At 50.7% G+C, this 57671-nt stretch carries 57 protein-coding genes (2 of these 57 running past the window's edge); 3 read left to right on the forward strand and 54 right to left on the reverse strand.

What is annotated here, in order from left to right; all coding sequences use genetic code 11:
• The 48 genes from FGI41_RS06865 to FGI41_RS07100 all read right to left on the reverse strand — a co-directional run.
• On the reverse strand, nucleotides 1-222 hold the 5' end (the start) of the coding sequence (locus tag FGI41_RS06865) for an HAD family hydrolase (protein ID WP_139489224.1). It extends 915 nt beyond the left edge of the window; 222 of the gene's 1137 nt are visible here — the first part of the coding sequence; its start codon is at nucleotides 220-222; the stop codon falls past the left edge of the window.
• 68 nt (nucleotides 223-290) lie between these two features.
• Nucleotides 291-2063: an ATP-binding protein gene (locus FGI41_RS06870; protein WP_139489225.1), complete on the reverse strand. Its 1773-nt coding sequence runs from the start codon at nucleotides 2061-2063 to the stop codon at nucleotides 291-293.
• Entirely contained in the window at nucleotides 2064-2783 is a 720-nt protein-coding gene (locus FGI41_RS06875) for a response regulator transcription factor (protein ID WP_139489226.1), read from the reverse strand.
• Nucleotides 2784-2873: 90 nt separating this feature from the next.
• A complete protein-coding gene (ccsB, locus tag FGI41_RS06880; RefSeq protein ID WP_139489227.1) occupies nucleotides 2874-4100 on the reverse strand; it encodes a c-type cytochrome biogenesis protein CcsB in 1227 nt (408 codons plus the stop codon).
• On the reverse strand, nucleotides 4097-5776 hold the full coding sequence (gene resB / locus FGI41_RS06885) for a cytochrome c biogenesis protein ResB (RefSeq protein WP_139489228.1): 1680 nt from the start codon (nucleotides 5774-5776) through the stop codon (nucleotides 4097-4099). The genes ccsB and resB overlap by 4 nt, the downstream gene beginning before the upstream one ends.
• Nucleotides 5777-5792: 16 nt before the next feature.
• A complete protein-coding gene (resA, locus tag FGI41_RS06890) occupies nucleotides 5793-6314 on the reverse strand; it encodes a thiol-disulfide oxidoreductase ResA (RefSeq protein ID WP_139489229.1) in 522 nt (173 codons plus the stop codon).
• 101 nt (nucleotides 6315-6415) lie between these two features.
• A complete protein-coding gene (locus tag FGI41_RS06895; RefSeq protein WP_139489666.1) occupies nucleotides 6416-7147 on the reverse strand; it encodes a pseudouridine synthase in 732 nt (243 codons plus the stop codon).
• 101 nt (nucleotides 7148-7248) lie between these two features.
• On the reverse strand, nucleotides 7249-7782 hold the full coding sequence (locus tag FGI41_RS06900; RefSeq protein ID WP_139489230.1) for a spore maturation protein: 534 nt from the start codon (nucleotides 7780-7782) through the stop codon (nucleotides 7249-7251).
• A gap of 15 nt (nucleotides 7783-7797) precedes the next feature.
• Nucleotides 7798-8388: a nucleoside recognition domain-containing protein gene (locus tag FGI41_RS06905; protein WP_139489231.1), complete on the reverse strand. Its 591-nt coding sequence runs from the start codon at nucleotides 8386-8388 to the stop codon at nucleotides 7798-7800.
• Nucleotides 8381-9568: a D-alanyl-D-alanine carboxypeptidase family protein gene (locus FGI41_RS06910; RefSeq protein WP_139489232.1), complete on the reverse strand. Its 1188-nt coding sequence runs from the start codon at nucleotides 9566-9568 to the stop codon at nucleotides 8381-8383. Before FGI41_RS06910 ends, FGI41_RS06905 begins: the two co-directional genes overlap by 8 nt.
• A 100-nt stretch (nucleotides 9569-9668) precedes the next feature.
• Entirely contained in the window at nucleotides 9669-10262 is a 594-nt protein-coding gene (scpB, locus tag FGI41_RS06915; protein ID WP_139489668.1) for an SMC-Scp complex subunit ScpB, read from the reverse strand.
• The gene (locus tag FGI41_RS06920; protein WP_139489233.1) at nucleotides 10262-11029 is read right to left on the reverse strand and encodes a segregation/condensation protein A; all 768 of its coding nucleotides are present in this window, start codon (nucleotides 11027-11029) and stop codon (nucleotides 10262-10264) included. The genes scpB and FGI41_RS06920 overlap by 1 nt, the downstream gene beginning before the upstream one ends.
• Before the next feature lie 69 nt (nucleotides 11030-11098).
• Entirely contained in the window at nucleotides 11099-11761 is a 663-nt protein-coding gene (locus tag FGI41_RS06925) for a site-2 protease family protein (protein ID WP_139489234.1), read from the reverse strand.
• Between the two features lie 109 nt (nucleotides 11762-11870).
• Nucleotides 11871-13154 (reverse strand): hemolysin family protein, encoded by a 1284-nt coding sequence (locus tag FGI41_RS06930; RefSeq protein ID WP_255298358.1) that lies wholly within the window; start codon nucleotides 13152-13154, stop codon nucleotides 11871-11873.
• Between the two features lie 195 nt (nucleotides 13155-13349).
• Nucleotides 13350-13778: a peptidylprolyl isomerase gene (locus FGI41_RS06935; RefSeq protein ID WP_139489236.1), complete on the reverse strand. Its 429-nt coding sequence runs from the start codon at nucleotides 13776-13778 to the stop codon at nucleotides 13350-13352.
• Between the two features lie 90 nt (nucleotides 13779-13868).
• Nucleotides 13869-16151: an EAL domain-containing protein gene (locus tag FGI41_RS06940; protein ID WP_255298359.1), complete on the reverse strand. Its 2283-nt coding sequence runs from the start codon at nucleotides 16149-16151 to the stop codon at nucleotides 13869-13871.
• Nucleotides 16152-17089: 938 nt separating this feature from the next.
• The gene (lysA, locus tag FGI41_RS06945; RefSeq protein WP_139489237.1) at nucleotides 17090-18412 is read right to left on the reverse strand and encodes a diaminopimelate decarboxylase; all 1323 of its coding nucleotides are present in this window, start codon (nucleotides 18410-18412) and stop codon (nucleotides 17090-17092) included.
• A 198-nt stretch (nucleotides 18413-18610) separates the two neighbouring features.
• On the reverse strand, nucleotides 18611-20083 hold the full coding sequence (locus tag FGI41_RS06950) for a spore germination protein (RefSeq protein ID WP_139489238.1): 1473 nt from the start codon (nucleotides 20081-20083) through the stop codon (nucleotides 18611-18613).
• Nucleotides 20043-20648, reverse strand: coding sequence for a stage V sporulation protein SpoVABEA (spoVAEA, locus tag FGI41_RS06955; RefSeq protein ID WP_139489239.1), 606 nt, complete (start codon nucleotides 20646-20648; stop codon nucleotides 20043-20045). Before spoVAEA ends, FGI41_RS06950 begins: the two co-directional genes overlap by 41 nt.
• 36 nt (nucleotides 20649-20684) lie before the next feature.
• Nucleotides 20685-21035, reverse strand: a complete 351-nt coding sequence (gene spoVAE / locus FGI41_RS06960; RefSeq protein WP_139489240.1) for a stage V sporulation protein AE — start codon at nucleotides 21033-21035, stop codon at nucleotides 20685-20687.
• Between the two features lie 3 nt (nucleotides 21036-21038).
• Nucleotides 21039-22067: a stage V sporulation protein AD gene (spoVAD, locus tag FGI41_RS06965; RefSeq protein WP_139489241.1), complete on the reverse strand. Its 1029-nt coding sequence runs from the start codon at nucleotides 22065-22067 to the stop codon at nucleotides 21039-21041.
• Between the two features lie 8 nt (nucleotides 22068-22075).
• Entirely contained in the window at nucleotides 22076-22561 is a 486-nt protein-coding gene (gene spoVAC, locus FGI41_RS06970; protein ID WP_139489242.1) for a stage V sporulation protein AC, read from the reverse strand.
• A 121-nt stretch (nucleotides 22562-22682) separates the two neighbouring features.
• Nucleotides 22683-23105: a stage V sporulation protein AB gene (locus FGI41_RS06975; protein WP_139489243.1), complete on the reverse strand. Its 423-nt coding sequence runs from the start codon at nucleotides 23103-23105 to the stop codon at nucleotides 22683-22685.
• Nucleotides 23102-23728: a stage V sporulation protein AA gene (locus FGI41_RS06980; protein ID WP_139489244.1), complete on the reverse strand. Its 627-nt coding sequence runs from the start codon at nucleotides 23726-23728 to the stop codon at nucleotides 23102-23104. The genes FGI41_RS06975 and FGI41_RS06980 overlap by 4 nt, the downstream gene beginning before the upstream one ends.
• A gap of 60 nt (nucleotides 23729-23788) precedes the next feature.
• Nucleotides 23789-24544 (reverse strand): RNA polymerase sporulation sigma factor SigF, encoded by a 756-nt coding sequence (gene sigF, locus FGI41_RS06985; protein WP_139489245.1) that lies wholly within the window; start codon nucleotides 24542-24544, stop codon nucleotides 23789-23791.
• Between the two features lie 10 nt (nucleotides 24545-24554).
• Nucleotides 24555-25001 (reverse strand): anti-sigma F factor, encoded by a 447-nt coding sequence (spoIIAB, locus tag FGI41_RS06990; RefSeq protein WP_139489246.1) that lies wholly within the window; start codon nucleotides 24999-25001, stop codon nucleotides 24555-24557.
• 1 nt (nucleotide 25002) lies between these two features.
• Nucleotides 25003-25353 (reverse strand): anti-sigma F factor antagonist, encoded by a 351-nt coding sequence (gene spoIIAA, locus FGI41_RS06995; RefSeq protein WP_139489247.1) that lies wholly within the window; start codon nucleotides 25351-25353, stop codon nucleotides 25003-25005.
• 166 nt (nucleotides 25354-25519) lie between these two features.
• Complete coding sequence (locus FGI41_RS07000; protein ID WP_139489248.1) at nucleotides 25520-26695, reverse strand: D-alanyl-D-alanine carboxypeptidase family protein; 1176 nt, start codon at nucleotides 26693-26695, stop codon at nucleotides 25520-25522.
• Nucleotides 26696-26817: 122 nt separating this feature from the next.
• A complete protein-coding gene (locus FGI41_RS07005; RefSeq protein ID WP_139489249.1) occupies nucleotides 26818-27438 on the reverse strand; it encodes a flavin reductase family protein in 621 nt (206 codons plus the stop codon).
• 270 nt (nucleotides 27439-27708) lie between these two features.
• On the reverse strand, nucleotides 27709-29778 hold the full coding sequence (locus FGI41_RS07010) for a methyl-accepting chemotaxis protein (RefSeq protein WP_139489250.1): 2070 nt from the start codon (nucleotides 29776-29778) through the stop codon (nucleotides 27709-27711).
• Between the two features lie 163 nt (nucleotides 29779-29941).
• Nucleotides 29942-30916: an ABC transporter ATP-binding protein gene (locus FGI41_RS07015; protein WP_176560167.1), complete on the reverse strand. Its 975-nt coding sequence runs from the start codon at nucleotides 30914-30916 to the stop codon at nucleotides 29942-29944.
• Nucleotides 30917-30934: 18 nt separating this feature from the next.
• A complete protein-coding gene (locus tag FGI41_RS07020; protein WP_139489251.1) occupies nucleotides 30935-31927 on the reverse strand; it encodes an ABC transporter ATP-binding protein in 993 nt (330 codons plus the stop codon).
• Nucleotides 31928-31940: 13 nt separating this feature from the next.
• Nucleotides 31941-32858: an ABC transporter permease gene (locus FGI41_RS07025; protein ID WP_139489252.1), complete on the reverse strand. Its 918-nt coding sequence runs from the start codon at nucleotides 32856-32858 to the stop codon at nucleotides 31941-31943.
• A gap of 6 nt (nucleotides 32859-32864) precedes the next feature.
• On the reverse strand, nucleotides 32865-33797 hold the full coding sequence (locus FGI41_RS07030) for an ABC transporter permease (protein ID WP_139489253.1): 933 nt from the start codon (nucleotides 33795-33797) through the stop codon (nucleotides 32865-32867).
• Nucleotides 33798-34062: 265 nt separating this feature from the next.
• Nucleotides 34063-35679, reverse strand: a complete 1617-nt coding sequence (locus tag FGI41_RS07035) for a peptide ABC transporter substrate-binding protein (RefSeq protein ID WP_139489254.1) — start codon at nucleotides 35677-35679, stop codon at nucleotides 34063-34065.
• A 73-nt stretch (nucleotides 35680-35752) separates the two neighbouring features.
• The gene (locus FGI41_RS07040) at nucleotides 35753-36232 is read right to left on the reverse strand and encodes an Lrp/AsnC family transcriptional regulator (RefSeq protein ID WP_139489255.1); all 480 of its coding nucleotides are present in this window, start codon (nucleotides 36230-36232) and stop codon (nucleotides 35753-35755) included.
• Between the two features lie 398 nt (nucleotides 36233-36630).
• Complete coding sequence (locus FGI41_RS07045) at nucleotides 36631-37932, reverse strand: pyrimidine-nucleoside phosphorylase (RefSeq protein ID WP_139489674.1); 1302 nt, start codon at nucleotides 37930-37932, stop codon at nucleotides 36631-36633.
• A 6-nt stretch (nucleotides 37933-37938) separates the two neighbouring features.
• Nucleotides 37939-38760, reverse strand: a complete 822-nt coding sequence (locus FGI41_RS07050; RefSeq protein ID WP_139489256.1) for a purine-nucleoside phosphorylase — start codon at nucleotides 38758-38760, stop codon at nucleotides 37939-37941.
• A 19-nt stretch (nucleotides 38761-38779) separates the two neighbouring features.
• Nucleotides 38780-39589, reverse strand: coding sequence for a purine-nucleoside phosphorylase (locus tag FGI41_RS07055; protein WP_139489257.1), 810 nt, complete (start codon nucleotides 39587-39589; stop codon nucleotides 38780-38782).
• A gap of 12 nt (nucleotides 39590-39601) precedes the next feature.
• A complete protein-coding gene (gene deoB / locus FGI41_RS07060) occupies nucleotides 39602-40777 on the reverse strand; it encodes a phosphopentomutase (RefSeq protein ID WP_139489258.1) in 1176 nt (391 codons plus the stop codon).
• 57 nt (nucleotides 40778-40834) lie between these two features.
• Nucleotides 40835-41722 (reverse strand): site-specific tyrosine recombinase XerD, encoded by an 888-nt coding sequence (gene xerD / locus FGI41_RS07065; RefSeq protein WP_139489259.1) that lies wholly within the window; start codon nucleotides 41720-41722, stop codon nucleotides 40835-40837.
• Nucleotides 41723-41806: 84 nt separating this feature from the next.
• Nucleotides 41807-42046 (reverse strand): DUF4227 family protein, encoded by a 240-nt coding sequence (locus FGI41_RS07070; RefSeq protein WP_139489260.1) that lies wholly within the window; start codon nucleotides 42044-42046, stop codon nucleotides 41807-41809.
• A 75-nt stretch (nucleotides 42047-42121) separates the two neighbouring features.
• Nucleotides 42122-43252, reverse strand: a complete 1131-nt coding sequence (gene ald / locus FGI41_RS07075; RefSeq protein WP_139489261.1) for an alanine dehydrogenase — start codon at nucleotides 43250-43252, stop codon at nucleotides 42122-42124.
• A gap of 100 nt (nucleotides 43253-43352) precedes the next feature.
• Nucleotides 43353-43814 carry a ferric iron uptake transcriptional regulator gene (gene fur, locus FGI41_RS07080; protein ID WP_139489262.1) on the reverse strand — a complete coding sequence of 154 codons (462 nt, stop codon included), beginning with the start codon at nucleotides 43812-43814 and terminating at the stop codon, nucleotides 43353-43355.
• A 94-nt stretch (nucleotides 43815-43908) separates the two neighbouring features.
• Nucleotides 43909-44535: a stage II sporulation protein M gene (gene spoIIM / locus FGI41_RS07085; RefSeq protein WP_139489263.1), complete on the reverse strand. Its 627-nt coding sequence runs from the start codon at nucleotides 44533-44535 to the stop codon at nucleotides 43909-43911.
• A 152-nt stretch (nucleotides 44536-44687) separates the two neighbouring features.
• Nucleotides 44688-45257, reverse strand: coding sequence for a very short patch repair endonuclease (locus FGI41_RS07090; protein WP_139489264.1), 570 nt, complete (start codon nucleotides 45255-45257; stop codon nucleotides 44688-44690).
• A 78-nt stretch (nucleotides 45258-45335) separates the two neighbouring features.
• Nucleotides 45336-46520: an endonuclease Q family protein gene (locus FGI41_RS07095; RefSeq protein ID WP_139489265.1), complete on the reverse strand. Its 1185-nt coding sequence runs from the start codon at nucleotides 46518-46520 to the stop codon at nucleotides 45336-45338.
• Nucleotides 46513-47070 (reverse strand): NUDIX domain-containing protein, encoded by a 558-nt coding sequence (locus FGI41_RS07100; protein WP_139489266.1) that lies wholly within the window; start codon nucleotides 47068-47070, stop codon nucleotides 46513-46515. Before FGI41_RS07100 ends, FGI41_RS07095 begins: the two co-directional genes overlap by 8 nt.
• A 99-nt stretch (nucleotides 47071-47169) precedes the next feature.
• Here FGI41_RS07100 and mciZ point away from each other — a divergent pair, with 99 nt between their 5' ends.
• Nucleotides 47170-47316 carry a Z-ring formation inhibitor MciZ gene (gene mciZ / locus FGI41_RS07105; RefSeq protein WP_139489267.1) on the forward strand — a complete coding sequence of 49 codons (147 nt, stop codon included), beginning with the start codon at nucleotides 47170-47172 and terminating at the stop codon, nucleotides 47314-47316.
• Here the strand turns inward: mciZ and FGI41_RS07110 are convergent.
• The 6 genes from FGI41_RS07110 to FGI41_RS07135 form a co-directional block, all read right to left on the reverse strand.
• Nucleotides 47313-48635, reverse strand: coding sequence for a DUF3866 family protein (locus tag FGI41_RS07110; protein WP_139489268.1), 1323 nt, complete (start codon nucleotides 48633-48635; stop codon nucleotides 47313-47315). The genes mciZ and FGI41_RS07110 overlap by 4 nt on opposite strands.
• A gap of 173 nt (nucleotides 48636-48808) precedes the next feature.
• Nucleotides 48809-49924 (reverse strand): M20/M25/M40 family metallo-hydrolase, encoded by a 1116-nt coding sequence (locus FGI41_RS07115; RefSeq protein WP_139489269.1) that lies wholly within the window; start codon nucleotides 49922-49924, stop codon nucleotides 48809-48811.
• Between the two features lie 127 nt (nucleotides 49925-50051).
• On the reverse strand, nucleotides 50052-51608 hold the full coding sequence (locus FGI41_RS07120) for an acyl-CoA carboxylase subunit beta (RefSeq protein WP_139489270.1): 1557 nt from the start codon (nucleotides 51606-51608) through the stop codon (nucleotides 50052-50054).
• Nucleotides 51601-52443, reverse strand: a complete 843-nt coding sequence (gene mce, locus FGI41_RS07125) for a methylmalonyl-CoA epimerase (protein ID WP_139489271.1) — start codon at nucleotides 52441-52443, stop codon at nucleotides 51601-51603. Before mce ends, FGI41_RS07120 begins: the two co-directional genes overlap by 8 nt.
• Before the next feature lie 47 nt (nucleotides 52444-52490).
• Nucleotides 52491-54143, reverse strand: coding sequence for an acyl-CoA mutase large subunit family protein (locus tag FGI41_RS07130; RefSeq protein WP_139489272.1), 1653 nt, complete (start codon nucleotides 54141-54143; stop codon nucleotides 52491-52493).
• A gap of 333 nt (nucleotides 54144-54476) precedes the next feature.
• Nucleotides 54477-56573 (reverse strand): copper amine oxidase N-terminal domain-containing protein, encoded by a 2097-nt coding sequence (locus FGI41_RS07135; RefSeq protein ID WP_139489273.1) that lies wholly within the window; start codon nucleotides 56571-56573, stop codon nucleotides 54477-54479.
• 250 nt (nucleotides 56574-56823) lie between these two features.
• Here FGI41_RS07135 and FGI41_RS07140 point away from each other — a divergent pair, with 250 nt between their 5' ends.
• Together FGI41_RS07140 and FGI41_RS07145 are read left to right on the forward strand one after the other, a co-directional pair.
• On the forward strand, nucleotides 56824-57087 hold the full coding sequence (locus FGI41_RS07140) for a hypothetical protein (protein WP_139489274.1): 264 nt from the start codon (nucleotides 56824-56826) through the stop codon (nucleotides 57085-57087).
• A 97-nt stretch (nucleotides 57088-57184) separates the two neighbouring features.
• Nucleotides 57185-57671, forward strand: the 5' portion of a protein-coding gene (locus tag FGI41_RS07145; RefSeq protein ID WP_139489275.1) for a GNAT family N-acetyltransferase. It continues 89 nt past the right edge of the window; the window shows 487 of its 576 coding nt (coding positions 1-487); its start codon is at nucleotides 57185-57187; the stop codon falls past the right edge of the window.

Below are 57671 nucleotides of genomic sequence, written 5' to 3' on the forward strand. Positions count from 1 at the left end.
CCCACGGGATTTGATGAAGTTGAGCACATCATCCTTGGCAAAAACCGTTTCGCGGACCGCACGGATTTTGGCTTCTTCCGGTGCCGGAGCAAACGTATCTCCTGCCAGACCGAGATAAGACGGATTATGCAAAAGCTCCCATACACAAAGCGCAGAAGCGTCAAAATAACGCTCTTCACTCAAAAATACGCCATCAACGTCAAACAAGATCGTTTTAATCAAACTCTCCACTCCCCATTCCTTTTCCAGTAGGTTTTTTGGTTTCTTCCTGTTTTTCTGGTGATTTCTCTCTAGCTGATCGGCAGTTCGATGGTAAACGTGGTTCCTTCTTTCAGCTTGCTTTGCACGCTGATGCGTCCGCCATGCGCTTCCACGATGTTGCGGGCGATGGCAAGACCCAGACCCGTACCGGCGCGGCCGCGTGTGCGTGCTTTGTCTGCTTTGTAAAAGCGCTCAAACACGAACGGAAGGTCTTCCTGTGGGATTCCGCTGCCCGTGTCGCTCACCTCGATAATGACCTGCTCCTCTTTGCTAAGGGCACTGATACTGACCATTCCAGACTTCGGTGTATGGCGCATCGCGTTGTCGATCAGATTGGTCAACACCTGTTCGATGCGGTCTGGATCGATTGAAATCAGTTGAATTTTGCTATAGTACTCCAGCTGCAGCGCGATATCATGCTCGCGTGCAAGACTGGTGAACTTACGTTGGATTCGTTCGAGATACGTTTTAAACTCGATCTGCTCTTTGTGCAGCTCGACATGGCCGGCTTCCATACGGGCAAGGGTCAAAAGTTCATTGACCAGCTTGCTCATGCGTACAGACTCATCATAGATGATTTTGGCCAGCTCTTTATGCTCTTCTGGTGTCGCGGCAATGTCATCGACAATCGCTTCGCTGTAGCCCTGCAGCATCGAGAGCGGCGTACGCAGCTCATGTGAGACATTGGCGACGAAGTCCTCGCGCAGCTTGTCCATCTTGCGCTCCTTGGTCATGTCACGCAGTACGGCTACCGCACCACGGACCTGATTGCCGTCATAGAGCGGGGTCATCAGAATCTCCCAGTTGCGGCCTTGGATATCTCCGCTTTCCTTGATCTCCTGCTCCCCTGCCAGTACCCGCTTATAAAGAGTCTGGAGTCCGGCACTTTTTCGCTCGTACTCCAAATCGCGCAGGAAGCTGTCAGCCGGTGGGTTGCTCAGGACGATTTTGCCTTCTGCATCCAGCATGATCACACCGTCTGCCATGCTGCGAAGCACGCTTGCCTGTTGTTCCTTTTCATGTGAGAGTGCAGGAACGACTTCGTTCAGACGGTTCGCCATGGATTGCAGAGAAGACGCCAGCTCACCGATCTCATCATTGGAGCGGATCGAGATCTCGGCATGGAAATCCCCTTCCGCGATACGGTGGGCTGTCTGGCGCATCTGACGCAGCGGGAAGGTAATCCGCGACGACAGGAAAAAGGCAAAGACAGTCGTCAGGATAAAGGCGATCACACCTACGACAAAAATCAGCTGGCGGATCTCCAGAATCGTACCATTGAAATCCTCCACCGCTTTGTACATGATGAGTGCACCCGGTTTCCCACCCGCGGCCTCCAGCGGAACCGCGACAGCGAGAATCTGCTGATTAATGTCCGGCGAATCAGCCCTATAACCCTGAAATACGATGCGGGCTGGGTCTGGATGCATGCCCATCAAGGCTTCGTCGAGGTTGAGCTCTTCGCTTTGAATCAATTTTTCGATGTTGACCTGTGGCAATTGGGATTCACTGGTGCTGTCGAAGGCGACATGTCCCTGCTGATCATCCACCATGACTAAGCCGGTACGGTAGATCGAGCCTACCATTGAGGCAGAGTGCAAGAGGATCCGCTGGTCATTGGTCTGTTGGACACTCGCAGCCAGCTTTTCTCCCAACCGCTTCAGTTCATCGGATTGTTTATGAAAATAGTAGCTGTCAAATGATTGCACGATCAACAAGCTGAACACCGTAAGCACGACAGCAAACAAGGCAATGATGGTAAGCCACAGCTTGCCGACTACACTGCGAAAGATGATCTCCACTTATTTTGGCACCTCAAGCTTGTAGCCTACACCCCATACGGTCGCAATCATGTTGGCCGCTTGCGGGGAGACCTTGTTCAGCTTTTCACGCAGACGCTTGATATGGGTGTCAACGGTACGCAGATCGCCGAAGAAGTCATAATGCCAGACATCCTTGAGCAGCTCCTCGCGGGTGAATACCTTATCAGGTGAAAGTGCAAGATAGTGCAAAAGCTCGTACTCTTTTGGTGTCAGGTTGACTTCTTGCCCGTTGGCTGTCACCTTGTGTGCATCATGATCGATGGTCAAATCAGGGAAGACGATCACAGAATGGCTGGTCACCACCGGATCGGTCTTGAGGAAGGCGGTCGCAGATGCGCGGCGCAGGATCGCTTTGACACGGAAGACCACTTCACGCGGGCTGAACGGCTTGACCACATAGTCGTCCGCTCCGGCCTCGAAGCCATGCACACGGTTGGTCTCCTCCCCCTTGGCGGTCAGCATGATGATCGGTGTCGCTTTGTGCTCACGGATGCGCTGGCAGACTTCAATTCCGTCGATTCCAGGCAGCATCAGGTCGAGCAGGATCGTGTCATAATCAGAGGCGAGCGCCATCTCCAGCGCCTGTTCGCCATGCTCGGCTTCATCGATGACGAAATTTTCTCTTTCTAAGTACATTTTCAAAAGACGTCTGATGCGCTCTTCGTCATCCACAATTAAGATTTTTGCTTCTTTCTCCACAACTATCACCCCAGAGTCAATTCATACTGTACATGTTTACAAGAATAAGCCAAAAAGCTGGTCAAAAACCAGCTTTTTTTTCCATTGATCTTACACACCTGCATAGGAGTGAAGCCCTGCAATCACCAGGTTGACCACGACAAGCGTGATCAGGATAATCACGAACCCGGCAACCGCCATCCATGCAGATTTGACACCCAGCCAGCCTTTGGAGAGACGCAGGTGAAGGTATGCACTATAGAACAGCCAGACGATCAGTGCCCATACCTCTTTCGGATCCCAACCCCAGAAGCGGCCCCATGCTTCGTTCGCCCAGATCATCGCAAAAATCAACGCACCCAGCGTAAAAATCGGATAACCGATGGCAATCGCACGGTAGCTGATCTCGTCGATCAATTCAGGGTCGATATCGTCAAGCGTAGGCTGCATCGCCGCAGCAAGCCGCTTGCGGAGCAACAGACGGATCAGTCCGTACAGAACGACACCTGATAAAACAGACCAGATCATTGTATTTAATTTGCGGGCCGCGTCTTTCCCTTCCATGAAGCCCGGTGCTTCAAACAACGGCGTGATCGGACCCGGTTGGACGATTTTGGATTCCTGTGGAGCCACAATCGCAGGCAGCTTGTATTCTACGGTCAGCATACGCTCCACGACGGTCGGCTCATCTGCCTTGTACTGCGGGAACTCAAACACGGTCTTCTGATTGAGGTTGGCAAAAACAGTCGACACAATAATGAAGCCGACCATCATCAGCACGACACTGATGACGAATTCAAGCCATTTGGTTGATTTGGTAGAGACCTGCTGCGGCACGGTGCGGATCAGATACATCAGACCTGACGCAAAGCCTACCGCGAGAATCCCTTCCCCGAGTGCGGCGGTGGTGACGTGAATCTGCAGCCAGTAGCTTTGCAGCGCCGGAATTAACGGCGTAACCTCTTTTGGGAAGACACTCGCATACGCCAGCATGATTGCAGCCAACGGAACGGCAAACGCACCGAGGATGGTCATCCGGTAGATTCGATACAGAATCAAAAAGCCGATGACGATACAGTAGGACAGGAATGCGATGAACTCAAACATGTTACTGGTCGGGCTGTGTCCCCCTGCGATCCAGCGAATCGCGACATAGCCTGTCTGAGACAAAAAGCCGATGAAGGTAATCGCGAAGCCGATGCGTCCAAAACGCTGCTGATGCTCTTTCGGATCGCGGTTGGCCCACTTTTTCCCGGTGATGGCGACCGCATATACGATGGTCGAGACCAGGTATAGCACAAATGCAAGTAAAAGTAAGTTGTTACTCAGTTGAATCAAGTCGGACGAACCTCCTTCTCCTTTTTGGATTTTTTCTTGTCAACGTCTGGTGCAACGGTTATCGGAATCGGAAGTTGGAGCGGTTCGATGATCTGGTTGACTTCCTGACGCAATCCGAACCAGTTTTTGTTGGTATGACCTGCCAGATAGAGGCGGTCACCCTCCCTGTGGAACCAGATCCGGCGGTGCTGCCAGTAGAAGCCCATGACCAAGCCGACCATGGAGATAAAGCAACCGAAATAGATCAATGGAATCATCGTGTCTTTACGTACCATCAGACCAGTGACATCAAGCAGGTCTGGTTTACGGATGGCCAATTCATAGACAGGATTGGTTTCATTGGAGATCAGTGAGCCGGAGACGTAGACGAGCTTCTCTTTCACCTTGCCGTCAGAGACCTCCAAGGCGACCATCGGGTTGTTCGGTGCGCTTGATTTGGTAGATGGCATCCCGTTTTTATCCATGAAGAAATCTGGGTAGTAATCGAGCACGCGGACGGTGATGCCTTCGCCCACCTTTTGCTCGGCAGCCGGTTCGTACAGGTCGACTTTGATCTGGCCTACGCGTTGGTTGTTGGTACGGTTAACCAGGTCAAAATTGAGTGCGCCCAGCTCCATCTCACGTTTACCGGATTGGTAGTAGGAGATGCTTTCATGGGTCAATGGGTGGTTGACGCGTACCGAGCCTTCTGTCACTTGCGTAAGCTTCGGCGGTGCGCCTGCTACCCCTTCGTTTTCGTTGAGATAGATGATGAGCTTACTCTCGAAGTTTTTCGGGATGACTTCCCCTTCTTTGATCGGCAGATCTTGCGCGAACTCGTCTTCGGAGTAGTATTCGGTCTTGTACTCTACGTTTTTCACATAGTAAGGTGTGTTCGGTACAGAGATGGTCTGTCCCTCGCGCACCCAGACGAAATCGTCCATATAGAAGCCCGGCACACTGCGCAGCAGAACGCCCAGCAGGAACAGGATTAGACCGACGTGGTTGATATAAGGACCCCAGCGGCTGAAACGGGCTTTTTCCCCCATGAGAGAGTCGCCGTTCTGGAATACGCGGTATCCTTTTTTCTTCAGTCCTTCTGCGGCCTTCTCCAGAGTTTCACTTGTGTTGAAGGAAACGCCTTCATCAGTGACACCGTGCATCTTTTGCCCGAGGTAAAAGGACAAGTGCTGATTGAGACGCGGTTTTTTCAGTGCTTTGTACAGCGGAATGATCCGGTCCAAGCTACAGATGACAAGCGACATCCCGATCATCACGAGCAGGGTGACGAACCACCAGGACGAGTAGAGATTATGGAAGCCTAAGAGATAGTAGAGATCCCCAAGCGTGCCATAGGTGGTGCTGTAGAACTGGGCGACGCTCTCCTCTGTCGGTACGGGAACCGGGATATAGCGCTGCTGCGGGAAAATCGTACCCACCCCGGACGCAATCAAAGTGATTACGATGAGGATAATAGCGATTTTGACGGAAGAGAAAAAGTTCCATACTTTGTCGATCGGTGATCTGGTGTTGATTTTGGAGCGGCGTGCCATCCCCTCATAGCGCATACTCGGGAATTCGGGAGCTTGTGGGTCCTGAGTCTGGATGTATGCTTCTGTCGGCTTTCCGCAGGCTTCACAAAGGCGCGTACCGACCGGGTTCGTATGTCCGCATTCACATTTACGAGTATCATTCATAGGATTTCCTCACTTACTACGGCTTGATTTTCTCCACCTTTTCCTTGATGATTTCTTCACTCATCGGGCCGACGAATACGTCTTGGATCTCGCCGTCCTTATCGATGAAGTAGGTGGCTGGGATGGAGCTGACTTTATAGACTTTGGTTACCTCACGCTTTGGGTCCATCCAGATTGGGAATGTCACACCCATCTGTTTGGCGAACTGGGTAGCGGTGATCTCGGATTCACCGATGTTCAGACCAATAAATACGACTCCTTGGTCTTTATAGGTATGCCACATCTTCTCAAGAGCAGGCATCTCCTCTTTACAAGGCTCACACCAGGAACCCCAGAAGTTGACCACGACGCCTTTTCCACGCAGATCGGTCAGCTGTACAGACTTGCCGCCTACCTCTGTCGAGTAAAAGTTGGGCGCAGTGTCGCCTTTGCCGACGACATCGTCCTGGGAGAGGCTGGAATAGATCGCAAACACCAGCGCAGCTACCAAAACACCTAGGATCGCCACGCGTATCGGCGTACGGTTTTCTTTATTCATGTTGGTATCCCACCTATCTTGCATACATTACTTACTATTATAGCGTAGTGCAACAATGTGACCGCCGACATATTTTGACCAAGTTTTGAACAGTATGTCGGTTAGCGGTTCACTTTGACTAATTCTTGCTTCAGACGGGTCACTTCTGCTGCTGTCAGATGACGGTATTTGCCCGGCTTAATCCCCTCCAGGTTCAAAAAGCCGACACGAATCCGCTCCAAGTGAATGACCGGATGCCCAATCGCCTGACACATCCGGCGTACTTGGCGGTTGCGCCCCTCATGGATGGTCAGCTCGATCAACGTGCGGTTACGGGACGGATCGCTATCGAGAATCCGCGCCTTCCCGGGTGAGGTCATGCCGTCGTCGAGCATGATGCCTGTTGCAAGCTTTTCTACTTTTTCTTTACTAGGATTGCCTTTTACCCATGCGCGGTAAACTTTGTCAATCTCATAGGATGGGTGGGCAAGCTGATTAGCCAATTCTCCGTCATTGGTCATGATCAAAAGACCGGACGTATCGAAGTCAAGCCGGCCTACAGGATAGACGCGTTCTTTTATGTCTTTGACCAGCTCGACTACCGTGCGGCGGCCTTGTGGATCGCTCGCGCTGGTGATGACTCCGGTCGGTTTGTTCAACAGTATGTATACATGCTTCTCTTCCGCAATCGGCTTGCCGTCCACAGTGATGTTGTCCTGTGTCGGATCAACCTTGGTCCCAAGCTCCTTGACTGTCTGCCCGTTGACCTGGACGCGGCCGCCCAGGATCAGTTCCTCACAGGCACGGCGTGAAGCGACTCCGGCGTGAGCCAATACTTTTTGCAATCGTTCCATCTGTTCCATGTATGTAATGACACCCCCACAACATGATACCCATAACTATCAGTGTGGACAAGAATAAAAACAAAAAAACTTCCCTGTGGTAAGAGAAGTTTTCACAAAAAGATCAGATAGCAGACGATGATCGACGCGATGACCCCCATCAGATCCGACCACAGCCCCACTTTAAGCGCATACATGCCATTACGGATGCCGACTGCGCCGAAGTAGACGGTCAATACATACAGGGTGGTGTCAGTACTGCCCTGCATCGTGGAAGCGAGTCGCCCGAGCATCGAGTCTGGGCCATATTGGGCGATGATGTCTGTCGCGATGGCGAGCGATCCGGTACCAGAGAGCGGACGGAGCAAGCCAAGCGGGACGATCTCAGGCGGGACATGCAAAAAGCTTAGTACCGGAGCCATCGTCGAAAGCAGCATATCCAAGGCCCCCGACTGGCGGAACAGGCTGATCGCCACCATCATCGCAACGAGGTGCGGCAAGATTTTGATCGTGGTGACGAATCCGCCTTTGGCACCATCGACGAATGTTTCGTACACAGGCACTTTTCTGAAATATCCATACACAAGAATGAATGCGATCAGGACCGGAATGGCCCAGAGTGAGATGAGGGAAACCAATTGGTACAAGCCAGCCACTCCCCCCTAGCGAAGTTTTCGTCTATATCGAAAGCGATACCAGCGGTCTAAGCCCAAGGCAAAAATCGTGGCAATAAACGAGGCAAGCAAAGTGGTACCGACGATCTCCACCGGGTTCTGGGAGCCGTACTGGATGCGGATCGCGATCATCGTGGTCGGAATCAGGGTGATGCTGGCCGTATTGATGGCAAGCAGTGTACACATCGCAGGTGAGGCAATCTCTTTGTTGGTATTGAGCTTCTGCAGCTCCTCCATCGCTTTGATCCCCATCGGTGTGGCCGCATTGCCCAAGCCAAGCAGGTTGGCACTCATGTTGGACAGGATGTAGCCGAGTGCGGGATGACCTTTTGGCACATCGGGAAATAAAAAGCGGACGAGCGGGGACAGAAGTCGTGCGAGCAGTTCTAATAGTCCGGCTTTTTCAGCGATGCGCATCATCCCCATCCAGAAGATGAGGACGGAAAGGAGACCGAAGCAGACGGTGACGCCTGTCTTCGCTCCTTCGAATGTCGCTTGACTGATGACATCGATTCGCCCGTTGACGGCAGCGACGACAATGCTGATGACGATGAGGACAAGCCAGATGACGTTAAGCATGGAGGACTCCCCCTGCCATAATGTTCCATACATAGGTCCACATTTGCTTGAAGCGGGACGCTGATTTGTCGGTCTTAAAGGTCGGGGATGCTTCCCCTACGGTCAGCGGAATTCTGCCGATGACGTCCTTGCCCAGATAAACGTTCAAAAAGCCGACATGCTCACCCACCATGCTGGTCGTGAGATTGCGGTCAAACAGACTGATCTTCGAGGTGACTTGATTCACTTCCCCACTACGGAACGGGTAGGTGAACTCGTTCATCGTAGTCAAAACCAGGTTCTCCTGCTGACGGTTGATCGTCATCTCTGGATCGACCGTATCGCCTTTGCCAATCACCTTGACCTGCTGATACTGCTGGAAGCCAAAATCCAACAGCTTGGCGTGGTCATCCCAGTCATCTGGTGCGTTGAGCGTGATCACCGCCAGTTGACGTCCATCACGGGTGGCCGATGATGCCAGACAGCGTCGGGCCAGCTTGGTGTAGCCGGTTTTGACCCCGTCCGCTCCTTTGTAGAGGTGGAGCATCTTGTTTTTGTTTTGCAGGCGGCGGTCCCACTCCTCCCCTTCCCAGGAGATCGTCTTCACCTTAGTGCCGACGATTTCGCGGAAAATCGGGTTTTTGAGTGCGTACGCCGAGAGTTTGACCATGTCTTCTGCGGTTGAATAGTGCATGTTGGAGTCATCGAGGCCGTGCGGATTGGTAAAATTGGTGTGGGTCATGCCGATCATCGATGCTTTTTCATTCATCAGATGGGCGAAGCCTTGCACAGAGCCGCCCACATGCATCGCAATCGTCACAGCGGCGTCATTCCCGGAGCGAAGCATCAGGCCGTACAGCAGGTCTTCAAGTGTCAGCTTCTCCCCTTTTTTCAGGTAGATCGACGAGCCTTCTGTACCTACAGCCTGCTGCGGCACGGTCACGACATCCTTGATATCAGCTGACTCGATGGCGACAATCGCGGTCATGGTCTTCGTCAGACTGGCGATTCGCATGCGTTTGTCCGCGTTTTTGCGGTAGAGAATCCGTCCTGACGCCACGTCAATCACTGCTGCGGCTTGAGCCGAAACGTATGGTGCTCCTGCCGCTTCCGCCCTGCTGGCTACCCCGATTGGTGCAAGGATCATCTGCAACAAAAGAAAGACGACGAGTACGCCAGATGTTCGGTTCAGGTATTTCATAACTGCCTCCCCATACTTGGATTGAAACCAAACAGCTTCAAAAAATGGTTTGTACCAAGTATATGGAGACGAGTCCCCTGTTATACCCAAACTAGTCCGACTACTTGTCGCCTTCAGTTGGAAGCTCGCCTTTATTGGTAAAGAGGGCTACTGCCTCTTCTGGTTCTGTATCTAATGTGATGTTGATCGGTGGCTCTGGCAGATCAGTCAGTTCTCGCAGACCGAAATATTCCAGAAATTCTTTGGTCGTACCATACAAAATCGGGCGTCCAATCCCCTCGGCCCGTCCAACTTCTCTGATCAGCGTCTTGGAGATCAGTGTGTTGAGCGCCTTCTCACATTTGACCCCGCGGATTTCTTCGATATCAGAGCGGGTGATCGGCTGCTTGTACGCCACGATCGCCAACGTCTCCAGAGCCGCTTGGGACAGCGAGGAATGGCTTGGGGAAGTGGCCCACTTTTCAAAATACGGTACATGCTCAGGCAGCGTGGTGAATTGATAAGCACGTGCCACCTCGACGATCTGAAGCCCGCGTCCCGTCCGGCGGAAGTCGGCCTTCATATCTTCGATCAGATCCACGATCGTCTCTTCCTCCACTTCCATGATCTCTGCGATCTGCTTGGCTTCAATGCCCTCATCGCCCGCCATGAAAATAAGTCCTTCGATCACACTTTTCATTTTGTCGTAATCTATCATGGTGTCAGATGTTCCTCTCCTTTGGGTTGGTTCTCGCAGATCAGGATGTCCGCAAACAACTGATTCTGGACGCACGTGATCGCCTTGGTCTTCATCAGTTCCAACAGGGCCAGAAAGGTGGTGACAACCTCAGTGCGTGTAACCTGCGAGGAAAACAGCTGGGAAAAGCGGACCATCCCGCCCCCCACCTTGATCAGCGTGCGGATTTCTTTCATCCTGTCCTTGATCGAGATCTCGTCGCGGGAGACCTTGGTGATCGGGTCCTTGGTATTGATGCGGTTGAACGCTTTTTCCAGAGCGGCCAACAGGTCGTAGAGCGATACGTTGAGCACCGGCTTCTCTTCTTCGCGGACATATGGTGTCAGATCTTCCGCCGGGCGGGTGAAGACCTGTGAGCGCCCCGTCTCCATCTCGCGAAGCTGTTCGGCCATCTGTTTGAACTTTTTGTATTCGAGAAGGCGCATGACGAGCTCGTCGCGCGGGTCGGCCTCTTCCACATCCATATCAAAAAGCGGCTGAAACACATGCTCCTCCTTGCGCGGCAGAAGCATTTTGCTCTTGATCGAAAGCAGTGTGGCCGCCATCACGACGAACTCGCTGGCGATTTCCAGATGTAATTCCTGCATCGTATGGATCGTCGAGAGGTACTGTTCGGTGATCTGGGCGATCGGAATATCGTAGATGTCGACTTCGGCCCGGTCGATGAGGTGCAAAAGCAAGTCCAGTGGACCTTCGAACGAATCCAATTTGATACTGTATGACACGTTGTTCTCGCCTGCTTTCTGATAAGTACTTCGCTCGGTTCCACATCATCGGTATGTTGGTTTCGTATCCTACATACCCAAAACGATGCTGCTTAATATGTCATCCATGATTTTATACGCATAGGCAAATGGTACATCAATGATAGACCGCATCGGCGGAAGGAAGATCAGCATCAACAAAAGCCATGGCCCATAAATGTCTAACTGGTAAAAAAAGCGTTCCCATCGGCGTGGAGCAAGGTAACGGAAGATCTTGGAGCCATCCAGCGGGCTGATGGGGAGCAAGTTAAAAATAAACATCGCAACGTTAATAATGAAGGAGAAACGCAGGGTCTCATAAATGGCAATTTGCACTTTTTCGTGCATGCCGCCAAATGTATCATGGGAAGCGGTGTAATAAAAAATAATCCCAAAAAGAAACGCCAGCACAATATTCGTAAACGGCCCTGCCGCGGACACCCATACAATCCCCAGACGCTTGTTGCCACGGAAATTCAATGGATTAATCGGCACAGGTCTCGCCCAACCGAATGGTCCGAACAGGATCAAAATTAATCCAAACGGATCAATGTGGGGAATCGGATTAAGGGTAAGCCTTCCTTGGTTTTTCGCTGTATCATCACCGAGTCGCCATGCCACATAAGCATGTGCCCACTCATGCACAGAAAATGCAATCACAAACGCTATTAATCGAAACGGCACTGTGGCCCAGTCAAAATGAAATAAATCCACGAGGCAAGCCCCCTCTATGTATCGGTCAAAGTGTGTTCAGCAAGTTTATCCATCAAAAAGAATCTACTTACTAGAATACCAATTGAAAGGCAAAAAGAAAAGCCCCGCATCAAGCAGAGCTTTTCTTGGTGATGTGGATGCGGGTAAGTCTAAGCCCCTCTATCTCTTTAAGCGTAAAGGTCCAGCCGTCATGATCCCGGCTTTTGCCAGGTATTAATTCGACCAGCTCAATCGAAAGCCAGCCCGCCACGGTATCTGCATCTGTCTCAATATGAATATCGAGCAGTTCCTCAAGGTCTCGGATCAGGACCTTCCCGTCTACAGAATAGTGGTCTTCCGAAACCTTCTGGACTGGGGCAAGCTCATCCGTGTCAAACTCGTCGCGGATTTCACCGACGATTTCTTCCAAGATGTCTTCCATCGTCAAAATACCGGCTGTACCGCCATATTCGTCGATCAGTACGGCAAGACCAGCCCGCTCTTTTTGCATGCGGGACAGTACGGTCTTGATCGGGATCGAATCGGTCAAGAACAGTACCGGACGGATGAAGTCTTCTAGCTTCAAATCCTTGTTGTCTGCGTATTTGATAAACATCTCTTTCATGTTGACCATCCCGATGATATGGTCCTTGTCCCCCTGTACGACAGGGAAACGGGTATATCCCTCTTTTTTCATGATCTCGAAGTTTTCCTTGAGAGTCAGATCGGTATACAGACAGACCATCTCGGTGCGCGGAACCATGATCTCACGGGCAATCCGCTCGTCAAACTCAAAGATGTTATTCACATACGTGTACTCGGTTTTATTGATTTCACCGCTCTCCAGACTCTCAGAGAGGATGATGCGCAGCTCCTCCTCAGAGTGGGCTACATCGTGTTCCTTCGCAGGCTTGAGACCCATCATACGGATGATCCAACCCGCAGAACCATTGAGCGCCCAGATGAACGGATACATGATTTTATAGAAAAAGAGCAACGGCTTGGAAAGCAGCAGGGTGATTTGCTCTGCTTTTTGAATCGCCACGGTCTTCGGGGCCAATTCTCCCACTACGACGTGCAAAAATGTGACAGATGCAAAAGCAATGATAAAAGAAAGTGTCGTCGCTACTGCCTCTGAGAGACCAAACTCTTCAAACAGCGGGTGAAGCAAATGCTCGACGGTCGGCTCACCCAGAGCACCCAGACCGAGGGCTGTAATGGTAATACCCAACTGACAGGCTGACAGGTAGCCGTCTAAGTTGGCCAAAACTCGTTGTGCAGCTTGTGCGCTGGTGTTGCCCTCTGATGCAAGCTGGGCAATCTTCGTGCTGCGTACCCGGATCACAGCGAATTCTGCTGCTACGAAAAAAGCAGTCGCGGCAATCAAAATCGCGACCAAGGTTAAATTAATCAAACTCTCCAATTCAGTCCCGTAAAAAACGGGATTCACCTCCACGTGGGTTACAATGTTTTTATAGTCTGTTACAAATAGGTTATACGTATCAGCTGAAAGAAAGTTTCAAAATAGTTTTTCCTGATGTCGGGCTGGATGAACCGCTCCTATAAAAAGAGGGAGCCATGTACGGCCCCCTTCTTTTAGGCGAATGGATTAGAGTACAACTACTTTCTCCATTTTGTCGCCTTGCTTGATGTTGTCTACGTGCTCCATGCCTTCGGTTACTTTACCGAATACAGTGTGTACACCGTCAAGATGCGGGAATGCATCGTAGCAGATGAAGAATTGGCTTCCGCCTGTGTCTTTACCTGCGTGCGCCATGGAGAGAGCGCCTTTTACGTGTTTGTGCGGGTTGCCTTTGGTTTCACATTTGATGGTGTAACCAGGGCCGCCAGTACCTGTACCATGTGGGCAGCCGCCTTGTGCGACGAAGCCTGGGATCACACGGTGGAAGTTAAGACCATTGTAATAGCCTTCGTTAGCAAGCTTCTCAAAGTTAGCTACAGTACCAGGTGCTTCTTCATTGTAAAGCTCAAGCGTTACTTCTTTACCGCCTTCGAGCGTGATTTTCGCTGTTTTCATATGTATAAAACCCTCCTCAAACAAATTCTACTCTATCTTAATCCATTCGTTCGGGTAATAGCAAGTTTTCACACAGGAAAGAGGCACTTGTTAGATGGACACGGTCTGTTGTTGGAGGATGGCATCGGAAATATAATTCGTCGTTGTGGATTTCTTGGCGATTTTTTTGATAGAAGCGGCCCGCTCGGCAATTGCTTCGACCGATTGGAAACTGCCCTTCCGGTAATAGACGCCCGCCATTGACATCGTCAGACTGGGTGGATTCTCCCCTGCCCGGCTGCATTTGCTCATGATGTCTGCAAAATAAGTCGAAAACGTCGAAATGATATAATCGGTGATCAGATGTACCCGGTCTGGGGTGGTAATCATGATAAAATCGTCCCCGCCGATGTGACCGATAAAATCTGTCTTATTGCCATAATCGCGGATGCACTCGCGCAACATCTGGGCGGTGCGGGAAATGATCTGGTCTCCCACCTCAAACCCGTGTTGATCATTAAAGTATTTGAATTTGTCCAAATCACAGTAGATTACGGTAAAATCAACCCCGTGCTTCATCCGGTCGATCACCTCCCGCTCGATCCGGACGTTCCCCGGAAGACCTGTCAACGGATTGGCAAAGGTAGCCAGCTCCAGCTTGATCGTGGTCATTTTGTCGAGCAGGTTCTGGACGGTGACGATGCCTAAGTACTTGCCTGTCTCGTCACAGATGATCACCACGTCATAGAGGTGGTAGGTGTCGCGTGCCATCGCGCGGCGGGCCACATCGTCTATCTTGTCTGTTGTGCGTACAATCAGAGGGTTTTTGTTCATGATTTGGGCTACGGAGCGCTCATAGTAGAGCGGGATACCGTACTGCCCGCCGAGTGTGCGGTAGAGCGCCGTGCGCATCAGGAGACCGACCGGCTTATCTTGCTCAAGTATGATAATGCTCTCCACCCGTTGATTCTGCTCAAAAATCTGATGAACCTGTCTGACCTTGGTGTCCCGCTCGACGCAGACGGCTTTGGTCAGGATCTCGGCTACCTCCGGCGTATCGTAGGCATCCTTGTAGGAGTCCATGCCGCGAAGCTTGTCTTGGGTCACCCGGATAAAATTCATCGCGTTGCCGTCGACGAGGGTGAGTCCCTTTTTCGGCTTGCCGAGGTAGTAGCCCTGTCCGTACGAGACCCCCAGCTCGATCAGCGTCTCCAGTTCCCGCTCGGTTTCGATACCCTCCGCAATGATTTTGCACTTCACCTTGTCTGCAAACTGGACGAAGGTCTCCAGCAGAGCCTGCTTGATCGAATCCATGTCGATATTGCGGATAAGCGACATGTCCAGCTTGATAAAATCAGGATAAATCTCGGCAATTGACTCCAGACTGGAATACCCCGCGCCCGCGTCATCGACGGCGATTAGGTAGCCTTTTTTGCGGTATTCCTCGATGATCTTGCGAAACACGGCGTAATTGCTGATCGCGTGCCGTTCTGTGATTTCAAATACCACATTGCTTGGCGCAAGCCCCAGCTCCTCCAGCATGTTCGTCACATCGCCGCGCAGGATATATGGGTCATCAATCGAACGTGGATCAAGGTTAATAAATAATTTTTGATTCGGCTTTAAAAAACGCACCTGTTCGAGCGCACGCTTGCGGCAGATATGCTCCAGCCGAAATACCGTGTCCGTCTCCTCTGCATACGAAAACAGTGTCGCCGGTGAGTAAAACGGACTGTCCTCAGGTCCACGCGCCAATGCTTCCCAGCCAAGCGGCTCCCCATCCCGCAGTGAGACGATGGGCATGTACAGCATATGGACACTTTCATTGTTAAGCAATCGGTGAAACTGTGACACGTACGTATATTTGTCCGAGGTTAAGCCATATTTGGCCATATGCACCGCATGTTTGACCGAGGTGTACATTTCTTTGACAATATCAATGCCCGGAATCGATGCATAGCCAACATGCAGCCGCATCTCTTCCCGGATAAAGTTCATGATATGGTGGTTGAGCATCAACTCGACCTGATGTTGAAAGGAGATGGATAACAGCCGGAAATCTTCCTCTTCACACCCTTTGGGGAATGCCACATAAATCGCAAAATCATCTCCCCACAGCTTCTGAATCGCCAACAGCTTTCCTTTGATCTCAAAAATCTGTTTGGCCGCTTGTGCGAGTACTTTTTCAAAGCGCAGCAAAATCCGCTTGGCTGCCGTATCTCCATACCGGTTCTCAATCTCCGTCAGCCTGACAATATCCACGTAAAACAGCATGACAACCGAGCCACGCGAAATCTCCTGGCCGATGGTAGTCTTGAGACGAAATTTTTTATTCGACATGACAAACGGGGTTGGACGCAGTGCAGACAACCAATCCATCCAAGAACTGAACATGGGAAATCGTGCCTCCTTCAGTGACTTGTTAATTATCGCAAGTGTTCTTGAAGGCTATATTAAGGGAGGGTAAAAATTGAGTGTTGTCCGTTTTACGCGCTGTGAGTGGTGTGGGGGACTTCGGCAGTCGGCCATCTGCTTGCTTTGTTTGAATCCCTTCGTAAGAAGGGAAAACTGTCCGCTGCGTAAAAATCCATGGCTATGTGCGGGGCAAAAACATCTGGGTGGTTCAGGAAGTGAGACTGTTTGCCCCTGGGTGGATTCGGGGAAGAATGTTCGCCATGGATTTTTACTTCGCTAGGTCGGGATTCAAAAGAAGCTCGCTGATGGCCGACTGCCGAATCCCCCTGCCAGCCGCAGCGCGTAAGAACAACAATCTATTTTTATGAGGGATGGGGATGAGGGAAAAGAAAAAAAGAAGAGGAAAAGACTAAAACAATGAATAATGAAGAGAAATGGGGCTATTCAACAGTAGAAAGATTGTGGGATCGCAGGGATTTTGGATCGTATACTTTAGAGGATACTTCGGGATGAACACTGGAGCCTTGGCAGTTTGGCTTATGATCCTTTCGAAATTTTATCTATGTATGTGACTCGGAAAGCATTATTATTTCCTCCACAGCTGGCAGGGAATTCAGCAGTTGGCAAGCCGTAAGCCTCTTTTGAACCTCTCCCCAGCGGAGAAAAAGTCTATGGCGCCTTTCCTTCTACGAATCAACTCAGGGGCAAACAGTCTCACTTCCTTGAAACACCCAGATGTTTTTGCCCCGAACATAGCCATGGACTTTTTCGGAGCGGACAGTCCCATCCCCCTCGCGGGGTTCAAACAAGGCAAACGGATTGCCAACTGCTGAATTCCCCTCCCACCACACAAAAAATAAAAAAGCTTCCTCCCCATCAAAGAGAGAAAGCCTTTCAATCAGTCGAAGTCGAATCAATTATCGCTGCAGACTCGCACGCTTAATCACACGGTCATTTTTCACAATGTCCGCATAGGTCTCGCGCTCGACTACAATCTCCGCTTCCCCATCGCGTACGAAGACAACAGCCGGACGGGCAATACGGTTGTAGTTATTGGACATCGCGTAGCCATACGCACCTGTGCTGGTCACGGCGAGGATATCACCCGGACGCGCGACAGGGAGCTTTACATCCCAGATCAGCATGTCACCTGACTCACAGCATTTACCGGCGATCGACACGAGGTCGTCTGCTGCTTCATTCATGCGGTTCGCCAGAGCAGCTTCATAGACCGCTTGGTAAAGGGCTGGGCGCAGGTTGTCCGTCATACCGCCGTCGACGGCCAGGTATTTGCGGACGCCAGGGATTTCTTTGGTAGAGCCGACACGGTAGAGTGTGGTTCCCGCATCACCGATGACACTGCTGCCTGGTTCGATCCATAGTTCTGGTAATGGAATGTCACGCTTGGTGAACTCTTCACGTACTTTGGAAGTAATCGCCTTGACATAATCTTCAGGCTGAAGCGGAGTGTCGCCTTCCGTATAGCGGATGCCGAAGCCCCCGCCGAAGTTGGCTACGGTACAGGTGAAGCCTGTTTTTTCCTTCACTTCCTGCAGGAAAGCAGCGACGCGCTCAACCGCCATCAAGAAGCCATCCGTCTCAAAAATCTGGGAACCGATGTGGCAGTGCACCCCGAGCAGCTCAAGTGAATCAGCAGCCAGAGAGGTCTGGATCGCACGCAGCGCCTGATCGCTGATAACGTCAAAGCCAAACTTAGAATCCTGTTGACCTGTCGAAATATATTCATGCGTATGGGCCTCAACGCCTGGCGTGATCCGAAGCAGAACCTTCGCCACTTCCCCGCGTTCCATCGCAAGCTGGTTCAGTAATTCGAGTTCATAAAAGTTATCCGCGACGAAGCATCCGATTTTGGCATCAAGCGCCATCTCGATCTCTTCGATGGATTTGTTATTCCCGTGGAAATGGATGCGGTCCGCCGGGAAGCCTGCTTGCAGTGCGGTATAAAGTTCCCCTGCAGATACCACGTCAAGCGACATACCCTCTTCTTCCACCAGCTGGCACATAGCCATGGTGCAGAACGCTTTGCTCGCATAGGCTACTTGAAAAGAGAAGCCGCTGTCACGGAAAGCATTGATGAATGCACGACACTTTCTGCGGATAAGCTCCTCGTCATACACGTACAGTGGTGATTGGAATTCCTCCACCAGGTTAACCGTGTCACAACCGCCTATTTCCAGGTGTCCTTTTTCATTGATTCGACTCGTGCCATGCAAATACATGTTACGTTTCCTCCCCCAGTTGTGAGCCATATCTCCTACTTATAAAAATAAAACAACTGACGAGTTTACGCCAGTTGTCAAAACGTCTATCCTGTAGAACTATGTCAGCGTATGTCGTATGCTTGTCCTGCGTTGAATTTACCTTTTACTATAGCACAGGATTGAAGCACTGCCAATAGGAAGCTTCTGCAATACATGTTATTGGCGTCGGTAATCCTTGGGACGGACGATACTTGGACGCGTGTTTTGAATCGGGATTGCCATTCGGATTAAAACGTTTTTGATCGCCTTGTAGTTGAATGGGAAAAGCGGCCAGAGGTACGGGGTGTCGAGGGAACGGGTGAATGCAAGCCACAGAATGACAAAAGCAATACCTGCCATCATACCCGGTAATCCAAATATTCCTGTGACGATGATCAAGAAAATACGTACCAAGCGGTTAGCCAGGGCCAATTCATAGCTTGGGGTCGCATACATCCCGACGGCAGCGATAGAGAGATACAGGATCACCTCAGGAGCAAACAGCCCGACATCAACTGCGATTTGACCGATCAGGATGGCCGAGATCAAACCAATCGCGGTCGCAAGAGGTGTAGGCGTATGTATCGCTGCCATACGTAACATATCAAGACCCAGTTCGGCAATGATGAATTGGACCGGGATCGGGATTTTGCCGGATTCCTTGATCCCGAGGAAATTAAGCGACTCTGGAATGTGATGTGGATTCATAACGAGGAACATCCACAACGGCAGCAGGATGATCGAAGCGATAATCCCCAGGAAGCGAACCCACCGCAAGTAAGCCCCGATAACCGGTGTCTGGCGGTATTCCTCTGCGTGCTGGACATGGTGGAAGTAGGTGGTAGGTGTGATCATCACGCTTGGGGAGGTATCTACATAGATGAGGACGTGTCCTTCCAACAGATGAATCGCTGCTACGTCAGGACGCTCGGTGTAGCGGATTAGCGGGAATGGATTCCAGCTTTGACCGATGATGAACTCCTCCACTGTCTTTTCGGCCATGGGAATTCCGTCGATATCAATTCGATCAATACGCTCTTTGATTTTGTCAATCAATTCAGGGTTGGCGACGTCTTTGAGATACGCGATCGCCACGTCGGTTTTGGAACGGTTCCCGATCTGCTTGATTTCAAAACGCAGACGTGGGTCACGAATCCGACGGCGTGTCAGGACAGTGTTCATCACCAGTGTCTCGGTGAAGCCGTCATGCGCACCGCGTACAATCCGCTCCGTCTCCGGCTCTGCCGGTTGACGCCCTGGCAAGGTCTTGGCATCGAGCATCAGGCCGATTTCTTGACCGTCGATCAGCATGCCGACCTGTCCGACGAGCAGCTTATCAAGGAACTCGTTGGCTGTCTTTACCTTCGCGATCTGGAAAAACGGGATGAACTTCTGAACAAACTGGTTGATAACGCCTTCGTCGTTAAGCTCGCGCTCTTTTACATCGTTGAGGTCTTTGAGGATCTGGGTGATGATGTTACTGTCCGCAAAACCATTGATGTAGTACAGCAACACGGTTTTACCGGCGATGCTCAGCTCATGCACCCCAACGTCAAACGAGCTGCCAACCCCAAGCTGTGCGTTGAGATACGTCCGGTTGACTTCAATATTAGGCGTGATGGGCTGCTTCTCTTGCTGTTTCACTGCCATGGTATTCGCTCCTTTCTAGTATCCAATCAACCGCCTTGCGCGTGATTGGACAACCTTGGCGGATATGGTCCTTCCCTTGCATTTTGCCGATATCACCGATCCCGATGACATTGGGGATATTGTACTTGTTGAGAATATCCACCGTGTCACCATAGATCTGGTTCTCCAAGTCTTCGTCCATAAATCCGTCTTTGTCGACCGCCTCATCTATAATCCGGCCTTGGTTGTCAATCGAATAGCTGACATGTGTTCCGCTGACCCATTTGGTATTGGAGGCAACGGCAATCGCACCGAGGATCTCTACGTCGGGGTGGGTAATCACATATTCCATCGCCTGCTCCCCGTTGCCTGTACTGCGGTTGCCGTTATCATCAAACATGACCAGCACAGGATCATTGACGGCCTGTTTGATTAACTCCACCACTTGCTTGCCAGAAAGCGGGGTGGGATTGCCGGCCGATAGCGAAATACAGCGTCCGCCAATCTGCTTGGCGATCTCCTCCACTGCTTTTTGAGCGATGTAGTCGCCGTCTGTGATAATGATCACTTTGCGCTTCGTGTCCATTCAAGCCACCTCCACATTCTGTTTATTGGATATGGTTTATCCTTTAGGCCGGAAGACGAGCGAGGCGAAGAAACCAAACACAATCGCAGCACTGATCCCCGCTGATGTCACCTCAAAAATCCCCGTGATGACCCCAATCAAGCCGTCCTGACTGGCCTCCTGCATGGCCCCGTGATACAGGGAGTGACCGAAGCTGACAATTGGGACGGTAGCCCCTGCTCCTGCGAAGTCGATGAACGGGTCATACACTCCGAAAAAGTCAAGGATAACCCCGACAACCACCAGCGTACTCATGACATGGGCCGGGGTGAATTTGCCGACGTCAAGCAGCAGCTGCCCGACAACGCAGATGAGGCCACCGACGACGAACGCGATTACGTACTCCATTCTCTATTTTCCTCCTTCAAACGCAACAGCATGCGCGATACACGGAATTGAATCGCCCTGTTGGTAACTGACCGGGCTGAGAAGTGCTCCGGTGGCGCAGACGAGCACCTTTTTCAACAGGCCTTTACTGAGTTGATCCACGATATAGCTGTAGGTGACCGTTGCAGAGCTGGCACATCCGCTTGCCCCGGCGAAGACTTCCTGATCGGGATGGTAGACCATCAGACCGCAGTCGTTGTACACCTTGTCCATGTCGTAGCCTTCTTTTTGGAGCAGGTCTTTGGCGATCGCATAACCGATAGAGGCCAAATCCCCGGTGACGATCAGGTCATAATCCTGTGGACGAAGGCCCGTATCTTCAAAATGCGTCATCAATGTAGAGACGGCTGCCGGAGCCATCGCCGCGCCCATGTCAAACGGGTCTTTGATCCCTAAATCCATCACTTTGCCGATCGTCGCATGGGTGAGACGCGGACCATCGCCGCCTATGCCGACCACTGCCGCACCCGCACCTGTGACAGTCCATTGGGCATTGGGTGGTTTTTGTCCGCCGTATTCAGTCGGGTAGCGGTATTGCCGCTCTGCTGTGGCGTTGTGACTGCTGCAAGCGGCGATGATGTAGTTGGCATAGCCTGCATTGACCAGTGCAGCCGCATTGGAGAGCGTCAGCATCGAGGTAGAGCATGCTCCATACATCCCCATCAGCGGAATGCTCAGGTTCTCGGCGGTGAAGTTAGCCGTGATATTCTGGTTGAGCAGGTCACCTGCGAGGATCTGGTCGATATCATCCGGCTTCAGCCTCGCCTTCTCCAGCGCGATGTTGACCGCGTCCTCCATCAGAATCCGCTCTGCTTTTTCCCACGAATCCTGTCCGGCGTACATATCATCATAGACTCTGTCAAACAAGGCTCCGAGCGGTCCTTCCCCTTCTTTTGGTCCGACGACCGTAGCCGTTGCCTGAATACGCACGTCTTCGGTAAATTGCCAGGTCTGGCGGCTCAGCCGGTTTCTCGTTGCTACACTTGTACTCATCTTGTCGCTCACCCCGCCCACAGCATATTGAGAATTGTACGCAGCGCACCGAACACAAACGCCGCCACTGTACCGAACACGATGACAGACCCGGCCAGCTTGAACATGTTGCCGCCAACCCCAAGCACATAGCCTTCACTGCGGTGCTCAATCGCCGCCGAAGCAATCGAGTTGGCGAAGCCAGTGACCGGTACGGCAGAGCCTGCCCCTGCGTATTGTCCGATGTTGTCATAGACGCCAAGTCCGGTGAGAATCACGGAGATCAGGATCAAGGTGGCTACCGTCGGATTGCCTGCGTCCTGTTCACTGAATCCAAAGAAATTGATATAGATGTTGGTGATAATCTGTCCCAGCAGGCAGATCGTACCGCCGACCCAAAAGGCACGGAACGTGTTCTGTAGTACGTTTCGCTTCGGACGGTACTTGCTGGCTTGCTCTTTGTATTCGGCCTTGCTTAAGGGGAACTGGATTCCTTTCTTCGTCTTGGTTGCCATGAGAGTCAATCGCGCCCTTTCTTCCGATTCATGGTTGGTAAGGTGTAAGGTTGGTATCTACTGACTAGTTTTTGTGAGATACTCCTGTTCTATGAGTTGGTACTTTTTACCACGAGATATTTCAGTATAGCTGGAGCCAAAATTGGACAAGTGATCCTGTTATCTTGCCGATCACCATTGCCAGTAAAAAGGTTTTAATAAACGTCTCCATGTTCAGCCGCTTGGTCAGGATCGGAAAGACGTTCAACACCTCGGTCAGTCCGGCCGCCAGCGTCCCGATGAAGACTCCTGCCAGCAGTCCCAGCAGGATGACCAGCACGCGCGGCAGATAAAAAACGATTTGGAAAAAATCCGTCGTTGTTGCAAACAAAGCCCCACTGACCAGTGCCCACTCATAGGCCCGCAGATAGTTATGCGTGCGGCTCAGCTGAGTTAAGCGAGGGATGACCTCTAGCATGCTGACAAATGCCACAAATCCGCTGCCCACCGCAAGTCCGCCCCCCAGTCCGATGATGACGGTGAGACTGCCTTTGAGCAGGCTCATGATTTGTCCTTCTCGTTCTCTTTGTTTTCATGCTGGAGATAGTACTGGTCGAGATTCTGCTGGTACAAAAACATCTCGACATCGAGCGGACTGGGCTCCTCATTGATTTTTTTACGGAAAATATGATTAAAAAACAGCACCATCCCAAGCCCGATGCCAATCGAATACGGAATCTGCAGCAGCATCGGATGGGCATCTTGCTCTCCTGTGATCAGATAATAGATCCGTTGATGTACCTGGGGCATGCTGACATCGGCATGAAAATTCATGATCGCAAGGCCTGAGCCGACGAACAGCAGCAACCAGACCAGGACGACCGCGATGAGGTGTGGCCGTTTGCGTGGACGCGTCACCTCCACGATCAGCTGTGAGGCTCCCTGCACCTCCAACACCACATCCGGATACATCGTCCGCAGCTTTTTGATGATCTGCATGATGTCGACGATCACCAGGTCACCATCCTCCGGTCTGACCTTGTAGACCGGGATTTTGGCAAGCGTCTCTTCACGCTGTCCGTCCCAATAGAGCTGGCACAGGTCTCCCAGCGTGATCAATGCATTTTCGCGAACCGTCAGGCGTTTACGCAAACGAAGAAACAGTGGCTGATTCTCTTCCACACGCATCCTCCCCCGTCCCCTAGTTGTAGCTGATAGTATGCGCAAGCAAAAAAAAGACCATTCGAGCTAGTGCTCGATCTGGTCTTTGATCGTCTGTAAGATTCGTTTTTCCAGCCGGGAGACTTGCACCTGGGAGATGCCCAGCCGCTCGGCTACTTCAGATTGGGTCTGGTCTTTGTAATAGCGCAGGAAGACGATGAGCTGTTCACGCTCGGTCAGCCTGCTGATCGCATCCTTGAGGGCAATCTTGTCAAACCATTTGCCCACGCTCTCGTCGGCAATCTGGTCGATCAGGGTGATCGGATCCCCATCGTTCTCAAACACCGTCTCGTGGATCGATGACGGCGCACGGGCCGCTTCTTGGGCGAAGACGACATCCTCCGGTGCGATCCCCAGCTCATCGGCCACCTCCTGGATCGTCGGTGAGCGGCCAAACTTTTTGTACAGCTCATCCTTCGTCCGGCGCACCTTGTTGGCTGTTTCCTTGAGGGAACGGCTTACTTTGACCGTCCCGTCATCACGCAGGAAGCGCTGGATCTCCCCGATGATCATCGGTACGGCATAGGTGGAGAATTTGACATCATAGGTGAGGTCGAATTTGTCCACCGCCTTGAGCAACCCGATGCACCCGATCTGGAACAGATCATCCGCTTCGTACCCACGGTTCATAAAGCGTTGGACAACGGACCAAACGAGGCGAATATTGCTGTTGACCAGCGTTTCGCGTGCATCGTTATCACCGGATTGGCTTTTGGCGATTAACTCTTTCACTTGGTCATTACTTAAGAATGGGTGACTGGCGTTTTTGATATCGGCTCCCATGGCATTACCCCTAGTTTTGTAAAGCTTTTGAGAATGAAAGTCGTTTGGTCAGACGGATTTTTGTGCCTTTGCCGACCCCTGTGATCACTTCAATCGAATCCATGAAATTTTCCATAATCGTAAAGCCCATACCCGAACGCTCCAGCTCCGGCTTGGAGGTGTAGAGCGGTTGCATCGCTTCTTCCACATCGCCAATCCCGTGGCCGTGGTCTTCAATCGTCAGCTCCACCAGACCATCATCATAGGCGACATGGATATGTACCAGACCTTCTGGATTTTCTTCGTACCCATGAATAATCGAGTTGGTTACCCCCTCAGATACGACGGTTTTGATCTCTTCCATCTCTTCCATGGTGATATCGAGCTGGGAGAGGAAGGAGGCGACCGCCACACGGGCAAACGCTTCGTTTTTACTGAGTGCGGCAAAGGAGAGGTTCATCCGGTTCTGATTCGCCATCTTAGGCCACCCCCAGTACAGTCAAGGCTTCTGCTTCGTTATCTTTGAACTTAATCACTTTGAACAAGCCTGACATTTCAAAAATGCGGTAAATCGTCGGGTTGATCGAGCAGACGACCATTTCCCCGGAGCGTGCAGAGATTTGCTTATAGCGGCCAAGAATCACACCGATCCCGGAACTGTCCATAAATTCGAGGGAGGCGAGGCTTAACACCACATGACGGATCTGCTCGTTCTTGAGCACATCGTCTACCTTGTTGCGCAGCTCTTCTGCGGTGTGGTGATCCAGTTCGCCTTGCAGTCGTACAACCAATACTTCGTTTTTTACTTCCATATCGATGCGAAGACTCATCGTTGACACACTCCTTCTTACCCTTGATGCTCTAGAGTTTCGTCACCGTAAGAACCAATTCCTCCCAGTCGACAAAAGCTCCAAAAAGAACAAAAAAATCGAGAAGCCTCATCAAAAAACCTGTGGCATTCTCGACTCTTTTCGCGGGTCATCTGGTTGTGTGCCTCTACTGGTAGCTGACTACAATCGCTCTCGTTGTACGCTTAAGAATCTCCCACAAGCCTGCCTGGTCTACTGTTTTTTCCGGGAACAGATCGACCCGTGCCACTTCTTTGCCGTCCTTCTTGATGAAAATATGTCCCACCACGTCCGTCTTCTTCACAGGTGCCTTAATGCTTGGCGTCAAGACGACTTCTTTGTTGTACATATCAGGGTTTTCCCCTTTTTTCGTCAACAGGCTGACCGTTTGCGATGTGACGATATTGACTTTCGCATCACGTCCCTTATCGACCATCAGCTGCTGGACGACATCGCCTTTTTTGTAAACTGGATACACTTGGAAGTGGTTGAAGGCATAATCAAACAGACCCGATACTTCGGCATTGCGTGTTTTCGTGTCAGGCTCACCCAGTACCACGGTGATCAGACGCATGTTGTTGCGCTTGGCCGTAGCGGTCAGACAATACTTCGCTTCGGATGTATAACCGGTCTTCAGACCATCGACGCCTTGATAAAAGCGCACCAGACGGTTGGTGTTGACCAGCCAGAACGGGTTGCTGGAGTCTTTGCGCAGATAATCCTGATAAGAACCCGTGTATTTGGTGATATGCTCATGCTTTAACAGCTCACGCGACATGATCGCGATGTCCATCGCTGAGGAATAATGGTCAGGGGACGGCAGGCCGTTCGGATTGACGAAGTGGGTATTTTTCATCCCCAGCTGCTTGGCCCGCTCATTCATCTTGGCAACGAATGCCTCTTCGGTACCTGCGAGATGCTCTGCCATCGCTACCGCTGCATCATTGCCGGATGCGATCGCAATTCCTTTGAGCATATCCTCGACAGACATCTCTTCACCAGGTTGCAAAAAGATCTGCGAACCACCCATGGAGGCTGCATGCTCACTGGTGCGGACTTTGTCGGTCAGCTTTAATTCCCCGCGCTCAATCGCTTCCATCGCGAGGAGCATGGTCATGACTTTGGTGATACTTGCCGGTGGCAGTTTTTCATTCGCATTCTTTTCATACAAAATGGTGCCCGAATCCGCCTCAATCAAGACGGCAGACTTCGCATGCGGAGCCATATCTACCTTGTTCTCCGCAGCAAAAACCGACCCGGCGGATGAGGAAAAGAAAGTGAGAAATGCTAGTGTGAAAAGGAAAAATCGAGATAGTCTTTTCATAACGTTCCCTTACCTCCATTCTTACTGGTAGCATTTCCAAGCTGGCAGGAAAAAATACACAATGAATGACAGGATTGGATAATTATTTTGGGTATAAAAAAGAGGGCCACACAGGCCCTGCTTTATAACTCGGCACGGAATGTTTTACCGAGATGTTCACCCAAACCAAAATAGTGTCGGAAGTTATAAATTAATGGACTCCACACATTGGGATCAATATGCTTCTCATCGATCAAGATCTCCTTATCGGCGTGTATGTTGACCGCCTCTACCTCTACAATAGCAAAACTTGGGGTATGCTCAGGTACACGGATATGCATCACCTTCGCTTCGATTTGCAGCGGGCACTCCAAAATACGGGACGGCATTACTTTTTCGGAAGGCTGGGCTGTTAATTGGGCAGCTGCAAACTTGTCCTTTTCATAGCGGAATTTGTTGGCTGCTTTTTGCTCCGGTACTGGATTTACTCCTGTCAACGGGGCTAAGGCCTCAACGTTCTTCCACAGGTTGGGATTGGGGACATTGACTACGCATTCTGGGTGTCTTCTGAGATTCTCAAGCGCTTTGCCGTTCAGTCCAAGACCTAATACCAGACAATGACCGAGCGCCCATGAGGATGAGATCGGACTAATATTGGTAGAACCGTCTTCATTCAAGGTGGTCAGCAGTACCACCGGCGTCCCATAGTACAGAATACTTGGCTGGATATGTAAATGTTTAGTCTCTCGCACGTTGATTTCCATAAAAAGTCCTCCAATAACAAACATATGTTCCGCATCCGATTCTACCTAACTTCTGTATGTTTGTAAACCAAAATTTGTCTAATGATGAAGAAACCACCCTTCACTGAGCAACAGAAGGGTGGTTTGCATGCAGAAGTTATGCTGCTACATTGGGGTTGTGGCGATCGACTTGGTGACTCTGGTACAATCGCTTTTTTTATCCCATCGGGTTGATGTACAATCAGCAACATGTTCAACCCATCCTTGGTTTCTCATTGGTCCTTCATCCCATCAGATCGTGAACCTCTGGATATTCTCATTCAGCTCATCTGCCATCTGTTTGAGGTGATCTACTTCCTCGTTGATTTTGGAAATCGCCATGAGCTGTTCATCAATGGTTTCGACCACACCTGTAATGGAGGTCTGGATATCCCCGGACATATTGGACAGGCGCATCATGGATGAAGTCACGACTTGGTTGCCTGCGGCCATTTCTTCGGAGATGGCGGTCATGGATTCACTTTGGCTGGCGGCCGCTTGGATGTCGCCGAGGATTTGATCGAAGGCATGCCCTACATTTTCGACGGAGACGAGACCGCTGGATACCATGGTGACGATGCTGTCCATGTTATGGCTCATTTCCTGTGCTTCCTGGTTGATGGAGCGGGCGATTAAAGCGATGCGGTCTGAGAATTCACTGCTCTCCTCAGCCAGCTTGCGGACTTCATTGGCAACGACGGAGAAGCCTCTGCCTGCTTCACCGGCGCGTGCTGCTTCTATGGAAGCATTAAGGGCCAGCAGGTTGGTTTGAGACGCGATGGCGGTCATCATTTTGACGATTTCCGTGATCTCGCTGGATCGCTGGCGCAGGCTCTGCATACGCACATTGGAGCGGGCTACCTGTTCAGAAGCCATGCGGACGACATGGATGACCTCCTGCACCAGTGTAGAGCCGTCTTGAGCGCGGTCAAAGGTACGGCTGGTGGCAATCGAGGTGGATTCTGCGGCTGTGGCTACCTGCTCCACGCCTTCCGAGATTTCGGAGACAGTCGTTGCTGTCGACTGTACCTCATTGGTTTGATTGACGACCCTGTCTGAGATGGTGGTGATATTGGTCTGAATGGTGTCAATAGCCGCACGGTTTTCCTGTGCAATCATATTTAGCTCATCTGTGGCTATATGTAGTTGAGTAGCTTTATCGTGCACGTTGGCCAACAGATTACGCAGTTCGCCCACCATATGGTTCATCGCCCGACCGACGAGTGCGATCTCGTCATGGCCTTTTACGTTCGCATGGACCTGCAGATCCCCTTCACCCACGCGCTGCATGTACCTGGCAATGGCGTAGAGTGATCTTCTGATCTTATTGGCGAACCACCAGATCAGCACACAAGCAATTCCGCTCACCGGGATGGAGAGCAACAGAATCACCCATGTCATGTTGTACACTTCCCCGTAGATTTCATCTGTTGAGGTAGTCATGACAAAATTCCACCCTAGCGTCTCAATCGGGGCAAATGCGGCGAATGCTTCCACGCCATTGTCTTTATAGACGACCGACTCAGATTTCCCCTGCTTCATCAGTTCCAGCATTTCAGCGTACTCGCCTTGCTTGGCAAGCTCTACCGTGCTGTTTTGCTTTTTATCCTTGTGAGCGACGACGAGACCGTCACCTTTTACCACGAAGGCATATCCATTCTGCATGAACGGCACCTTTTCCAGCTTTTCCACCAGCTGATTGATCGAAAAAGCTACAACCAAGATACGGTCCGTCTTACCCGCATCTCCCACAGGTGATGCGATGTATAGAAAGCTTCTCTCTGCATTCGGCGTAAATTCTTCGTCAGAGATGACCAATTCCTTTTTCTCCATCGCCTTTTTGAAGTACTCTTTGGTTCTAAAATCAGTTCCGCTCCGCCCTGTGAGTGAATAGATATCCTTGCCTGTTGCCGTATCAATCAGATAGACTTTTGTGATCTCCTTATAGCTCTGCTTCAGGTTTTTAAACTGCTCCATCACAAGTGTGTCAATATCCGTGGTCAACACCCGGCGTTTTGCTGTTTCATTTACCGCTTCGGTTAACGTATTCACCCAATCATTAATACTTTGGCTGTGCTGCTCAGCCAGCATTTTAGTCTCTTTAGACGTGATGTTGGTTAACGTAGCTTTTGAATAAGTAAAAGCGATAAATTGCAAGGTCAGAAAGATAACCAAGACCATAACAATTCCAAAAATAATCATTTTGGTTGCAATTGAGTTACGGATTCTCCCCAAGGCCAGCGAATTCGACATATCAGTACGGCTGTTCTCTCTAAGCCATTCTTGCACGTACTTCACAAGTGATCTGCCTCTGTTTTTCATCTCACTCGCCCCCTTTTTTCTAGATATATATATTTTAGGTATTCATATTACCTTACGACCCATATTTTGGTAGCAAATAGCTAAAAAAAAGCCTCATCGAAATGGGAGTCAGGCTCCCTTTACTTCGTTGAGGCTCATTTCCTAGTATGACTGAACTGTGTGCTTAGTTATAGAGATGGCAAGCTACGAAGTGGTTAGGCTCTACTTCTTTCCACTGTGGAGCAGCTGCTGCGCACTCTGGCATTGCTTTCGGGCAACGAGTACGGAAGTTGCAACCGCTTGGTGGGTTCATCGGGCTTGGTACGTCACCTTCTAGAACGATACGCTCACGGTTACGCTCAATCTCTGGATCTGGAATCGGAATCGCAGAAAGAAGCGCTTGGGTGTACGGATGGAGCGGCTTGCTGTACAGCTTGTCGGACTCTGCAAGCTCCACCATTTTACCAAGGTACATAACACCTACACGGTCAGAGATGTACTTAACCATGGAGAGGTCATGCGCGATGAACATATAAGTGAGGCCCATCTTCTCTTGAAGTTGCTCAAGAAGGTTAACTACCTGTGCCTGTACGGATACGTCAAGAGCGGAGATCGGCTCGTCACATACGATGAACTTAGGCTCTACCGCGAGTGCACGGGCGATACCGATCCGTTGGCGCTGACCGCCGGAGAACTCATGCGGGAAACGGTTCATATGCTCAGGGTTCAAGCTTACCAGAGACAGAAGCTCTTGGATACGCTCTTTGCGTTTTGCACCGGAAGCGAGACCGTGGATGTCAAGCGCTTCACCGATGATATCGCCAACCGTCATACGCGGGTTAAGAGATGCGTACGGGTCTTGGAAAATCATCTGCATTTCGCGGCGGAGTGGTTTCATCTCGGAATTGCTCAGCTTGGAAAGATCTTTGCCTTCGAAGATGATTTGACCTTCTGTTGGATCGTACAGCTTGAGGATCGTACGGCCTGCTGTGGATTTACCACAACCAGACTCCCCTACGATACCAAGTGTTTCCCCACGCTTGATGGTAAAGGATACACCATCTACTGCTTTAAGTGTATTTTCGCCGATTTGGAAGTATTTCTTCAAATCACGGATTTCAAGAAGATTATCGTTTTGGTCGATTGGTTTCTTAGCCATGAATTGCCCTCCCCCTTCTTACGATCTACCTTGTGCAAGCGGGTGTTGCAACCAGCAAGCAGCACGGTGAGAAGGTCCATTTACGTCATTCAATTCTGGGTCAATCTCTTGGCAGACACGCATCGCGTTCTCGCAGCGGGCAGTGAAACCACAGCCTACCGGCGGACGGAGCAAGTCTGGTGGTGTACCGAAGATCGGAGTCAGCGGCTCGTCACGATCGAGGTCAAGACGAGGTACCGAACGAAGCAGACCTTTGGTATACGGGTGTTGTGGGTTGTAGAAGATTTCGTCTACGGTTCCCTCTTCGATTACCTTACCAGCGTACATAACTACAACGCGGTCGCACATCTCAGCAACAACACCGAGGTCATGCGTGATCAGGATGATGGAAGTACCCATTTTCTTTTGAAGATCTTTCATCAGGTCAAGGATTTGAGCCTGAATGGTCACGTCAAGCGCAGTAGTAGGCTCGTCGGCGATCAGCAGTTTTGGAGAACATGCGAGAGAGATTGCGATCATCGCACGTTGACGCATACCACCCGAGAACTCATGTGGATACTGATTGACGCGGCGGTCTGGCTGTGGAATCCCTACGATTTCAAGCAACTCAACAGCGCGGGTTTTTGCCGCAGCTTTGCTCATGTTTTGGTGCTTGATCAGACCCTCCATGATTTGGTTACCGATCGTCATGGTTGGGTTCAAGGAAGTCATCGGGTCTTGGAAGATCATACCGATATCCTTACCGCGGATGGACTCCATTTCTTTATTGGATTTCTTCACAAGGTCATCGCCTTGGAAGAGGATTTGACCTTTTTTAATTTCACCCGGTGGCATCGGGATCAATTTCATGATGGTTTGGGAGGTTACGGATTTACCGCAACCGGACTCCCCTACGATCGCTACAGCTTCCCCTTTATTTACGTGGAAGTTCACACCGCGTACAGCTTGAACTTCACCGGCATATGTGTGGAAGGAAACGTGCAGGTCTTTAACTTCAAGAATACGTTCCATGAGTAATTCCCCCCTATTTACGCAGTCGTGGGTCTACGGCATCACGGATACCGTCACCGAACAAGTTGAAGGCAAGCATGGTCACAGAGATAAAGACCGCTGGGAACATCAATCGCCATGGATAATACTTCATCGCTGGCAGACCCTCATTCGCCATGGTACCCCATGAAGCTACCGGTGCGGATACACCAAGACCGATAAAGGACAGGAAGGACTCTGCGAAGATTGCAGAAGGAACTGTCAGTGAAAGTGTAACGATGATTGGACCAAGAGAGTTTGGAACCAAGTGTTTGAAGAGAACACGCATATCGTCAGCACCAAGAGAACGGGCAGCAAGCACATACTCTTGTTGTTTCAGTTGAAGCATCTGACCACGTACGATACGGGCCATCCCTATCCAACCCGTTAAGGTTAGGGCTAGGATAATCGTACCTACACCAGGCTCAAATACAACGAGAAGCAGGATTACAACAAGCAGGTAAGGAATTGCGAACAAGATATCGGCAAAACGCATCATCGCTTCATCGATTTTACCGCCGTAGAAACCAGCGATACCACCATAGATAACCCCTACGACCAAGTCGATCGCAGCAGCAGCAAAACCTACTTCAAGAGAGATACGAGCACCGTACCAAATACGTACAAACACGTCACGACCGAGGTCGTCCGTACCGAACCAGTGTTCAGCAGAAGGCTTTTTATTCTTACCAGCGAGATCTGTTGTGAAGTAGTCATTAGAGCTCATCATTGGTACGAAAATCGCACAAACAATCAGAGCAATCAGGAAGATCATAGAGACCATCGCTACTTTATTTTGCTTCAGTCGGCGCCAAGCATCTGCCCAAAATGAAAGGCTTGGACGAGAAATTTGTTCAGCCTGACGGAGGTCAACCGAAATAGGTTGGAAATGTTCTTTAGTTAATTGTTGCATGTTATCCTACTCCTTTCCGCCACCAGCTAATTTAATACGTGGGTCAACGAATGTGTACGCCAAGTCAACCAAGAGAACCAGAACTACAAGCAGAATGGAATAGAATACAGTTGTACCCATAATTACAGTGTAGTCACGGTTAGAGATAGAGAGTACGAACTCACGGCCAAGACCTGGGATACCGAAGATACGCTCAATTACGAAAGAACCGGTAAGAACGTTTGCAATCAGTGGACCAAGATACGTAATAACTGGCAACAGAGCATTTCGAATCGCATGTTTTACGGTGATCACGAAGGAAGAAAGACCTTTGGATTTAGCCGTTTTGATGTAATCTTGACCCAATACCTCAATCATGTTGGAGCGGGTCAGACGCGCGATAAACGCGAGTGGGGAAGCCGCAAGTGCCAAGGAAGGCAATACTGTATACTCAAATGACTCCCATTTTGCAATTGGGAACCATCCTAATTCGATGGAAAATACGTATTGGTAGAAGGTTGCCAAGATAAAGCTCGGCACAGAAAGTCCCAATACAGCTATGATCATACCGGTATAGTCTTGCCACTTATTATGCTTTAAGGCTGCGATTACCCCGAGGGTGATCCCCCCAAATACTGCGATGGCAATCGCTTGCAGACCTAAGTGTGCAGATACCGGGAAACCGCGGTTAATCATATCATTAACAGTGGATGATTTCTCAGTAAAAGATGGGCCCAAGTCCCATTGAATAACGTCAACAAGATAATCGGTGTATTGCTCGAAAAGTGGTTTGTCCAAACCGTATTTAGCTTCGAGAGCTTTTTTGATTTCTTCCGGCACTTTTTTCTCGGAGGTGAAAGGACCGCCCGGAATCGCATGCATCAGGAAGAAGGTAGAGGTGACAATCAGGAAGAGCGAGATAGCCATGAACAAGATACGTTTGCCTAGGTAGCGAAACAATTTACATACCCCCTTTAAAGATTTGCTACTTCCACATCCACCTTACACAAGTTGTCAAAATTCGACACTATATGAAAAATAGATGTGTAACCCACCAGAAATACATTTTTCTGTCTATTTATTTAATACCATAATAATAAACCAAAAAGTATGTTTAATACTATGGTAATACAAGGGACTGTAGAGTAAGGGTATATGGCCCATCCATATACCCTTAACCCACAATGCCCATATAAACACTACACGTACTGCTCTGTCAGCAAGGTCACTTGCTTACATAAGCCCATTTCCAGTCTACAAACCCCAAGCCGTCCAAGACGACTCCCTTCACTTGGTCCTTCTTCACATAAGAGAACGTATAGAAGTAGATTGGAGCAATCGGCATATCCTCCATGAGGATCGCCTCTGCATTTGCCAAAATTTTCTTACGTTTCTCTTTATCAAGTTCGAGTGCGGATTGGTTCAACAGCTCTTTAAACTTAGGGTTTTCCCAGTTCGTGTCGTTGTTGCCGCCCTTCTTGTCTTTGAAGAGTTCAAGGAAGTTGATCGGGTCATTGAAATCGCCCAGCCATCCCATTCGCCCAACTTGGTAGTTCCCGGCGTGAAGTTTATCGATGTAGGTCTTCCACTCGACATTTTCGAGCTTAACCTCCACGCCAAGTTCTTGCTTCCATTGGTCTTGGATTGCCTCTGCGATTTTCTTATGTGCTTCAGAAGTATTATAAGAAAGGGTAATCGGCGGCAATTTGGTGAGGCCGAGTTCTTTTATCCCTTCTTCTAGTAACTTCTTAGCCGTCTCCACGTCATTATCCTTGAAGTAACCTTCAGGATGTAGAAGCATGGATTCAGGCAGTGCGCCCATAGCTGGTTTTTGTTCCTGTTGAGTAATGTTATCAATAATGGCTTGTCGGTTAATCGCGTAGGTGAAGGCTTTACGGATTTTGACGTTGTTGAATGGAACCTGCTCAGTGTTGAATTTGTACCAATAGGTGCCGGCGATCGGGATCGTAGTCATCTTGCCTTGATCCTTCAGCGCTGGAATCGAATCGGTAGGAAGTGAACTGAGCGGATGACCAGCCCAGTCAAGATCACCGCTTTCAAACATGGAAAGCTCCGTGTTCTCGTCTTCTACCATTGAGAATTCGATACGGTCGAGCTTTACGGTGTCTTTGTCCCAGTACTTGTCATTCTTCACGAGAACAAGCTTGCTCTTATGTTCCCATGCTTCCATTTTGAACGGGCCGTTTCCTACGTGGGTGGCTGCTTCTGTCGCCCACTTCGGATTGGCTTCGACTACCTTCTTGTTAACAGGATAGTACGTGTAGAATGCTGTCAGCTCAAGGAAAAACGGGGTTGGGTTCTCTAACTTGACTTCGAGAGTCTTGTCATCCAGTGCTTTTACCCCTACATCATCACGCTTCGCTTTTTTCGTGTTGAACGCTTCGCCGTTCTTGATGTAGTAAAGCTGGTATGCATAGTCAGAGATCGTATTAGGGTCAAGGGCACGCTTCCAAGCAAATTCGAAGTCGTGTGCAGTCACTGGATCACCATTGCTCCATTGCGAATCACGCAGGTGGAAGGTGTAGGTCAAACCGTCATCGGAGACATCGATCTTCTCTGCTACGGAATTGATCGGCTCCCCTTTTTCAGTGGTGCGGGTCAAGCCGTCAAAAGTAGCGCGGGCAACCGCTCCAGACGTGGTGTCTGAGGCGAGTCCAGGGTCTGCTGTAGGTGGTTCTGAGTGGAGGTTCAGCTTGAGGATTTGCGAGTCAGATGCCGGTTTATCGTTGGCATCTGTGCTGACAGGTTTACCGAAACAACCTGTCAAAGCGGTACTGAGCATCAAAACGGAACTGGCTAGCACGAAAACACTCTTCTTCAACGTTAACTCCCCCTATTTTATGTTTTTTCTGAAAACAACGACTAGGAGAAATCGTTGCCTGGGGTCCTCATCATCAACCCTTTTCATTTATGGCAACTTCGTCTTCACGAACGTAGGAGAATGAATCCTTGTATTGGCGGAGTTCGAGAGAAACGTCTGCGCCAAGGATTCCTTCTATGCGAGAGAGTCGTTCGTTGACGAAGTGGATGAGCTCGGTATTGCTATAAAAGAATGCCTGAATGATGAGATCGTGTTTTCCGCTGAAGGCTCCCACAAAGCGAACTTCCGGGAGTTGACTGAGTTCTTCGGCCACTTGCTGCTGAAGTCCCAGCTTGGTGTTCAGTCCGATGATGGTCTGGACGTTAAGTCCTAATTTGACTGGATCAGTGCGAATGACAAATTCGAACACACCGTCGTGCAACAGGCGAGAGATCCGAGAGCGTACTGTCCCTTCACTAATCTTAAGCTGGTGTGCAATCTCTGTGTAAGGAGTGCGCCCATCGTCCTGGAGAATTTGTAGTATCTGCCGATCCAGATGGTCGATTCTTTTCAAGAGTACCACTCCATTTAAAGATCTTGTAAGCCTGTAAAATCGAATTACGAAATACACAGCTACTCTACGTGTTTTTTACGAAATTCGAAGAAATCCTTAACATTCGCCTGACACTATAAAATTATTACGAAATGATAGCGGTGTCAACGAATTTTCACAAATACAAATATAAAACATTATAAACCTAGGCTTATTTCTTCTTATATATTTTGAAATTATTTGAAAACTTGTTTGTAACTATATATATGAGACAAACTGCATGCCGCATGCAAAAAGATGAAAAAAACCGCTACATTCAACGCTTTTCGTACGTATACCCTACGAAATCAAGCATGGAATATAGCGGAATCAGGCCTGAAACCCATTTTAATAATTTTTATTTTTTCGCCAAAAAAGTTTTAAATAATTTTATAGATCAAAAGTTGCACGACTCCCTGCTCAGCGTCTACGCTGATGGCAGATGCGATCTCATCAACCGCATTTTGTCCAGCTTCTATATTATTTGCATGAATAACAGCGATCGTTTCGCCTGCTTCAACCGGGTCTCCGATTTTTTTGGCAAAGACGATTCCGACTGCCAGATCGATGTCGTGTTCTTTGGTCAGACGGCCTGCACCTAAAGAAACGGAAGCATGCCCTACGCGCTCTGCATCGATGGCTGTGATATATCCCTTGGCTGGTGCTTTCACTTCGAGCTTATGAGCCGCCTGAGGCAAGAGAGAGGTGTCATAGATGCAATCAGTTTGACCGCCTTGGGCAGCGACCATCTCAGCAAGCTTATCGACCGCTTTTCCGGTTGCAATCAGCTCTTCTAACAGTTGATAGGCGGTGGTAGTATCAGGTGCTTTGCCACCTAATACCAGCATATGAGAACCGATCGTCAGGCAGAGTTCGGTGAAGTCTTTCGGCCCTTTGCCGGCGAGGGTGTCAATTGCTTCTTTGACCTCGAGCGCATTGCCCACTGCAAAGCCCAGCGGCTGGTTCATGTCGCTGAGTACGGCCACGGTGCGGCGCCCTACTTGTTCGCCGATTTCGACCATGGCATGGGCCAGCGTCTCGGCTTGTTCGAGGGTCTTCATAAAAGCGCCCCTGCCCACTTTGACGTCGAGCAGGATCGCGTCTGCGCCTGCTGCGATTTTTTTGGACATAATGGAGCTGGCGATCAGTGGCAGGGCCTCAACCGTCGCAGTTACGTCGCGCAATGCATACAGCTTTTTATCGGCTGGTGTGAGGTTGCCGGACTGGCCAACGATGGCTACGCCCACCTCACGCACCTGATCGAGGAACTGCTCACGGGAGCGCTCTACCTGATAGCCTGGAATGGCCTCCAGCTTGTCAATGGTGCCACCGGAGTGTCCGAGTCCACGCCCTGACATTTTGGCCACAGGAATGCCTGCAGCAGCGACTAGAGGCGCGACTACGAGTGTCGTCTTGTCCCCTACTCCGCCTGTGGAGTGCTTGTCTACCTTGACCCCTGGGATGGAGGAGAGATCGATCTGATCGCCTGAGCCTGCCATTGCCAGTGTGAGGTCTGCTGTTTCACGAGGGGTCATCCCACGGAAAAGAACCGCCATCGCCCATGCTGACATCTGATAGTCAGGAATGGAGCCGTCTGTGTAGCCATTTACGAGAAAGGCGATTTCTTCCGGGGTGTGCTCATGACCGTCCCGTTTTTTTGCGATTACATCTACCATGCGTATCATTGCTTACACCTCAGCTACGATATTTTTCACAAGGGAGATGAATTGCGGACGGGTACGGTTCGCTACCGCTACAACCTGCTCGTGGGTGAGTGGCTCGAGCTCTTCGCCGATCGCCATGTCTGTGATGCAAGAGATTCCGAGGACTTTGAGGCCTGCATGGCTAGCTACGATCACTTCTGGAACCGTAGACATACCGACAGCGTCACCGCCGACACGTGCGAGCATGGTCAGCTCAGACGGAGTCATATAGGTAGGGCCAGACACGCCTGCGTATACGCCTTGCTGTACTTTGACGCCGAGTCGTTCTGCTACGGATTTCGCGGTTTTCACCAGCTCAGGAGTGTAGGCGCGGGACATGTCTGGGAAGCGTGGGCCGAACTCTTCGAGGTTGGCACCGATCAGCGGGTTATCGCCGGTCCAGTTGATATGGTCGGTGATAATCATCAGGTCACCTGCTGCAAACGCACGGTTCATACCGCCAGCTGCGTTGGTTACGACCAGAGTGTCGACGCCGAGCTTTTTCATTACATAGATCGGGAACGTAACGACGCTCATGCTGTAACCTTCGTAGTAGTGGAAGCGGCCTTGCATAGCAACAACCGGTGTGCCGTTCAATTGGCCTACTACCAGACGGCCCTCGTGTCCTGCTACGGTAGACACAGGGAAGTTCGGGATTTCATCATAGTTGATGTAGGTTGGGTTTTCGATTTCGTCAGCAAGCACGCCAAGACCGGAGCCAAGGATCAGACCGATGCGTGGTTGTACAGAGATTTTCCCTGCAATATAGGAAGCTGCTTCTTGAATTTTTTGCGCTTTGTTTTCCATATCGATATTCACCTGTTTTCTATAATTTGGCGATGATTCCGTTTACGAGTGCAAGGAATTCGGATTTTACTTTTTCCGTCGTTTCCATAACCTCGTCATGGGTCAGAGGCTGTTCGAGGATGCCTGCTGCCATGTTGGAGATGCAAGAGATACCGAGGACTTCGACACCCATATGACGGGCTACGATTACTTCCGGTACGGTGGACATACCGACTGCGTCACCGCCGAGGTAGCGGATCATGCGGATTTCGGCTGGAGTCTCATAGGATGGGCCGAGCATACCGCAGTAGACGCCCTCTTTCAGCTGGATTCCTTGCTCGTTGGCTACTGCTTTCGCCACTTCACGCAGGCGCTTGGAGTAGGCTTCAGACATGTCTGGGAAACGCACGCCAAAGCTCTCATCGTTAGGTCCGATCAGCGGGTTGCGGGAAGTGAGGTTGATATGGTCGGTGATCAGCATGAGATCGCCTGCATTGTATTCGGTGTTGACACCGCCTGCTGCATTGGTCACGATGATGGTCTCTACCCCGATTGCTTTCATCACACGGATCGGGAAAACAACCGCATCGAGTCCATGGCCTTCGTAGTAGTGAAAACGACCTTGCATCGCTACTACTTGTTTGCCTTGCAGCTTACCGATGACGAGCTGGCCTTTGTGACCTACTACCGTGGATTGGGTGAAGCCTGGGATATCGCTGTATGGAATGGCAATCGCGTCTTGGATGTCCTCAGCCAATACGCCCAGACCGGAACCGAGTACCAGACCCAGTGTCGGTGCTTCTTTAAGTTGGCCTAAAATAAATTCTTTTGCTTGATTGATCGAGCTCATTGTGTGTACCTCCTACAATTCTTCTAAGAAACTGCGACCGATTTTTGGCAGGGTGACACCAAAGTTGTCCGCGATGGTTGCGCCAAGATCTGCGAACGTTTCGCGCACACCGAGGTTTTTGCCTGCCTCAAGACCTTTATATGTAACCAGAAGGGGAACATATTCACGGGTGTGGTCTGTTCCGTGGTGGATGGGGTCGTTACCGTGGTCAGCTGTAATGACCAACAGGTCGCCTTCGCGCATAGCGCCAAGGATCTCAGGCATACGTGCGTCAAATTCCATCAGTGCTTGTCCGTAGCCTTCTGGATCGCGGCGATGGCCGAATTTCGCATCGAAGTCGACAAGGTTGACAAAGCTGAGTCCTGTGAAGTCCTCGCCCATCGTTTTAACGATCTGGTCTACGCCGTCCATGTTATCTTTGGTACGGATGGAGCGGGTGATTCCTTCTTCGGCATAAATGTCAGAGATTTTTCCGATTGCAATCGACTCGATGCCGTTGTCCACCAGGTGGTTCATGACTGTTTTGTCAAATGGCTTCACGGAGTAGTCATGACGGTTGGCGGTACGTGCAAAATTACCCGGTTGACCCAAGAATGGACGGGCAATGACGCGTGTAACCGCATACTCATCGCGCAGGGTCAGTTCACGTGCGATTTCGCAGATGCGGTAGAGCTCATCGAGTGGAACAATCTCTTCGTGTGCTGCGATTTGGAACACGGAGTCCGCAGACGTATAGACGATAACAGCGCCTGTTTTCATATGCTCTTCGCCCAGCTCATCGAGGATTTCGGTGCCGGATGCGACTTTGTTGCCGAGCACTTTACGTCCGATGCGCTGTTCAAACTCTTGAATCAGTTCTTGTGGGAACCCGTCTGGATAGGTATTGAACGGGACTGCCACTTGCAGGCCCATGATTTCCCAGTGGCCAGTGGTGGTGTCTTTCCCGATGGAGATCTCAGCCATTTTCCCGTAATGGGCTGTGGTCTCTTGTACGGTTGGTACGTTGTGAAGCGGTGCGATGTTACCAAGGCCCAGCTTCGCGAGGTTCGGCAGTGCAAAGCCGTTCACGCGCTCTGCGATATGACCGAGCGTGTGTGCCCCTTCATCATTGAATTTCGGTGCGTCCGGCAGTTCACCAATCCCGACGCTGTCCATGACAATCAAAAAAACACGCGAAAAACGCGCCATCTGTCATCCTCCTCTGTACGTTCCTGTAAAAAATGCTGGTGATTGAAAAAAGAGAGCCTACGCTCTCGGGTGGGATTTGGCATACACATCTTTGATCCTTGTTTTGGTCACGTGGGTGTAGATCTGCGTCGTGGAGATATCGGCATGACCAAGCATCTCTTGAACCGAACGCAAGTCAGCCCCGTTCTCCAGCAGGTGCGTGGCAAACGAGTGTCTGAGCGTATGCGGGGTAATCTCCGCTCTCACTCCTGCCTGTACAGCGTACTTCTTGATGATCTTCCAGAAACCTTGGCGGGTCATCCGCTTGCCCAAGTGATTCAAAAACAGGGCGTGATCGTTGCCTTGTTTGAGTAGCTTGGGACGACCCTGTTCTATGTATCTGCGCACGACATCGATGGCGATACTTCCAAGCGGGATCATACGCTCCTTGGAACCTTTGCCCATGCATTTGAGAAAACCCATGTCGAGATTAACGTCGCCTATGTCTAATGACACCAGCTCTGAGACGCGGATTCCGGTCGCATAGAGAAGCTCCAGCATCCCTTTATCACGCATCCCAGGAGCGGTGTTTACCTTTGGCCCTTCCAAAAGCATCTCGACCTCTTGAATCGAGAGTACTTTGGGCAGACGCTTTTCCATCTTCGGTGTTTCCAAATGAATTGAAGGATCGTGCTCAAGATGTTTGTCGCGTACAAGGAATTGATAGAACGCGCGGATCGAAGCCATGTTGCGGGAAATGGTAGCTGTCGCCCGACCTTTTTCTTTAAGCATCAGCAGATAGCCTGAGATGTGGCTACGTGTCGTGTCCTGGATCTGCGAAATCCCCTGCTCTCGCAAATACGCATTGTACATGACCAAGTCGCGTTGGTATGACTCCAGCGTATTGGCGGCCAGTCCTTTTTCCACTGCCAAAAAGTGGGTGAAGTGATCAATAAGCATATCCATTGGAGCGACTTCTCCTTCAAGGTGAAATAGTACCTTTATCCCATTCCACAACCGTTCGGAAAAATCCTCTTTTTTCGCCTGAAATCATTCCCCGACCGTGTAAAAAAGCTGTAAACGTTCGTAATACCAGTCTAACTCATGGCTATGCTTTCCGTTGAGTATTTTGATCACCTTGACGGCATTGCCGTGTGGCTCCCTGTACGGGTTGGCCGGTAAGAAACGCTCGGACAAAAAGGTAACAATCCCGTAGCAGATGAGAGCACAAGTGATAAATACGAGGAAGAAGCGCACCAATTCCATCAAACGACGAACAGGAAAAACCATAGCACAACTGCCCTCCTTGCGCAAGTCTCTACCTTATCCTATGCGGCGTGTCCTACTCCGCATAACCGCGGATATTTAGAGAGGAACGTCGGTTAAGACATCGCTGAGCGGGCTAAATGAGAGTCCGAGTGATTTGGCCACTGCTTCATAGGTGACCTGACCGTTCAACACATTGACACCACGGGCAAGTGCTTTATTCTGAATGATCGCTTGACGGTAGCCTTTGGTGGCAAGCTGCAGACCGTATGGCACGGTTACATTTTCAAGCGCAATGGTTGAGGTGCGTGGGACAGCGCCCGGCATATTGGCGACGGCATAGTGAACGACCCCGTACTTCTCATAAGTCGGTTCGCTGTGGGTGGTGATGCGGTCGATGGTTTCGATGGAGCCGCCTTGGTCAATCGCCACGTCGACGATAACAGAGCCTGATGACATGGATTTGACCATCTCCTCGGTGACGAGCTTAGGCGCACGCGCACCAGGGATGAGTACCGCACCGACCAGCAGATCGGCCTGCTTGACGGCTTGCGCGATGTTGTAGCTGTTGGACATCAGGGTACGCAGACGGCCTTGGAACTGGTCATCGAGCTGGCGCAGACGGTTGGCATTGATATCGAGGATCGTTACGTCAGCACCGAGGCCGAGTGCCATCTTGGCTGCGTTGACACCGACGATCCCGCCGCCGACGATGGTGACTTTACCCGGTAACACACCCGGCACACCGCCGAGCAGGATGCCTTTTCCACCGTGCATTTTTTCGAGGAATTGCGCCCCGATCTGTACGGACATGCGGCCCGCTACCTCGCTCATCGGCATCAACAGCGGCAGAGCACCGTCGTCTGTCTGGATCGTCTCGTAGGCAATCGCCACGACTTTTTTGTCCATCAGCGCTTGGGTCAGCTCGCGTTCAGGTGCCAGGTGCAGATAGGTGAACAGAATGAGTCCTTCACGGAAATAGCCGTATTCCTGTGCCAGCGGTTCTTTTACCTTGCAGATCATCTCTGATGTATTCCAGACCTGTGCGGCGTCTGGTAACATCGTCGCTCCTGCTGCTTGGTAGTCTTCGTCCTGAAAGCCGCTGCCCACACCTGCGCCTGCTTCCACATAGACCTCGTGACCTGCCTTGATGTACGCGGTCACACCTGCCGGGGTCAAGCCTACACGGTTTTCGTTGTTCTTAATCTCTTTGGGTACACCGATCTTCATTTGTATGTTTCCTCCTCGAAAAAGGCATTCTTACCATTAGCATGCCACACGGGAGCAAAACCCAAACGAAAAAAACTTCTCCCGTTATAAGAGAAGTTTATTATTTAAAGTCGTCGATTTTGACTTTATCGATGCAACGTTTGCAGATCCCGTAGAACGTCAAGCGGTGGTCGAGGATCGTGAAGTTGTAATCGTTGTGTACCCGCTGCTCCATCCCCTCGAGCAGGTCTTCGAAGATCTCATCCACGGTCCCGCAGTTCATGCAGACCAGGTGGTGGTGGTGATGCTCTGCATTGTCATCACGCAGGTCATATCGTGCTACGCCGTCTCCGAAATTCATCTTATGAATAATCCGTAATTCACTAAGCAGTTCAAGTGTCCGATAGACGGTTGCCAAGCCAATTTCGGGGGCTTTTTCTTTGACCAAAAGGTACACATCTTCAGCACTGAGATGATCTTCTTCGTTTTCTAAGAGTACGCGAACAGTTGCTTCCCGTTGCGGAGTCAGTTTGTAGTGGTGAGATTGTAGCTGTTGCTTAATCTTCTCGATTTTTTCTTCCATGGTTGCCCCTCCCCGTTCGCATCGAACCTTTCCTTATTATAGTGGAGGGGTATTGTTTTAGTCAAATGAATCTGTTCTTATATTGGAATCATTCTTAATTAAATGCGTACTGCATCAGCATCGGTGACACATAGGTCTCAAGCAGTGCGGCGAGAGTCAGGACGATGAACATAACGCCGACGAGCATGGAATAATTGACGAAATGCGGCATGATGCTGTCTCTCTTGGTGAGCAGCCGTGTCTTGATCAGGCGCAGGGAAAAGGAGATCCCAGCGACGCCGACGATCAACAGAGCAGGTACGGCCAGCATGTTTTGCGGCAGAACGCCAAACATCGCAAACGTGAGTCCCTTCCATTGCATTTCGCTGACGAGGAAGCCGACGGTGAACCCGACCACGATGCCTTTGAGGAACAATAAAAGTAAAATCATCGGCAAGCCAATGATGGATAGTCCGAGAATCCACAGAATCGCGACGGTTTTGAGATAATGCCCGAAGGCTTGTTCAAAATGCAGCGTCGAGTCGGGAATGCCGCCCTTTTCGATGGTCGTAAAAAAGTACTGAAGAAAGCCAAGCAGCTCTTGCTTTTGCGTAAAAGCCAGCGAGTTGACCAGAACGGCGCCGAAGATGATGCCCATCGTAAATAACACGAGGGTGAAGACATAGAGCGACTGGTTTTCTTTTAAATAGAGAGAAATGGTTTGTCCAAAGCGTGTTCTCACGTACGCTCGCCTCCTGAGTGCTGGTTACTTTCATAAGTATGCGGGGGCGGGCGGATGTATGACGGAGGAGTGACGGCAGAATAGCGAAAAAATGGCGAAAGACTAACGGAAGAACGATCAACGAAGAGAACCCCGGAAATATTCCGAGGTTCTTATTTTGCTACGGTTTCATTAGAGATGGGGGTTGTTAGGGAATCGATGATTTTGAGCGTCTGACCGAGCGGAATGGATACGCTGTTCTCCCACTCCTCCATGCTTGCAGCTGATTCATACCTGGCATCATCTCGGGTGGCTTCATCCTTGATACGGAAGTTACGTATATAGCCAATCCACTCGGCGATCCGATCCACGGTGCCTGACAGGTCTGCTTTGGCTTCATGCTCCCAGATCCGCAGCAGATTCCAGTCTTTACTCCGATAGAACTCGTTGACCTTGGCATCTCGGTCTTGGTTGCGCTTGAATTTTTGCAGCCAAAAGTCTGTGTTGGTCTTGGGGATGACACAGTGCTTGGGACAGGCGTGCCAAAAGCAGGAGTCGATGAAGATGACGACTTTGTATTTTTTGATGGCGATGTCAGGCTTGCCGAACATGTTTTTGACATTGCGGCGGAAGCGGATGCCGCGGTTCCACAGCTCTTGGGCGATGCGTCTTTCCAGATGGGAGATGGATCGGATGGCTTGCATGTTTTTGCGGCGTTGTTCGGGGGTAAATACGTCGGCCATCGCGGCTCAACTCCTTCTGAATATACTTGTCCTTTTCTTAATCAAGAGGCTTCCCTCCGAGATGGAAGGAAGCCTTCTTTACTCTACCCCTATCCTCCCATAGACCCCCGCTCCACCCGCTTTCACACTCAGTGAACCTGTGCGTGCGAGAGCGATAGTGTGAGCTACTTTTTCCCCTACAACGCGCGCGAGCTCCTGTTCCCCTACGCGGTGCAGAATGTTCATCTCTGTACCGAACGCTTCATATAACTTCGCCTTCGTCTTCGGCCCAAGTCCAGGAATGAACTCCAGTGGAAATTGCTCCACGTAAGGTGGACGATGGTCGGGATGTGTACCGAACGCGCTGTCCGCCAGCTCCTTGATACGTTCATCTACGCCGTGCACCACGGCTTTTTTCCCACAGTCTGGACAACGGCCTTCTGCTGTAGCAGGTTGTGTCGAGCCGCAGCCTTGACACGCGGTCTGATGATATTTTCCAAGACGCGGATGCAAGCCGTAGTTAGCGATCACCCGTCTGTCGTCTTGGTGGCGAAGCACCTTGACGAATTCTGCAAAACAAGGCTCCTTGACCGCCATCTGCTGATACTCACGGCCGATCTTCGCCAGCGAATGGGCGTCCGAGTTGGTCAAAAAAGTCTTATCATGCAGCTCGCTGATCGTATCGGCCATATCGCTGTTGGAGCTAAGACCAAGCTCCACCCCATAGATCAGATTCGGGTCAGCCACCTCTGCCAGATGGTCCGTACAACTGCCGTACAATCCTTTATGCGGAGTGAAAATATGCGCGGGTACGATCACACCGCCGTTCTCAGCAATAAAAGCCTGAAGCTCCCGAAGTGAACCGCGCATGCGTTGGGAGCTGAGGTGGACGTTTTTGAGTCGTTGTCTGAGCCAATCAGTAAAGCGCTGCATATCTGCGACTGTAGGCAGATAGCAGAGAAAATGGGCTTCGCCTCTGTCCGGTTCTTTTACCTCGATTTCACAGCCGAGGATCAGCATCGTGTTTTTATAGGTGACACCGCCGTCTGGATGCGGTTTGGCCAACCCTCGGTCAATCAGCTCCAACAGCTCCTCCTGCACCTCTGGTGAGTGGGAGTCGATGATGCCGATCATCTCCATCCCTTTGCGCTCGGAGGCTTCTTCTAGGATCGCGGAGAGTGTCATTTTGCGAGAGGCGGTGATTTTGACGGGCTTGCCGCTTTTCGTGCCACCGATATGGATGTGCATGTCGGCAAAAACGGGCGTGAGTGTTGGCTTAGCCATGCTGCTTTAAGAGCTGGTTCTCCCAAGCGAAAAGGGCGAGGACGGTTTTGGCGTCGCGAATCTCGCCGGTTTCGTGGAGTTTTTTGGCTTCTTCCAGCGTCAGATGCAGAATCTCGACGAATTCATCCTCATCCGGTCGGCTCTCCCCTGCAGTCAGGCCGGTTGCCATATATAAATGTAGAATCTCGTCAGCAAAGCCCGGTGAGGTATAAAACGAGCTGATATGGGTATACTGGGATGCCTGATAGCCTGTTTCTTCCTCCAGCTCACGTTTGGCGCATTCGAGCGGGTCTTCCCCTTTTTCCAGCTTGCCTGCCGGGACCTCTAGGATAGAGCGCTCCAGTGGCTTGCGGAATTGGCGGACACATACCATTTGACCATCATCCGTGATCGGGATGACCGCTACTGCGCCAGGGTGGTTGACGATTTCGCGTTTGGACGTGTTGCCGTTGGGCAGCAGAACCTCGTCTACCTTCACCTTGATTACTTTTCCGTCAAAAATCGGTTGGCTGGATATCGTTTTTTCGTATAGTGGGTCGTTTGTTGCCATGTTTTTTCCTCCTCAAAGCTAGTTCTATTCTCTCTACCTTATCCATATCCTAGCAACATGTAAAGCTTGTCCACACATTTACCCAGGAGGCGTTGTCTGATGAAAACGTATGTAAGCCCATCCTCTGTTCGTATGGTCGGAAAAGCTTGGGAGATCCGTGCTACCCTTCGCGGCTGGGCCGGAAAAGATATGACGCTCTCCGAATGGCTTACACGCATGGATCAGGCGAAGAAGCGCCGGGATTAGGATAATAACGAAAGCGCCATCTTCGCCGCTGCATATGCGGTCTGAAACGGACTCGGGTCACGCCACAGGTCACGTCCCATGGTGGTGATCGGCTCTGGATAGGTCTGTTGTATAATGGCAAGCTCCTCTACGGTTGGAGCTGTTACATAATGAACGTGATGACGGTCGGACAAGCCAGCTTGTGCGGCCTGTTGTTGGATGAGCTGGTTTCGGGGATCTTGTTGCAGGTCATCTGGCATACAATCATGATCGTCCTCTTTACCAAGCCCGCTCTGTAGGTCACATCGTATTTCTTGATCAGAAGACTGTTTCCCCAACAACGGAATCGGGACAACAGCTTGGGTCAGCGCAAACTTTTTCAGCACCGTCCGTGTATGGTGACTGATGCCCCTGTGCCTCTCTCTCGCCTCAGCAAAACTGATACGGGGCACGACCACCGGAATCCCCTCTAACAGCGAAACAGCGTGGATCATCTCAGCCAGCTGCATCCCGGAAAAACCAAGCGGTGTACCCGTCCCGACCACGCCGGGGCCCAGAATACATAAGATGATGTCGGCTTGAGCCAGATGTTTGGCTGCCAGAAGCCCCGTGTGGAGATTGACCGCCTCGTAGTCCCCGCCCCATGCGTGACCAACCGTTACGGTACAGTCGATCAGGCCGGCTTCTTTGAGTTGATGGACATGTCGGCTCCAGGCAATGGGCAAGGCTGCGCCATCTGGCATGACATAGGCAATACGGAGTTTGCCAGCCAGATGGTGCAACGACAACGCCAGCATCGGTAAGAGGCTATGTAATTCCCCGATCAACACAGGGGTCCGCTCCAGTGTCAAGGTCTCGTCGCAAAACAGCTCGTGATACGGACTACCCTGCTCCTCCACCGCATCAACAGCCAGCTGCCACGGGGTGTATCTCATTTTTATGATGTGTCCCCAATCGGTTGGATACTCATCGGAATCGGTGAAATCCTGTTTTTTTGCCAGGATAAAATGATAGCCGCCTGTGCCAAGGCGAAGATCGACTGCTGTGGTGTTGAGGATCACGATGTCGCCGATTTGGCATGGGGTTCGAGGGGATTCGGTTGGACGATTTATTGTTTGAGAGCTTGCTTTTGTATAGTAAACCGCTTTAGCCGTGATCTTATTAGATGTTATCTTCTCCGTGTGCATATGTGGGAAACCGATTTTTCCCGCTTCCCCCTGCTTCTCCGTCCCCGCTTCAGATGACTCCAACAATCCGTCCAACATCTCAACCTCTACAATCTGTACCCCCGCACGCTCTTCTACGATCCTGTTGACTCGGCCCTCGCGTAAGTGAAGCAACGCCGCTCCCCCTCCCCATGCCGTATGTTTTTATCTATTCAACCTTATGTAAGAAGTATGAATTTAAGACGGGGACAGGGGTATGAACGGAACGCAAAAAAAACGAGGAGCTTTGGGGCTCCCCGTTTTCTTCATCTACGCCATACCGCTTAGCTGCTTTTATTTCTTCTATCCTATTCCAAGCACTCTTCCACAACCGCAAGTACCAGCTCAGCTGCTTTGTACAGCTCTTCAAGTGGCATACGCTCGTTGGTGGTATGAATTTCTTCGTAACCGATCCCGAAGTTGACGGATGGTACGCCATAGCCGTTGAAGGCATTTCCGTCGCTGCCGCCGCCGCTGCTTTGCAGGTCTGGTGTGCGGCCTACGCGTTTTACAGCGTTGATTGCTTTTTGCAGAACGGGTGTGTTCTCATCGAACTTGTAGCCGCTGTACATGAACATTACTTCGTTCTCGACGCGTGCACCGAATTCTTCAGCTGCTTCTTCAAAAGCGGCAACCATCTTTTTCAGCTGCTCTTCCAGCTTATCGTTGACCAGGCTGCGGCACTCGGACCAGATCTCTACATAGTCGGTCACGATGTTGTACGCTTGACCACCGACAAAACGGCCGATGTTGGCAGTTGTGTCTTCATCAATACGGCCCAGTGGCATGCGGGAGATCGCTTTGGAAGCTACTTGAATGGCGCTGATGCCTTTTTCAGGAGCAACGCCTGCGTGTGCGGATTTACCGTGCACCTTGGTAACGATACGGTATTGGCCTGCACCAGCTTTGATGATCTCGCCCACTTTACCAGTGGAGTCGAGGATGAAGCCCATCTCTGCTTTCAGCTTGCTTGCGTCCATGTTGCGGGAACCCATGAGACCGGATTCTTCGCCTGTGGTGATGACGATTTGGATGGTTGGATGCGGCAGGTTCTTTTCTTTGAGCAGGCGCATCGCTTCAAAGATCGCGGCGATCCCTGCTTTGTCGTCTGCACCGAGGATGGTGGTGCCGTCTGTTACGACATAGCCGTCTTTTACAGAAGGTTTTACACCTTTACCAGGGACAACGGTGTCCATATGGCTGGAGAAAAGAATCGCTGGACCTTTTGCAGTGCCTTCGAGAGTCGCGAAGATATTGTTGCCTTCGTGTCCGATTTTTTCGCCTGCATTGTCTTCTTCAACAGAGAAACCCATGTCGGTCAGCTTTTGCTTGAGGACCTCAGCGATCTTCCCTTCGAATTTGGTCTCGCTATCGATTTGTACAAGCTCCAAAAATTCTTGGAGAATGCGCTCCTGATTAATCATCTCATCTTACCCCCGGTTTCGCGGAATGTGAAGTTGCACAAGTTATGTAACGCCTTCAAGTATACCACGGATAGGCGGATGACAAGAAGACGAAATGAACTTTTTTCGACGGGCAAACTATTTTTGACTACAGTGGAATGTTGCCGTGCTTCTTCTTCGGACGGCTCTCTTCTTTATTGCGCAGCATATCGAGAGAGTGCTTGAGGTATTTGCGGGTTTCACGCGGGTCGATGACATCATCCACCATTCCGTGCTCAGCCGCTACATATGGGTTAGCGAACATATCGCGGTATTCAGCGATCTTGGCTTGACGAGTCGCTACTGGATCTTCACTGCCTTCGATCTCACGGGCGAAAATGATGTTGGCTGCCCCTTCTGGACCCATAACCGCGATCTCTGCGTTCGGCCACGCGTAGACCACGTCAGCACCGATCGCTTTGGAGTTGAGCGCTACATACGCTCCGCCGTATGCTTTACGCGTGATGACCGTGATTTTTGGCACGGTTGCTTCAGAGTAAGCATAGAGGATTTTGGCACCGTGACGGATGATCCCGCCATGCTCTTGATTGATCCCTGGGAAGAAGCCGGTTACGTCCTCAAAAGTGATCAGCGGTACGTTGTACGAGTCGCACGTGCGGATAAAACGGGCCAGCTTGTCCGAGGAGTCGATGTCGAGACCGCCTGCCATCACCTTCGGCTGGTTGGCAATCAGACCCACTGTATGACCGTCGATGCGACCATAGCCGACGACAATGTTGCGGGCGAAGTCAGGCTGTACTTCCATGAAATCACCGTTGTCGACGATCATTTCCAGCACTTTTTTCACGTCGTATACCTTGGTTCCAGCTACCGGCACAAGGTCGATGATATCTTCGAGCCAATCGCCGGAATCACCCGTGTACTCGATGCTCGGTGGTGCTTCTTTATAGCTTTGCGGCAGGAAGGAAAGCAGGCGGCGCACTTCCTCAAGCACTTCCGGTTCGGTCGCAGCCGTGAAGTGAGCATTCCCGCTGATGGATGAGTGGACGCGCGCGCCCCCTAAGTCTTCACTGGAGATTTTTTCTCCGGTAACGGTCTCGATAACCTTAGGACCGGTGATGAACATCTGGGAGGTCTTCTCCACCATGAACACATAGTCGGTGATTGCTGGAGAATAGACCGCACCACCCGCGCATGGGCCGAGAATGACAGAGATCTGTGGAATAACGCCAGAGTAGATGGAGTTGCGGTAGAAAATATGACCGTAGCCGTCAAGAGAAACAACACCCTCTTGGATACGCGCACCGCCAGAGTCGTTCAGGCCGATGACAGGTGCGCCGTTTTTCGCGGCAAGATCCATGATGTTGGTGATCTTCTTCGCATGCATCTCGCCAAGCGCACCGCCGAATACGGTGAAATCTTGGGCAAAGACGTAGACGAGGCGGCCATTCACCTTGCCGTATCCGGTCACAACGCCTTCACCTGGCGCTTCCAGCTTATCCATGCCGAAGTTGGTGGCACGGTGTTTGATAAATGGGTTCAGCTCAACGAACGTGTCTCGGTCGAGCAAAATATCAATCCGCTCGCGAGCGGTCAGCTTGCCGCGGTTATGCTGGGCTTCGATCCGCTTATCGCCTCCGCCCAGCTCTACCTTGCGCTTGCGGTCGTACAGTTCACTGATTTTGTTATACATCGCTTCACTCATGACCCTGACCTCCGTTGTCTGCTGGGTATTGGCACAGTTCAAACAGGACGCCGCCAGCCGCTTTCGGATGCAGGAAGGCGATGCGTGCGCCGTGTGCGCCATCTTTCGGGGTTTCGTTGATCAGTTGAACACCATTGGCTTTCAGGTTGGCCAGTCGTTCGTCGATGTTGTCTACATCAAGGGCGATATGGTGGATGCCTTCGCCGCGTTTTTCGATGAACTTAGCGATTGGGCTCTCTGGGCTGAGCGGCTCTAACAGCTCGAAGCGGGTCTCGCCGATCCCAAGGAACGCCACCTTGACCTGCTCACTCTCCACCACTTCGGTTCCGAGCAGCTGCAGACCCAATTGCTCATAATAGAAAGGCAATGCGGCATCGATGGATTTGACCGCGATCCCGATATGTGCGATCTGTTTTGGCGGTTTGGTGAAGGTCATGGCTTTGCCTTTGGCATGCTGGTAGACAAAATCAACCGCTTCTTGTGTCGGTGTACCCGGTGTGAAGATTTTTTTGATGCCTTGTGACTCCAGGAACGGGATATCCTCCTGTGGAATCACACCACCGCCAAACACGATGATGTCATCTGCGCCCTTTTCCTTGAGCAGACGGACGACCTCTGGGAACAATTCATTGTGCGCCCCAGACAGACAAGACAAGCCGATGAACTCAACGTCTTCCTGAATGGCCGCATTGACGATCTGCGCCGGAGTCTGACGCAGACCGGTATAGACGACTTCAAGCCCGCCGTCGCGCAGAGCCTGAGCGACGACCAGCGCCCCACGGTCATGACCGTCAAGACCTGGCTTGGCAACCAAAACGCGAATTTTTCTCTCCATTACATATATCCCCCTAAGCGGTGTATGGACCGAGTGATCGATCGGGCCTATACCGCGCGATATTCTCCAAATTCTTGTCTCAACACACCGCAAATCTCACCGATGGTCGCATACGCGCGGACACAATCGAGGATCAACGGCATCAGGTTATCCGTCCCCTTCGCTCCTTCACGCAAGCGATTGAGCGTTTGGTCGACTAACTGATTATCACGGCGTCCACGCAGCTCTTCAAGCTTTTCTTTTTGCTTTTGGCCCAAGGATGGGTCTACGCGAAGCAGATCTGGCTGTGGTTCGTTTTCGATGCGGAATTTATTCATCCCGACCACGATCTCTTCGCCGGATTCAATTTTGCGTTGGGTGTCATAGGATTGCTTGTGGATCTCACGCTGCATGTAGCCTGCCTCGACAGCAGATACCGCTCCACCCATCTTTTCGATCTTTTCCATGTATTCTAAGACACGCAGCTCCAGCTGATCAGTCAGGTTCTCGATATAGTAAGAACCAGCCAGCGGGTCAACCGTGTCTGTTACGCCGCTCTCATACCCGATGATCTGCTGGGTACGGAGTGCGATGCGGGCAGAATCTTCGGTTGGCAGTGCGAGTGCTTCGTCACGGGAATTGGTGTGCAGACTCTGTGTGCCGCCGAGTACGGCTGCGAGTGCTTGCATGGTGACGCGGACGATGTTGTTATCCGGCTGTTGTGCAGTGAGTGTGGAGCCGCCTGTCTGTGTATGGACGCGGAACTGCCAAGATTTCGGGTTCTTCGCGTTGTAGCGCTCACGCATGAGACGAGCCCAGATGCGGCGTGCGGCGCGAAACTTGGCGATCTCTTCAAAGAAGTTGTTGTGTGCATTAAAGAAGAAGGACAGCTGTGGCGCAAACTTGTCGATATCAAGCCCGGCCTGCAGAGCCGCTTCGACGTAGGCAATCCCGTCTGCCAGCGTAAATGCCACTTCCTGCACCGCGCTTGCTCCTGCTTCGCGGATATGGTAGCCGCTGATACTGATTGTATTCCATTTCGGAACATGTTCAGCACAGTAGGCAAAAATATCGGTAATCAGACGCATCGACGGCTTCGGCGGGAAAATGTAGGTGCCGCGTGCGATATATTCTTTTAAAATATCGTTTTGGATTGTACCAGACAGCTTCTCAGACGTCACCCCTTGCTTCTCCGCTACGGCAATGTACATCGCCAGCAGCACAGAGGCAGGTGCATTGATCGTCATCGAGGTACTTACTTTATCAAGCGGGATATGGGCTAACAGGGTTTCCATGTCTTCAAGGGAGTCAATCGCCACCCCTACTTTACCCACTTCCCCTGTCGCCATCGGGTCGTCGGAATCGTAACCAATCTGTGTCGGCAGGTCAAAGGCGACACTCAGACCTGTCTGCCCCTGCTCCAACAGGTAACGGAAACGCTTGTTGGTCTCTTCGGCTGAACCAAAACCCGCATACTGACGCATTGTCCAAAGCCTTCCACGGTACATCGTCGGCTGTACCCCGCGAGTATATGGATACTCACCCGGGAGACCGATATTTTCCATGTAAGCGTCATCAATATTCTCCGGAACATAGAGACGTTCTACCTCGATATCTGAAGAGGTGGTAAAACGCTCTTTGCGCTCTGGAGATTTCGCCAAGCGACCAGCCACTTGCTGTTGCCACTCTTGATAGATTTGAGTAAAATCTTTGTTGGACACTTATGGTTTCCCCCATTTCCAAACTTTCATTGTACGTGATATATCTTTAGTTTCATTCTAGCACAGACCATCGGTTTTTCAACGAAACTTCTGAGAATTCACCTAATGTCAGACTATTTTTGCAGTGATCCAAGGAGGGTATCTCATGCGTAAACATCAATCCACAGTCGCCAAAATCATCATCGTCCTGTTGGTGGTCTCTTTGATCGTTCCGGCCTTCTATGTATTTAGCCCATATTGATCGGGATCGGAAGCGAATCACCAAAAAGGAAAGCCCTCTCGTTCGCAGTCAAAGTGCAAACGAGAGGGCTTTTGTATGTGGCAGGGTAACAACTATTTGTAGAGAACCACGCTGGAGGTCGTTGCATCCCATGTAAGACGATACTTGAGGGTATCAGCGACGAAACGGACTGGCACCATTGGCATGTTGTTTTTCAGATAGACAGCTGCTGGGAGTGTATAGGCTTTGCCGTTTACTTTTACGGTTTTGGAGCCTACTGTGAATTCGATCTTGGTGGAACCGCTGATTACGGTAGCGGATGTTTTGCTCCAGTTAGTGGTAAGCTTCGCACCATCACGCAGCAATTGGGCAGGGACAAAAGTATTGCCTGCTACCGTCTGTGGTGCTGCTGTCAGCGAATAACGCTTGCCGCCAAGGGTAAAGGCTGCATCATTGAGCTTGAAGCTAACCGCGTTCTTGTATGGGTTGCCGATCGTCACAGGACGAGCGAACAGCAGGTTGCGCTCTTCAGAAGAGTAGACACCGATGCTGTAGAGGCTTTGTGCGGCCGGGGTTTTGATGTTGGCTTGTTCACTTACCGCGATGTTAACTGCTGTGCTTGCCGCCACGTCTTGAGCTGGATAGATCACCAGGTTTTGACCACGGGTGGTTACATAGCTAGGGGTATAGCCGTTCACCGTAACAGTGGTGTTGGTGATGTATGCAGGAACAGCGAACCCGGATGGGAACGATACTTCGATGAAGTCTTGGTTTTTCTTGAGTGGAACACCAAGAGCTTTAATTCCAACGGTTACGCCAGTAGCTACACTTGGAGTCGTTTTGCTCAAAGCGATGGTAGCGGTGCTGTTGTTCACCGGTACTGGTGTGGTAGGTGTCGTAGGCGTAGTTGGAGTTGTCGGCGTAGTCGGTGTGGTTGGGATGCTGCCAGAGCCGGTTACACTGAACTTGCGGGATACATAGCTGTCACCCTCGTATTTAACGGTCAGCGCATATTCACTGCTTGGTGTAATTGGGTTTTTCAACCACGCTTCATAAGCAAATACGATTTTTGCAGTGCTTGAGGAGCTGAAGCTGGAAGGGGTTTTCAGGCTGACCTTCTTGCCGCTGATTGCAACAGAGTATGGTTTGGTATTGTTGATGGTAACCGAGCTGGAATCGATGTAGCCTGGAACCATGTCGATGCTTGGGAACTCTACTTCGATCGTGCTGTTGGAGTACAGTTTTTCGTCGAGGCTTACTTCAAAGGAGTAAGAAGAACGGCTGCCTGCATTGTAATCAGACAAGGTCACCGGATAGTTCGAGTAGGTTGGCGTGGTGCTTGTGCTGCCTTTTTTGATCTCGAACTCTTCGGACTCATAGGTCTCACTGTCATATTCGACCTCGATGGTGTAATCATCATCAGCTGTCTTCGGTGTTTTCAGACCGAAGTCAGAGGTGAACTCGATCTCCAGCTCATCATCGCCGGATGCACCGGAAGGAACTTTGAGCTTAAGCTCAGAGCTGCTCACTTCTTCCACATCGGACGCTGTGTAGCCGTTGATCTCGACCTCATCAGAATCAAGGCTGTTCGGGATCATATCGCTGGTTGGGAACGTAACATAAATCCACTTGGAGCTGACCAGATCGTCTTCAAGGTCAAAAGCGCCGAGTGTCAGAGACGTTTTTTCACCTGTCGTGGTTTTACCGAAGGAAACATCGAATTCGTCGGAGTTGGAGCTGCTGCCTCCATCGTCTTCGATATCAATTTCGCCGTATTCATAGGAGGATTCATTGGTTGTTCTGACGCCCACTTCGTAGGTATCTTCATCTTCCGGGTTGGTGATCCCGTCCATGATCTCTACCTCAATGGTATCTCCCTCCGAATAATCATCGGCCACTTCAATCTCGATTACTTTGCCGGATACATCTACGGAGTTCGGTTCATCGCCGTCCACTTCTACATCGTCTTCACTGATGCCAGAAGAGACACCGAAATCGGAATCAAACTTGATGTAGATGATGTCGCCTTCTTCCAAGTCTTCTTCCAAATCAAACTCAATGGTATAGTCCGTATCTGCATCAACTTCGGTATCGCCTGCATCTACAAAAACGCCGTCGATGGCGTGAGCTTTCGGAACAAATGTAAAAGGTGTAACAGCTAATGCTGATGCCAGCACGACGCTGATCCGTTTGGTATTATTTTTTTTCATAATTGCCTCCCCAATTCTTTATCTATGTCCCCAGTTGAAAACAATGGTTACAGTTTACCATAAAGTAGCTGAAGATTGTTTTAATAGCAAACAATTTATAAACTTTTATGGATTGAAAACTGTCTTTCTACTACTATGACGGGGTAGGGATGGAAAACGTTACACTTTTCGTGGAAAAATCTTTTGGGTGGGTGGTGTTCCTCATTGCTAGGGGGTGGGGTGACGACGGCTGGCAGGAGGCGTGCCTCGATTGAAAAACCGCAAGGGTGTTATTTCTGTCCGCTTCGGAAAAAGAAAGGACTATGGGCGGGGCAAAAACATCTGGGTATTACAAAGAAGTGAGACTGTTTGCCCCTGGGTTGCTCAGAGAAGGTCGTATGTCCTTTCTTATTCCTACGCTAAGTTGGTTTTTCAAAAGAGGCTTGCCTCCTGCCAGCCGCCGTCTCCCCTGCCAACTTGGGATCACCTACCCGTGAAGATTTATACAAAAGATGTAGCCTTTTCTGTGAAGTAATATGAAATAAAAAAGAACTTATTAATAAGAACTTATTTCCAATACACTATCAATTTTGTATAGTATACCTACATACAAAAAAGGGGGCTTCTTCAAGATGGGAACCTATCAAGAGCAGAGACCAGTGCGATTCCTAGAGGGTGAGAAGATTTATCTGCGACCGATCAGTATGGCGGATGCGGAGTTGTATTTTCATCATCTGTATCATCCGGAGGGACGCAGGCTGACGGGGACGCAGTTGATTCATACGAAGGAGCAGATCGAGCGGTATTTTGAAGGGAAAATGCAGGACCGCTCCTCTGTTCTGCTGTTGATTGCCTTGCGGGAGACGGACGAGGTGATTGGGGATGTGGCGCTTCAGAGTATTGATTCGTACAACCGGAATGCGAATATTCGGATTGCCATCTTCCAAGATGAGCATCAGGGCAAGGGCTATGGCTCTGAGGCGATGAAATTGATGCTGGATTATGGGTTTGGGATTGTGAACCTGCATCGGATCGAGTTGAATGTGTGGTCGTATAATGAGCGGGCCTCACATGTGTATGAGAAGCTCGGATTTAAGCGTGAGGGTGTGCAGAAGGATG

Source organism: Brevibacillus dissolubilis (assembly GCF_006170445.1).
GTDB classification, from domain to species: Bacteria; Bacillota; Bacilli; order Brevibacillales; family Brevibacillaceae; genus Brevibacillus_B; species Brevibacillus_B dissolubilis.

Bases quoted from the DNA above. Each gene is read 5' to 3' on its own strand.
- resB (WP_139489228.1), bottom strand. From the start codon at position 5,776: ATGAATGATACTCGTAAATGTGAATGCGGACATACGAACCCGGTCGGT.
- resA (WP_139489229.1), bottom strand. From the start codon at position 6,314: ATGAATAAAGAAAACCGTACGCCGATACGCGTGGCGATCCTAGGTGTT.
- FGI41_RS06895 (WP_139489666.1), bottom strand. From the start codon at position 7,147: ATGGAACGATTGCAAAAAGTATTGGCTCACGCCGGAGTCGCTTCACGC.
- FGI41_RS06905 (WP_139489231.1), bottom strand. From the start codon at position 8,388: ATGCTTAACGTCATCTGGCTTGTCCTCATCGTCATCAGCATTGTCGTC.
- FGI41_RS06910 (WP_139489232.1), bottom strand. From the start codon at position 9,568: ATGAAATACCTGAACCGAACATCTGGCGTACTCGTCGTCTTTCTTTTG.
- FGI41_RS06935 (WP_139489236.1), bottom strand. From the start codon at position 13,778: ATGAAAACAGCGAAAATCACGCTCGAAGGCGGTAAAGAAGTAACGCTT.
- FGI41_RS06940 (WP_255298359.1), bottom strand. From the start codon at position 16,151: ATGTTCAGTTCTTGGATGGATTGGTTGTCTGCACTGCGTCCAACCCCG.
- lysA (WP_139489237.1), bottom strand. From the start codon at position 18,412: ATGTATTTGCATGGCACGAGTCGAATCAATGAAAAAGGACACCTGGAA.
- FGI41_RS06950 (WP_139489238.1), bottom strand. From the start codon at position 20,083: ATGGCAGTGAAACAGCAAGAGAAGCAGCCCATCACGCCTAATATTGAA.
- spoVAEA (WP_139489239.1), bottom strand. From the start codon at position 20,648: ATGGACACGAAGCGCAAAGTGATCATTATCACAGACGGCGACTACATC.
- spoVAE (WP_139489240.1), bottom strand. From the start codon at position 21,035: ATGGAGTACGTAATCGCGTTCGTCGTCGGTGGCCTCATCTGCGTTGTC.
- spoVAD (WP_139489241.1), bottom strand. From the start codon at position 22,067: ATGAGTACAAGTGTAGCAACGAGAAACCGGCTGAGCCGCCAGACCTGG.
- spoVAC (WP_139489242.1), bottom strand. From the start codon at position 22,561: ATGGCAACCAAGACGAAGAAAGGAATCCAGTTCCCCTTAAGCAAGGCC.
- FGI41_RS06975 (WP_139489243.1), bottom strand. From the start codon at position 23,105: ATGAGCCTGCTCAAAGGCAGTCTCACCGTCATCATCGGACTGGGGGGC.
- FGI41_RS06980 (WP_139489244.1), bottom strand. From the start codon at position 23,728: ATGCGTGTGGAAGAGAATCAGCCACTGTTTCTTCGTTTGCGTAAACGC.
- sigF (WP_139489245.1), bottom strand. From the start codon at position 24,544: ATGGGAGCCGATATCAAAAACGCCAGTCACCCATTCTTAAGTAATGAC.
- spoIIAB (WP_139489246.1), bottom strand. From the start codon at position 25,001: ATGGCGAATCAGAACCGGATGAACCTCTCCTTTGCCGCACTCAGTAAA.
- spoIIAA (WP_139489247.1), bottom strand. From the start codon at position 25,353: ATGAGTCTTCGCATCGATATGGAAGTAAAAAACGAAGTATTGGTTGTA.
- FGI41_RS07000 (WP_139489248.1), bottom strand. From the start codon at position 26,695: ATGAAAAGACTATCTCGATTTTTCCTTTTCACACTAGCATTTCTCACT.
- FGI41_RS07005 (WP_139489249.1), bottom strand. From the start codon at position 27,438: ATGGAAATCAACGTGCGAGAGACTAAACATTTACATATCCAGCCAAGT.
- FGI41_RS07010 (WP_139489250.1), bottom strand. From the start codon at position 29,778: ATGAAAAACAGAGGCAGATCACTTGTGAAGTACGTGCAAGAATGGCTT.
- FGI41_RS07015 (WP_176560167.1), bottom strand. From the start codon at position 30,916: ATGGCTAAGAAACCAATCGACCAAAACGATAATCTTCTTGAAATCCGT.
- FGI41_RS07020 (WP_139489251.1), bottom strand. From the start codon at position 31,927: ATGGAACGTATTCTTGAAGTTAAAGACCTGCACGTTTCCTTCCACACA.
- FGI41_RS07025 (WP_139489252.1), bottom strand. From the start codon at position 32,858: ATGCAACAATTAACTAAAGAACATTTCCAACCTATTTCGGTTGACCTC.
- FGI41_RS07050 (WP_139489256.1), bottom strand. From the start codon at position 38,760: ATGGAAAACAAAGCGCAAAAAATTCAAGAAGCAGCTTCCTATATTGCA.
- FGI41_RS07055 (WP_139489257.1), bottom strand. From the start codon at position 39,589: ATGAGCTCGATCAATCAAGCAAAAGAATTTATTTTAGGCCAACTTAAA.
- deoB (WP_139489258.1), bottom strand. From the start codon at position 40,777: ATGGCGCGTTTTTCGCGTGTTTTTTTGATTGTCATGGACAGCGTCGGG.
- xerD (WP_139489259.1), bottom strand. From the start codon at position 41,722: ATGGATATGCTTATTGATCACTTCACCCACTTTTTGGCAGTGGAAAAA.
- FGI41_RS07070 (WP_139489260.1), bottom strand. From the start codon at position 42,046: ATGGTTTTTCCTGTTCGTCGTTTGATGGAATTGGTGCGCTTCTTCCTC.
- ald (WP_139489261.1), bottom strand. From the start codon at position 43,252: ATGAAGATCGGTGTACCCAAAGAGATTAAGAACAACGAAAACCGTGTA.
- fur (WP_139489262.1), bottom strand. From the start codon at position 43,814: ATGGAAGAAAAAATCGAGAAGATTAAGCAACAGCTACAATCTCACCAC.
- FGI41_RS07090 (WP_139489264.1), bottom strand. From the start codon at position 45,257: ATGGCCGACGTATTTACCCCCGAACAACGCCGCAAAAACATGCAAGCC.
- FGI41_RS07095 (WP_139489265.1), bottom strand. From the start codon at position 46,520: ATGGCTAAGCCAACACTCACGCCCGTTTTTGCCGACATGCACATCCAT.
- FGI41_RS07100 (WP_139489266.1), bottom strand. From the start codon at position 47,070: ATGGCAACAAACGACCCACTATACGAAAAAACGATATCCAGCCAACCG.
- mciZ (WP_139489267.1), top strand. From the start codon at position 47,170: ATGAAAACGTATGTAAGCCCATCCTCTGTTCGTATGGTCGGAAAAGCT.
- FGI41_RS07115 (WP_139489269.1), bottom strand. From the start codon at position 49,924: ATGATTAATCAGGAGCGCATTCTCCAAGAATTTTTGGAGCTTGTACAA.
- FGI41_RS07120 (WP_139489270.1), bottom strand. From the start codon at position 51,608: ATGAGTGAAGCGATGTATAACAAAATCAGTGAACTGTACGACCGCAAG.
- mce (WP_139489271.1), bottom strand. From the start codon at position 52,443: ATGGAGAGAAAAATTCGCGTTTTGGTTGCCAAGCCAGGTCTTGACGGT.
- FGI41_RS07135 (WP_139489273.1), bottom strand. From the start codon at position 56,573: ATGAAAAAAAATAATACCAAACGGATCAGCGTCGTGCTGGCATCAGCA.